Annotated in this window: 58 protein-coding genes and 1 pseudogene (2 of these 59 cut by a window edge); 29 read left to right on the top strand and 30 right to left on the bottom strand. The window is 49.7% G+C overall.

All coding sequences use genetic code 11. From position 1 onward, the window contains the following. On the bottom strand, positions 1–1175 hold the 5' portion of the coding sequence (locus AC534G_RS13675; RefSeq protein WP_110498097.1) for an L-cystine transporter. The gene continues 166 nt to the left of window position 1, outside the view; 1175 of the gene's 1341 nt are visible here — the first part of the coding sequence; its start codon is at positions 1173–1175; its stop codon lies beyond the left edge, outside the window. Positions 1176–1418: 243 nt separating this feature from the next. Continuing rightward, a complete protein-coding gene (gene rstA, locus AC534G_RS13670) occupies positions 1419–2153 on the bottom strand; it encodes a two-component system response regulator RstA (protein ID WP_193157044.1) in 735 nt (244 codons plus the stop codon). A 126-nt stretch (positions 2154–2279) separates the two neighbouring features. Here rstA and AC534G_RS13665 point away from each other — a divergent pair, with 126 nt between their 5' ends. Next, a complete protein-coding gene (locus AC534G_RS13665) occupies positions 2280–2615 on the top strand; it encodes a GlpM family protein (protein ID WP_032939759.1) in 336 nt (111 codons plus the stop codon). Here the strand turns inward: AC534G_RS13665 and folM are convergent. The 3 genes from folM to ydgH all read right to left on the bottom strand — a co-directional run bounded on the left by folM (position 2612) and on the right by ydgH (position 5944). Then, complete coding sequence (folM, locus tag AC534G_RS13660; RefSeq protein ID WP_069324181.1) at positions 2612–3334, bottom strand: dihydromonapterin reductase; 723 nt, start codon at positions 3332–3334, stop codon at positions 2612–2614. The genes AC534G_RS13665 and folM overlap by 4 nt on opposite strands. 36 nt (positions 3335–3370) lie before the next feature. Further along, the gene (locus AC534G_RS13655; RefSeq protein WP_110498095.1) at positions 3371–4753 is read right to left on the bottom strand and encodes an amino acid permease; all 1383 of its coding nucleotides are present in this window, start codon (positions 4751–4753) and stop codon (positions 3371–3373) included. 246 nt (positions 4754–4999) lie between these two features. After that, positions 5000–5944: a DUF1471 family protein YdgH gene (gene ydgH / locus AC534G_RS13650; protein WP_069324179.1), complete on the bottom strand. Its 945-nt coding sequence runs from the start codon at positions 5942–5944 to the stop codon at positions 5000–5002. Between the two features lie 525 nt (positions 5945–6469). Here ydgH and pntA point away from each other — a divergent pair. Both pntA and pntB read left to right on the top strand, forming a co-directional pair. Next, positions 6470–7999 (top strand): Re/Si-specific NAD(P)(+) transhydrogenase subunit alpha, encoded by a 1530-nt coding sequence (pntA, locus tag AC534G_RS13645; RefSeq protein ID WP_110498094.1) that lies wholly within the window; start codon positions 6470–6472, stop codon positions 7997–7999. A gap of 10 nt (positions 8000–8009) precedes the next feature. Further along, the gene (gene pntB, locus AC534G_RS13640; protein WP_038640472.1) at positions 8010–9398 is read left to right on the top strand and encodes a Re/Si-specific NAD(P)(+) transhydrogenase subunit beta; all 1389 of its coding nucleotides are present in this window, start codon (positions 8010–8012) and stop codon (positions 9396–9398) included. A gap of 41 nt (positions 9399–9439) precedes the next feature. Here pntB and AC534G_RS13635 read toward each other — a convergent pair whose 3' ends face one another. Beyond that, complete coding sequence (locus AC534G_RS13635; protein ID WP_110498093.1) at positions 9440–10291, bottom strand: aldo/keto reductase; 852 nt, start codon at positions 10289–10291, stop codon at positions 9440–9442. Between the two features lie 261 nt (positions 10292–10552). On the opposite strand from AC534G_RS13635, the pseudogene AC534G_RS13630 reads away from it, so the two are divergent. Continuing rightward, positions 10553–11748, top strand: a pseudogene (locus AC534G_RS13630) (multidrug effflux MFS transporter). A 30-nt stretch (positions 11749–11778) separates the two neighbouring features. Here the strand turns inward: AC534G_RS13630 and AC534G_RS13625 are convergent. Next, positions 11779–12813, bottom strand: a complete 1035-nt coding sequence (locus AC534G_RS13625) for an AI-2E family transporter (protein ID WP_110498092.1) — start codon at positions 12811–12813, stop codon at positions 11779–11781. 138 nt (positions 12814–12951) lie between these two features. On the opposite strand from AC534G_RS13625, the gene AC534G_RS13620 reads away from it, so the two are divergent. The 3 genes from AC534G_RS13620 to mdtI all read left to right on the top strand — a co-directional run bounded on the left by AC534G_RS13620 (position 12952) and on the right by mdtI (position 13911). Beyond that, positions 12952–13122, top strand: a complete 171-nt coding sequence (locus AC534G_RS13620) for a protein YdgV (RefSeq protein WP_006684635.1) — start codon at positions 12952–12954, stop codon at positions 13120–13122. Positions 13123–13229: 107 nt separating this feature from the next. Next, positions 13230–13595, top strand: a complete 366-nt coding sequence (gene mdtJ / locus AC534G_RS13615; RefSeq protein WP_160956389.1) for a multidrug/spermidine efflux SMR transporter subunit MdtJ — start codon at positions 13230–13232, stop codon at positions 13593–13595. Next, complete coding sequence (gene mdtI, locus AC534G_RS13610; protein ID WP_038640477.1) at positions 13582–13911, top strand: multidrug/spermidine efflux SMR transporter subunit MdtI; 330 nt, start codon at positions 13582–13584, stop codon at positions 13909–13911. The genes mdtJ and mdtI overlap by 14 nt, the downstream gene beginning before the upstream one ends. 34 nt (positions 13912–13945) lie before the next feature. On the opposite strand, the gene AC534G_RS13605 is transcribed toward mdtI, so the two are convergent. The 4 genes from AC534G_RS13605 to AC534G_RS13590 all read right to left on the bottom strand — a co-directional run bounded on the left by AC534G_RS13605 (position 13946) and on the right by AC534G_RS13590 (position 17055). Next, positions 13946–14767: a trypsin-like serine peptidase gene (locus AC534G_RS13605; RefSeq protein WP_038640479.1), complete on the bottom strand. Its 822-nt coding sequence runs from the start codon at positions 14765–14767 to the stop codon at positions 13946–13948. Between the two features lie 100 nt (positions 14768–14867). Continuing rightward, positions 14868–14951 (bottom strand): small membrane protein YdgU, encoded by an 84-nt coding sequence (gene ydgU, locus AC534G_RS13600; RefSeq protein WP_455423394.1) that lies wholly within the window; start codon positions 14949–14951, stop codon positions 14868–14870. An 86-nt stretch (positions 14952–15037) separates the two neighbouring features. Continuing rightward, positions 15038–15430, bottom strand: a complete 393-nt coding sequence (asr, locus tag AC534G_RS13595; protein WP_085049341.1) for an acid resistance repetitive basic protein Asr — start codon at positions 15428–15430, stop codon at positions 15038–15040. A gap of 137 nt (positions 15431–15567) precedes the next feature. After that, the gene (locus AC534G_RS13590) at positions 15568–17055 is read right to left on the bottom strand and encodes a carboxypeptidase M32 (protein ID WP_369458150.1); all 1488 of its coding nucleotides are present in this window, start codon (positions 17053–17055) and stop codon (positions 15568–15570) included. A 43-nt stretch (positions 17056–17098) separates the two neighbouring features. On the opposite strand from AC534G_RS13590, the gene AC534G_RS13585 reads away from it, so the two are divergent. Next, the gene (locus AC534G_RS13585) at positions 17099–18283 is read left to right on the top strand and encodes a site-specific integrase (protein ID WP_496594414.1); all 1185 of its coding nucleotides are present in this window, start codon (positions 17099–17101) and stop codon (positions 18281–18283) included. Between the two features lie 39 nt (positions 18284–18322). On the opposite strand, the gene AC534G_RS13580 is transcribed toward AC534G_RS13585, so the two are convergent. Beyond that, the gene (locus tag AC534G_RS13580; RefSeq protein WP_174770287.1) at positions 18323–19243 is read right to left on the bottom strand and encodes a hypothetical protein; all 921 of its coding nucleotides are present in this window, start codon (positions 19241–19243) and stop codon (positions 18323–18325) included. A gap of 432 nt (positions 19244–19675) precedes the next feature. Between AC534G_RS13580 and AC534G_RS13575 the strand changes: the two genes are divergently transcribed. Further along, on the top strand, positions 19676–20464 hold the full coding sequence (locus AC534G_RS13575; protein WP_071697151.1) for a hypothetical protein: 789 nt from the start codon (positions 19676–19678) through the stop codon (positions 20462–20464). Here AC534G_RS13575 and AC534G_RS13570 read toward each other — a convergent pair. Together AC534G_RS13570 and AC534G_RS13565 are read right to left on the bottom strand one after the other, a co-directional pair. Then, positions 20461–21006, bottom strand: a complete 546-nt coding sequence (locus AC534G_RS13570) for a recombinase family protein (RefSeq protein WP_071697150.1) — start codon at positions 21004–21006, stop codon at positions 20461–20463. The genes AC534G_RS13575 and AC534G_RS13570 overlap by 4 nt on opposite strands. A 326-nt stretch (positions 21007–21332) precedes the next feature. Then, positions 21333–21725: a hypothetical protein gene (locus AC534G_RS13565; protein ID WP_239006964.1), complete on the bottom strand. Its 393-nt coding sequence runs from the start codon at positions 21723–21725 to the stop codon at positions 21333–21335. Positions 21726–22207: 482 nt separating this feature from the next. Here AC534G_RS13565 and AC534G_RS13560 point away from each other — a divergent pair, with 482 nt between their 5' ends. The 3 genes from AC534G_RS13560 (at position 22208) to AC534G_RS13550 (ending at position 23868) form a co-directional block, all read left to right on the top strand. After that, the gene (locus AC534G_RS13560; protein WP_174770286.1) at positions 22208–23158 is read left to right on the top strand and encodes a helix-turn-helix domain-containing protein; all 951 of its coding nucleotides are present in this window, start codon (positions 22208–22210) and stop codon (positions 23156–23158) included. Then, complete coding sequence (locus AC534G_RS13555) at positions 23158–23448, top strand: hypothetical protein (protein ID WP_174770285.1); 291 nt, start codon at positions 23158–23160, stop codon at positions 23446–23448. The genes AC534G_RS13560 and AC534G_RS13555 overlap by 1 nt, the downstream gene beginning before the upstream one ends. Positions 23449–23688: 240 nt before the next feature. Next, a complete protein-coding gene (locus AC534G_RS13550) occupies positions 23689–23868 on the top strand; it encodes a hypothetical protein (protein ID WP_174770176.1) in 180 nt (59 codons plus the stop codon). Positions 23869–24134: 266 nt separating this feature from the next. Here AC534G_RS13550 and msrQ read toward each other — a convergent pair whose 3' ends face one another. Both msrQ and msrP read right to left on the bottom strand, forming a co-directional pair. Then, positions 24135–24761 (bottom strand): protein-methionine-sulfoxide reductase heme-binding subunit MsrQ, encoded by a 627-nt coding sequence (msrQ, locus tag AC534G_RS13545; protein WP_038640482.1) that lies wholly within the window; start codon positions 24759–24761, stop codon positions 24135–24137. Beyond that, positions 24762–25766 (bottom strand): protein-methionine-sulfoxide reductase catalytic subunit MsrP, encoded by a 1005-nt coding sequence (gene msrP, locus AC534G_RS13540; RefSeq protein WP_038640484.1) that lies wholly within the window; start codon positions 25764–25766, stop codon positions 24762–24764. It lies immediately after the preceding gene. Positions 25767–25953: 187 nt separating this feature from the next. Between msrP and AC534G_RS13535 the strand changes: the two genes are divergently transcribed. The 3 genes from AC534G_RS13535 to AC534G_RS13525 all read left to right on the top strand — a co-directional run bounded on the left by AC534G_RS13535 (position 25954) and on the right by AC534G_RS13525 (position 28916). After that, positions 25954–26676, top strand: a complete 723-nt coding sequence (locus AC534G_RS13535) for a winged helix-turn-helix domain-containing protein (RefSeq protein ID WP_038640487.1) — start codon at positions 25954–25956, stop codon at positions 26674–26676. Then, a complete protein-coding gene (locus AC534G_RS13530; protein WP_110498091.1) occupies positions 26673–28154 on the top strand; it encodes a sensor histidine kinase in 1482 nt (493 codons plus the stop codon). Before AC534G_RS13535 ends, AC534G_RS13530 begins: the two co-directional genes overlap by 4 nt. An 87-nt stretch (positions 28155–28241) precedes the next feature. Beyond that, positions 28242–28916, top strand: a complete 675-nt coding sequence (locus AC534G_RS13525; protein ID WP_042308544.1) for a CPBP family intramembrane glutamic endopeptidase — start codon at positions 28242–28244, stop codon at positions 28914–28916. A 30-nt stretch (positions 28917–28946) separates the two neighbouring features. On the opposite strand, the gene ynfM is transcribed toward AC534G_RS13525, so the two are convergent. Next, a complete protein-coding gene (gene ynfM / locus AC534G_RS13520; RefSeq protein WP_038640493.1) occupies positions 28947–30197 on the bottom strand; it encodes a multidrug efflux MFS transporter YnfM/SxtP(Kp) in 1251 nt (416 codons plus the stop codon). A 107-nt stretch (positions 30198–30304) separates the two neighbouring features. On the opposite strand from ynfM, the gene ynfL reads away from it, so the two are divergent. The 3 genes from ynfL (at position 30305) to bioD (ending at position 33373) form a co-directional block, all read left to right on the top strand. Beyond that, positions 30305–31213, top strand: a complete 909-nt coding sequence (gene ynfL / locus AC534G_RS13515) for a multidrug efflux transcriptional activator YnfL/SxtR(Kp) (protein ID WP_069324169.1) — start codon at positions 30305–30307, stop codon at positions 31211–31213. Between the two features lie 118 nt (positions 31214–31331). Then, positions 31332–32552, top strand: coding sequence for a sugar metabolism global transcriptional regulator Mlc (mlc, locus tag AC534G_RS13510; RefSeq protein WP_069324168.1), 1221 nt, complete (start codon positions 31332–31334; stop codon positions 32550–32552). A 125-nt stretch (positions 32553–32677) separates the two neighbouring features. Continuing rightward, positions 32678–33373, top strand: coding sequence for a dethiobiotin synthase (gene bioD / locus AC534G_RS13505; protein ID WP_038640499.1), 696 nt, complete (start codon positions 32678–32680; stop codon positions 33371–33373). Here the strand turns inward: bioD and clcB are convergent. The 6 genes from clcB to AC534G_RS13475 form a co-directional block, all read right to left on the bottom strand. Then, positions 33329–34618, bottom strand: a complete 1290-nt coding sequence (clcB, locus tag AC534G_RS13500; RefSeq protein WP_087856377.1) for a voltage-gated ClC-type chloride channel ClcB — start codon at positions 34616–34618, stop codon at positions 33329–33331. The genes bioD and clcB overlap by 45 nt on opposite strands. Before the next feature lie 117 nt (positions 34619–34735). Beyond that, complete coding sequence (gene dmsD, locus AC534G_RS13495; protein WP_038640503.1) at positions 34736–35350, bottom strand: Tat proofreading chaperone DmsD; 615 nt, start codon at positions 35348–35350, stop codon at positions 34736–34738. A gap of 42 nt (positions 35351–35392) precedes the next feature. Next, positions 35393–36247, bottom strand: a complete 855-nt coding sequence (locus AC534G_RS13490; protein WP_038640505.1) for a dimethyl sulfoxide reductase anchor subunit family protein — start codon at positions 36245–36247, stop codon at positions 35393–35395. Between the two features lies 1 nt (position 36248). Beyond that, a complete protein-coding gene (locus tag AC534G_RS13485; protein WP_069324164.1) occupies positions 36249–36866 on the bottom strand; it encodes a DMSO/selenate family reductase complex B subunit in 618 nt (205 codons plus the stop codon). A gap of 10 nt (positions 36867–36876) precedes the next feature. Continuing rightward, on the bottom strand, positions 36877–39315 hold the full coding sequence (gene ynfE, locus AC534G_RS13480) for a selenate/tellurate reductase subunit YnfE (protein ID WP_110498089.1): 2439 nt from the start codon (positions 39313–39315) through the stop codon (positions 36877–36879). 153 nt (positions 39316–39468) lie between these two features. After that, positions 39469–39777, bottom strand: a complete 309-nt coding sequence (locus tag AC534G_RS13475) for a DUF1161 domain-containing protein (protein ID WP_110498088.1) — start codon at positions 39775–39777, stop codon at positions 39469–39471. Between the two features lie 103 nt (positions 39778–39880). On the opposite strand from AC534G_RS13475, the gene AC534G_RS13470 reads away from it, so the two are divergent. Next, positions 39881–40591 carry a YnfC family lipoprotein gene (locus tag AC534G_RS13470; RefSeq protein ID WP_038643159.1) on the top strand — a complete coding sequence of 237 codons (711 nt, stop codon included), beginning with the start codon at positions 39881–39883 and terminating at the stop codon, positions 40589–40591. Positions 40592–40597: 6 nt separating this feature from the next. Here the strand turns inward: AC534G_RS13470 and speG are convergent, their stop codons facing one another. Beyond that, entirely contained in the window at positions 40598–41158 is a 561-nt protein-coding gene (gene speG, locus AC534G_RS13465; protein WP_038640513.1) for a spermidine N1-acetyltransferase, read from the bottom strand. 37 nt (positions 41159–41195) lie between these two features. Further along, entirely contained in the window at positions 41196–41537 is a 342-nt protein-coding gene (locus AC534G_RS13460; RefSeq protein WP_038640515.1) for a DUF1283 family protein, read from the bottom strand. Positions 41538–41689: 152 nt separating this feature from the next. Here AC534G_RS13460 and AC534G_RS13455 point away from each other — a divergent pair, with 152 nt between their 5' ends. The 5 genes from AC534G_RS13455 (at position 41690) to AC534G_RS13435 (ending at position 47435) form a co-directional block, all read left to right on the top strand. Then, entirely contained in the window at positions 41690–42016 is a 327-nt protein-coding gene (locus AC534G_RS13455; RefSeq protein WP_038640517.1) for a YnfA family protein, read from the top strand. Positions 42017–42123: 107 nt separating this feature from the next. Next, on the top strand, positions 42124–43338 hold the full coding sequence (gene rspA / locus AC534G_RS13450) for a starvation-sensing protein RspA (RefSeq protein WP_003832907.1): 1215 nt from the start codon (positions 42124–42126) through the stop codon (positions 43336–43338). A gap of 13 nt (positions 43339–43351) precedes the next feature. Continuing rightward, positions 43352–44371 carry a Zn-dependent oxidoreductase gene (locus tag AC534G_RS13445; RefSeq protein WP_110498087.1) on the top strand — a complete coding sequence of 340 codons (1020 nt, stop codon included), beginning with the start codon at positions 43352–43354 and terminating at the stop codon, positions 44369–44371. 53 nt (positions 44372–44424) lie between these two features. Next, positions 44425–45804 (top strand): MFS transporter, encoded by a 1380-nt coding sequence (locus tag AC534G_RS13440; RefSeq protein ID WP_110498086.1) that lies wholly within the window; start codon positions 44425–44427, stop codon positions 45802–45804. A gap of 164 nt (positions 45805–45968) precedes the next feature. Beyond that, entirely contained in the window at positions 45969–47435 is a 1467-nt protein-coding gene (locus AC534G_RS13435; RefSeq protein WP_110498085.1) for a mannitol dehydrogenase family protein, read from the top strand. A 75-nt stretch (positions 47436–47510) separates the two neighbouring features. Here the strand turns inward: AC534G_RS13435 and ydfZ are convergent, their stop codons facing one another. The 3 genes from ydfZ to ydfG form a co-directional block, all read right to left on the bottom strand. Next, positions 47511–47714, bottom strand: coding sequence for a putative selenium delivery protein YdfZ (gene ydfZ / locus AC534G_RS13430; protein WP_038640526.1), 204 nt, complete (start codon positions 47712–47714; stop codon positions 47511–47513). Between the two features lie 189 nt (positions 47715–47903). Beyond that, positions 47904–48590 (bottom strand): GntR family transcriptional regulator, encoded by a 687-nt coding sequence (locus AC534G_RS13425; RefSeq protein ID WP_087856383.1) that lies wholly within the window; start codon positions 48588–48590, stop codon positions 47904–47906. 86 nt (positions 48591–48676) lie between these two features. Continuing rightward, the gene (ydfG, locus tag AC534G_RS13420; RefSeq protein ID WP_069325023.1) at positions 48677–49423 is read right to left on the bottom strand and encodes a bifunctional NADP-dependent 3-hydroxy acid dehydrogenase/3-hydroxypropionate dehydrogenase YdfG; all 747 of its coding nucleotides are present in this window, start codon (positions 49421–49423) and stop codon (positions 48677–48679) included. 137 nt (positions 49424–49560) lie between these two features. On the opposite strand from ydfG, the gene dcp reads away from it, so the two are divergent. Both dcp and AC534G_RS13410 read left to right on the top strand, forming a co-directional pair. Next, positions 49561–51606, top strand: a complete 2046-nt coding sequence (gene dcp / locus AC534G_RS13415) for a peptidyl-dipeptidase Dcp (protein WP_069325024.1) — start codon at positions 49561–49563, stop codon at positions 51604–51606. Positions 51607–51770: 164 nt separating this feature from the next. After that, positions 51771–52697, top strand: coding sequence for a diguanylate cyclase (locus AC534G_RS13410; protein WP_038640534.1), 927 nt, complete (start codon positions 51771–51773; stop codon positions 52695–52697). A gap of 146 nt (positions 52698–52843) precedes the next feature. Here AC534G_RS13410 and AC534G_RS13405 read toward each other — a convergent pair whose 3' ends face one another. Both AC534G_RS13405 and mgtS read right to left on the bottom strand, forming a co-directional pair. Further along, complete coding sequence (locus AC534G_RS13405) at positions 52844–52981, bottom strand: hypothetical protein (protein WP_420914967.1); 138 nt, start codon at positions 52979–52981, stop codon at positions 52844–52846. Beyond that, entirely contained in the window at positions 52981–53076 is a 96-nt protein-coding gene (mgtS, locus tag AC534G_RS13400; protein ID WP_003032406.1) for a protein MgtS, read from the bottom strand. Before mgtS ends, AC534G_RS13405 begins: the two co-directional genes overlap by 1 nt. A 485-nt stretch (positions 53077–53561) precedes the next feature. Here mgtS and urtA point away from each other — a divergent pair, with 485 nt between their 5' ends. The 3 genes in view from urtA to urtC are tightly spaced (at most 43 nt apart) and all read left to right on the top strand, a layout consistent with a single transcriptional unit that may run on beyond the window. Further along, positions 53562–54833: an urea ABC transporter substrate-binding protein gene (gene urtA, locus AC534G_RS13395; protein WP_110498084.1), complete on the top strand. Its 1272-nt coding sequence runs from the start codon at positions 53562–53564 to the stop codon at positions 54831–54833. Between the two features lie 43 nt (positions 54834–54876). Further along, complete coding sequence (urtB, locus tag AC534G_RS13390) at positions 54877–56451, top strand: urea ABC transporter permease subunit UrtB (protein ID WP_110498083.1); 1575 nt, start codon at positions 54877–54879, stop codon at positions 56449–56451. Continuing rightward, positions 56451–56905 carry the 5' portion of an urea ABC transporter permease subunit UrtC gene (urtC, locus tag AC534G_RS13385; protein WP_006684597.1) on the top strand. It continues 619 nt past the right edge of the window, so 455 of the gene's 1074 nt are visible here — the first part of the coding sequence; the start codon lies at positions 56451–56453; its stop codon lies off the right edge, out of view. Before urtB ends, urtC begins: the two co-directional genes overlap by 1 nt.

The following is a 56905-nucleotide window of genomic DNA, read 5'->3' as shown; positions in this document are numbered from 1 at the left end:
GTTGAAAGGACGATCAGCGCAGCAAATGTTCCGCCGCCACCAACGCCCGCCACTCCGATGGAACCCAGCGCAATCGCAGGTAGCATGGCGAGCAAAAAATGCACCGATAGCGGATCAATGCCAATAGTTGGCGCAATCATCGCCACCATAATAGCCGGATAGATCCCGGCGCAGCCGTTTTGACCCATGCTGGAGCCGAATGAGGCCGCAATATTGGCAATGGTGTTTTGCACGCCAAACTTTTCCTGCGCGGTAATAGCCAGTGGAATAGATGCCGCACTGCTGCGTGACACAAAGGCAAAGGTTAATACTGGCCAGACGGTTTTAAAATAGTGAACCGGATTATTGCCACTCAGCACCAGTATTAGCGCGTGGACGATAAACATCATCAGAATGGCAAGGTAACAGGCTGCAATAAAGCCTAACAGACTGGCAAATTGTTCAAGTCGATACGCGGAAAATACGCCTGCCATTAATGCCATCACGCCATAAGGGGTGAGGGCAATAACGATACGTACCATCTTCATCACCCAAATCTGGATGGCGTTAATGCCAGCACTTAATTTTTCACCTTCTAGCGGGGCATCTTGTTTGACCTTTAATAATGCCACGCCGGCAAGTAGCGTGAAGATAACAATGCCTATGACGGAAACACTTCTGGCCCCGGTTAGATCGAGGAAAATGTTCGTTGGGATCAGGGAGGTCATCAGTTTTGGTAGTGAAATGGCGACAGTTTTACTCACATCATCCGCCGTCAGCGTGGACTGCATATGAACAAATGCGCTGGCGTCCAGACCTAATACATGCGCAGTCAGTAGCCCAATAAACCCGGCAATCATTACCAGGCAGAGCATGCATCCGACGATGGTTAACGACATTTTCCCAATGCCTGCACTATTTTCGAGCTTATTAATGGCTGAGAGAATAGAGATGAAAATCAGCGGAACCGCAACCAGCTTTAGTAAATTCACATAGCCATTGCCGATAACGTTATACCAACCGATCACTGTTTTACTGTCGTCGGCAGCAATGAGATGCAGGGATAAGCCGATAACGGCACCAAGAAAAATAGCGATGAAGACACTTTTTGAAAGAGAGTGACTTTTTTGGTTGATTCTGAAAATTGCCCATGAACAAACCAAAAAGAACGCGATATACGCGAGCGTAACGAACATATTGTAGCCTCTTGCCTCATTCAGCACCTGAAATGCCGGAAAGAGTTTTGTTATTGCGAAATACACCTGAACCATAAGGTTCAGGGCCGCAACGGATTATAGGGAGGGGGGACGTCAGCAGCCACACAAAAAATGTGGAAACCAGCCGGATGGCGGTTGTATGCCTGTTCTGTAAACAATTTTTCGTGACGGTGTAACGTATTGTGGTAAATTCAGCCGATCTGCGAGACCGGCCTGATGGCATTATTTCTGTGGCTCGTCGTCCCAGGCGTGCGGTGCAAACAGGTAACCTTTGTTGCGTACCGTTTTGATTCGATAGGGCTCAGTGGCATTATCGAGCAGTTTTTTACGTAATCGGGAAATCGCCACATCAACGCTGCGATCCATTCCGTCATAGCTTACACCGCGCAGGTTCTTCAGCAGCGCATCGCGGTCCATAATCTGCCCGGCATGAGTCGCCAGCTCCCACAATAATTCAAAATCGGCGGTGGAAAGAGAGACTTGCTCGCCGCCGAGTAGCACGGAGCGGTTGGTTGGGTCGATAGTGAGTGTACCAAAGCGTAGCGTTGTGTGCGGCGTGATGGTCGCTGCCTGAATACCTTTAGACTGGGCTGAATGTTCGCTCTGACGCAAATGCAGGCGTAGCCGCGCAAGCAGTACGGCCGGAGGGGTTGTTTTAAGGATGTAGTCGCAGGCCCCCATTTCCAGCGCCAGGATATGGTTCATGTCGCTGTCCAGAGAGGTCAGCAGAACAATCGGACCCTGCCAGCGTCCACGTAAATCGCGGCAGATTGTCATCCCGTCTTTGCCCGGCAGCATGATATCTAATAACACCAGATCGGGTTGAACTTGCAGGATTCTCTCCTCGGCCAAATCACCACGAGGTTCAAGAATAACCTCAATGTCATGCCGGGCCAGATAGGCGGCAATCAGCGAGCCAACTTCAGGATCATCTTCAACAAATACAATGGTGTTCATATCATTCATTTTGAATATAAAACGCCAATGTACACCGCCCTCGTTTTTCCTTCCATTAATCTTTTCTAAACAAGATTGCTTCCGTTATGCTAGGGACTGATGTTATTGATGTGTTAAGGCAGGGTAATGGGACTCGTTATCAAAGCGGCGCTGGGTGCGCTGGTGGTGGTGTTGATTGGTTTGCTCGCTAAAACAAAGAATTACTATATTGCTGGATTAATCCCGCTGTTCCCGACATTCGCGTTGATTGCCCATTATATCGTGGCCAGTGAGCGTGGAATCGAGGCGTTGCGTACCACCATTGTATTCAGCATGTGGTCAATTATTCCCTATTTTGTCTACCTCGTTTCGCTGTGGTATTTCACCGGCTTTATGCGCTTACCCGTCGCGCTCGGCGGGTCAGTGGTGTGCTGGAGCCTGAGCGCGTGGTTGCTGATTTTTTGTTGGATTAAGCTGCATTAACGCAGATGACGCCCGCCATCAAGGGCAAAACTACGTCCTGTGACAAAGCAACTGGTCAATAGATAGTCAATTAAATCAATGACTTCTTTTTCACCGGGCGCCGTTTTCATCAGTGATTTATTCAGAGCCTGCTGGCGATATTCAGCATCGTCACTCTCGTTGAACAGGATCAGCGAGGGGGCAATCGCATTCACTTTGACTTCCGGCGCCAGTTTGCGGGCGAACGAGCGAGTCATATTGTCCAGCGCCGCTTTACTGGCAGCATAAGCGATGTGCTTGTCGCTGCCACGCTCCACAACATAATCCGTAAAATGGATAATATCGCTGGCTGCATGTCCATGACCGCGTAACAACTCTTCCAGGGCGTGGTTGAGTAAGTAGGGCGTATTGACATGAATCTGCATCATGGCCGACAGCACTTCGGTTAGCGGCGTGCCCGGCTTTTCTGCAACCCAGGCACTGGCATTATGCACAATGGCGCGCAAACCGGTCGTCTGCCTTTTAACCTCATCGGCAAAGGCTAACACGCCTTTATCGGTAGAAAAGTCAGCCTGGATACACAACGCGCCAGCTTCGCATAAGCCATCAATGGCCGGGTAATGTGTCCGATAGCTGACAATAACTGGCTGTCTTTGATTGAGAAAATGCCATGCGACGGCGAGGCCGATGCGACGACCTCCTCCAGTGATAAGTATCGGCAAAGGGGGCTTTTTACCCATCGTAATCTCCAGGTTTCGCGAACGATGGGGATAGCGTTACCCCACCAACATCCAGGTCGCCGGAACTGCTGCAATAAGCAGCAGGCCGATCAACGCCATCTCCTGACGTTTTAATACATTTTCATGCGCGTGTGTTTTACGGGCATAAAGGAAAACCAGTAGTCCCGGCGCATATAGCACCACAGACAGCAGCAGGTGCATCGGACCTGACGCATACAATAACCATATGCCATAAATGCTCGCACCGACACCGACGGCTTTATGCAACGGACGGGTAGCGATTTTCAGCAAAAATGCGCCGACCAGCAAATAGGGCACCAGAATCATCTCAGAGGCAATAGTCAGTAGCGTATTGTAGTCGGAACCTGTGAGCCAGATCAGCACCAGACAGATTTGGACGCAGATGTTGGTCAGCCACAGCGACGCGGATGGCGCACCCTGGGCATTCTGACGCGCGAAAATCCGTGGAAACGCTTTGTGGGTAGCGGCGAGAAATGGCACTTCCGCCGCCATAATCGTCCAGCTTAAATAGGCACCGCAAACGGAGACAATCAGACCCGCGGCAATAATAATTTCGCCCCATGGTCCCATCATTTTTACCATCAGACCGGCCATTGATGGGTTGCGGATTTCTGCCAGTTCTGGACGCGCGACAACACCCAGCGACAGCAGGGTAACCAACAGATAAACGCCCAGCGCGGCAAGCACCGCCAGCAGCGTGGCGCGTCCGACATCGCGTTTATTTCGTGCGCGGGCGGAAACCACCACTGCGCCTTCCACACCGATGAATACCCAAAGGGTAATGAGCATAGTGTTTTTGACCTGCTCCCAGACGGGGACGCCCAACGCGAGGCCGGTAAAATCCAGACTGAAGGTATCGAGCTTAAACAGCATGAACGCCAACACGATAAACAGGCCAAGCGGCAGCAATTTGGCCAGGGTCGCGACCAGGTTTATGCTGGCTGCGGTTTGCACCCCACGCAGCACCAGAAAGTGGACGATCCACAGCAGCATTGATGCGCCAACGATAGCCTGCCAGGTATTACCATCGCCAAAAAGGCGTAATTCCGGCGTATCGGTAAAGAAGCTGAGCGCAGAGAAGACGATAACCAGATACGAAACGTTAGCGATAACGGCGCATAGCCAGTATCCCCATGCAGAGCAGAAGCCAATCAGTTCCCCGAAACCTTCGCGCGCGTAGGTAAAAATGCCACCGTCCAGTTCAGGTCGGATACGCGTCAGGATCAGCATGGCAAAGGCGAGTAGCAAAATACCCGCACCGGTAATCGCCCAACCAATCAGTAATGCAGCCGGGCTGGCAACCGCCGCCATATTTTGTGGCAGGCTGAAAACACCAGCGCCGAGCATTGAGCTTAGAACCAGCGCGGTCAGTGCGCTCAGACCCAATTTCTTTTCCATTTGTATCCAGTTACTAAAACGAGAGTGAGAGAATAATTATTTTGGCAAACCGCATAAAAATGGTGAAAGCCACTAAGGCGCGGGATTTTACGGAGAGAAGAGAACGCATGCAATGGGGATAGAGAGATTTGTGACTAATAGTGTGAAAAGTTGTCTTAATATTCGTGTTTTTTGTTCGGGCTGAGGGCTTAACAAGGGAAAATTATCAGGCCTACAAGCGCTGCAGACCTGATAAAGCATAGGATATTACTTATACAGATCAGCGCTGATGGTCATGTTGTTACCACGTTCTGACCACTGGCGAGTAATGTGATAATACTTCGCGCCTTTCTTCGCTGCTCGCTTGGCAACCTGATAAGAGACTTCGGTCATATTACCGTAGTTACCGGTGAACTTGATGCTGTCGAACGGAACCATCATGGCAGCAGTCGCTTTGTTCAGCTCTTCAACTTTCGTGCCATCCGGCAGCGTGACGGTGTAACGTCCACCTTTGGTGGATTGCGTTTCGAAGAAGCGGCCAACTTCAGCACTCGGAGATGCGGTAGTCGCAACGCCCGGGATCTCAACTTTCTTCGCGGCTTCACCACCTGCAGCTAATGCGGCGCGACCGGCATCAGAATCAGCCGGGATTGCATCAGGGCTTTGTACTACGCGTTTTTTCGCATCCGCTTTATAGATGAATGCGGTAATACGCTGGTTACCACCCTGGTTGGCATCGACCTGGCGAACGATATAGAAAGAGTAAGCCCCTTTCTCTTTCGCCGCTTTGGTGATGGCATCATTCACTTCAGGCTGGCTGCGGTAGAAGCCCTGTACCGTAACGGTATCGTAAGGTTCTATCAGAACGGCCTGATCTTTAGGTAACTCCATTACACCGTTAATAATACGGTTTTTGGATGCCTCCGCTTTTTCAGCGTCGGCTTTATAGATGTCGGCTACAACGCGCCAGTTACCGCCACTGCCAAAATCTGAGGTATCAACAACATAAAAAGAGGCTGCACCGTCTTTATCTGCACGACGTGATACGGCATCCACCGCGTCACCGATCGCATTAAAACGACCGGTAACCACAATGCGGTCATAGGGTTTCAGGGCAGCAGCTTGCTCCGGCGTCAATTCTGTCGCTGCATTTACAGAAAAAGCAGTCGCAGAAATAAGTGCGGACGCCAGGAGAGTGTTCTTAAGCTTCATAAAAATAATCCTTCGCCTTGCGCAAACCAGGTACTGGTATTGTTATTGACTAGAAACGTCGCTGATTATTGCATTTAAATTGTGTCAGTGTCTGCGTCATTTTTCACTCATCGTGCCACAGGGTGTAACAGTGTCGATAACATTTTGTGATATGTCCAAAAATTCGGCGTTTGGAGGCTAAAACTGATAAAACAGTTGAATTTCATAAGTTAATTTAATGTTAATCAATTGTTCTCGGGTGGCGCTTAATCATGTTTTGCCGCTTCGCTTGAGCGAATTATCAGCCATTGCGGGCTATTTAAAGGGCATTATCCCTGTCTGCGGGCGAATTCATCCCTGTTTTGCGAATTTCATAATAAATACTGTTTTTTGGCGCTAGATCACAGGCTCCATTTTCAGTAGGTTATACAGAGTTTGTTACTGTTTTATTTTATTGAGGTAACACTGACCTCTTTCGAGAGTGCGCGCATGCCTCTTGTAAACATTGATAAACCATCATCAAAAATACAGATGGAAGGGAACATTATGCGAATTGGCATACCAAAAGAACGGTTAACCAATGAAACCCGTGTCGCAGCTACGCCGAAAACGGTTGAGCAGCTGCTAAAGCTGGGTTTTAGCGTCGCGGTTGAAAGCGGCGCAGGTCAACTGGCGAGTTTTGACGATAAGGCGTTTGTGCAGGCAGGCGCAGAAATTGTTGACGGCAATGCTGTCTGGCAGTCAGAGATTATTCTGAAGGTCAATGCACCGGAAGAGGCGGAAATTCCCTTGCTTAATCCGGGCACGACGCTGGTGAGTTTTCTTTGGCCTGCGCAAAACCCGGAGCTGCTGCAAAAGCTTGCAGAGCGCAATGTGACAGTGATGGCAATGGACTCCGTCCCGCGTATTTCGCGTGCGCAGTCGCTTGATGCCTTAAGCTCGATGGCAAATATCGCCGGCTATCGCGCCATTGTTGAAGCCGCCCATGAATTTGGCCGCTTCTTTACCGGACAGATCACCGCCGCGGGTAAGGTTCCGCCTGCTAAGGTCATGGTGATTGGTGCGGGTGTGGCAGGGCTTGCGGCGATCGGGGCGGCAAACAGCCTGGGCGCTATCGTCCGTGCTTTTGACACCCGTCCGGAAGTGAAAGAACAAGTTCAGAGTATGGGCGCTGAATTCCTCGAACTGGACTTTAAAGAAGAGGCGGGCAGCGGCGACGGTTACGCTAAGGTGATGTCCGAAGCCTTCATCAAAGCCGAGATGGCGCTTTTCGCCGCTCAGGCAAAAGATGTCGACATTATCGTTACAACGGCATTGATCCCGGGTAAACCTGCGCCGAAACTGATCACCCGTGAAATGGTTGATTCGATGAAAGCGGGGAGTGTAATTGTCGATCTCGCCGCGCAAAACGGCGGTAACTGTGAATATACCGTGCCTAACCAGGTGACCACCACCGAGAACGGTGTGAAGGTTATCGGTTATACCGATTTGCCTGGTCGTCTGCCGACACAGTCTTCCCAACTGTACGGTACCAACCTCGTCAACCTGCTCAAACTGTTGTGCAAAGAGAAAGACGGCAACATTACCGTTGATTTTGACGACGTGGTGGTGCGTGGCGTGACGGTGGTTCGCGAGGGTGAAATCACCTGGCCTGCGCCGCCGATCCAGGTTTCAGCTCAGCCGCAGGCTGCGCCAAAATCGGCTCCCGCGCCGAAAGAAGAGAAAAAACCGGTTTCACCATGGCGTAAATATGCGCTGATGGCGCTGGTAGTCATTTTGTTTGGCTGGCTTGCCGATGTCGCCCCGAAAGAGTTCCTCGGTCACTTTACGGTGTTCGCGCTTTCCTGCGTGGTGGGTTACTACGTGGTCTGGAATGTGTCGCACGCGTTGCATACTCCGCTGATGTCTGTGACCAACGCCATCTCCGGGATTATCGTTGTCGGCGCGTTGTTACAAATTGGTCAGGGTGGCTGGGTGAGTTTCCTGAGCTTTATCGCGGTGCTTATTGCCAGCATTAATATTTTCGGTGGCTTCACCGTGACTCAGCGCATGCTGAAAATGTTCCGGAAAAACTAAGGGGTAACATATGTCTGGAGGATTAGTTACAGCTGCATACATTGTTGCCGCGATCCTGTTTATTTTCAGCCTGGCGGGACTTTCGAAACATGAAACCTCCCAGCAGGGTAACAACTACGGTATCGCCGGGATGGCGATTGCGCTGATTGCGACGATTTTTGGCCCGGATACCGGCAATGTTGCCTGGATCCTGGTGGCGATGATCATCGGCGGCGCGATTGGTATCCGCCTGGCGAAAAAAGTCGAGATGACCGAGATGCCGGAGCTGGTGGCGATTCTGCACAGCTTCGTTGGTCTGGCGGCGGTACTGGTGGGCTTTAACAGCTACCTGTATCACGACACGGGCCTGGAACCGATTCTGGTGAACATTCACCTGACAGAAGTGTTCCTCGGTATCTTTATCGGTGCGGTGACCTTTACTGGTTCCGTGGTGGCCTTTGGCAAACTGCGCGGCAAGATCTCCTCTAAACCGCTGATGCTGCCAAACCGTCACAAAATGAACCTCGCGGCGCTGGTCGTTTCCTTCCTGCTGTTGGTGGTGTTTGTTCGTACTGAAAGCGTTGGCCTGCAGGTTCTGGCGCTGCTGGTGATGACCATTATTGCGCTGGCTTTTGGCTGGCATCTGGTGGCGTCCATCGGTGGTGCAGACATGCCGGTAGTCGTTTCAATGCTCAACTCCTACTCCGGATGGGCGGCGGCGGCGGCGGGCTTTATGCTGAGCAACGATCTGCTGATCGTTACCGGTGCGCTGGTAGGTTCGAGCGGTGCGATCCTGTCTTACATTATGTGTAAAGCAATGAACCGTTCGTTCATCAGCGTAATTGCGGGCGGCTTCGGTTCTGATGGCTCATCTACGGGTTCTGATGAAGAGGTGGGTGAACACCGGGAGATTAATGCAGAAGACACAGCAGAAATGCTGAAGAACTCGCATTCCGTGATCATCACTCCGGGCTACGGTATGGCTGTGGCTCAGGCGCAATATCCGGTGGCGGAAATCACTGAGAAGTTGCGTGCCCGCGGCATCAAAGTGCGTTTCGGGATCCACCCGGTAGCAGGGCGTTTGCCGGGTCATATGAACGTGCTGCTGGCGGAAGCCAAAGTGCCATATGACATTGTGCTGGAAATGGATGAAATCAATGATGATTTCGCCGACACCGATACCGTACTGGTTATTGGCGCCAACGATACGGTAAACCCGGCGGCGCAGGATGACCCACGCAGCCCGATCGCCGGTATGCCAGTGCTGGAAGTGTGGAAAGCGCAGAACGTTATCGTGTTTAAACGTTCAATGAACACCGGCTATGCTGGCGTACAAAACCCGCTGTTCTTTAAAGAAAACACCCATATGCTGTTTGGCGATGCCAAGGCCAGCGTGGATGCGATTCTGAAAGCGCTGTAATCGTTAGCTAAAAGTAAGACGGCCTCTGCGGAGGCCGTTTTTTAAACGTCCAGCTTCCGCTGGGTGATCCATTCCACTCTAGCCGGATCTCGATGCGAGAAAAACGCGCTGCTTCCGCTATCCATGGCGGCAATTTGCGTCATTTCTTCCGGGGTCAAGCTAAAATCCAACACCTGAATATTTTCGGTCATACGCGTTTTACGCACGGTTTTCGCCAGTGAAATAATTCCGCGCTGATAAATCCAGCGCAGCACGATCTGACCGATGCTTTTGCCATATTTTTCCCCAATAGCCGCTAAAACCGGGTTCTGAAACAGGTCATTACGTCCCTCGGCGAACGGTGCCCAGGCTTGTGGTTGAATTTTTCTGCTCTGCATCCAGGCAACCGCATGTGGCTGTTGATGGAATGGGTTTACCTCAATCTGGTTTACGGCAGGAATCACGCGATTGAAGGCCATTAAATCAGCCAGTCGATCCGGATGAAAATTACTCACGCCAATCGCACGGATTTTTCCTTCCTCATATAACTCCTCCATAGCGCGCCAGGCACCATGTACATCTCTATAGGGCTGATGGATTAAATAAAGATCAATATAATCAAGCTGAAGGCGTTGCAGGGACCGCGTAAATTGAGCCTTTGCGCCGGAATAGCTTGCATCTTGTAACCACAGCTTGGTGGTCACGAAAAGCTCATTACGTGGCACACTGCTTTGCTTGAGTGCGTTCCCTACTTGAGTTTCATTCAGGTATGAGGCAGCGGTATCAATCAGGCGATAACCTGAATCAATGGCATCCCGTACGGCTTGCTCGCATTCGGCGGCATCGGTCATTTGATAAACGCCAAAACCAAGCAGGGGCATCTCAACACCGTTATTGAGTACTTTTGTATTCATGGGATTCTCCTGAACATTCATCTTTGTATTGACCGCAGATTAGCAATTTTCTGTGGGTACTATTAGTCTGTGAATCCCGCATGGACCTATGAGTTAAATTCATTTCTGGATAGCAAATACTGGAGTGGAATCACAGTATCTGCCGCTAACGTTGCCATTATTCATGATTATGATTCATAAACTTATGCCGTTTTTAGTCTCTAATCACCGCAATACGTCGCATATGTACTGCGGTCTGTTTCTTCAACATGACAGAGCGCTATGCGTAAAAATGAACTGGCATCGCCGGTGGCTACAGCAAGCCACACCGGCCTTACTTTTATTCTGATCCTCAGTGGCCTGATGGCCTTTACCTCACTTTCTACCGATATTTATCTTCCGGCAATGCCGACAATGGCCACGGATTTACATGGCAATGTAGAACTTACGATCACCGGATTTTTGGTAGGTTTTACTATCGCACAGCTGATTTGGGGACCGATTAGCGATCATCTGGGCAGGCGTAAACCGCTGTTTATTGGCATGGTGCTTTTATCATCGGGTCTGCAGGATGTGCGATGTCTACAAGCATCACGCAGATTGTTTTCTGGCGGGTATTTCAGGCCCTTGGCGCCTGTACTGGGCCTATGCTGGCCCGGGCAATGATCCGCGATCTCTTTGCGCGTACCCGTGCGGCGCAAATGCTCTCGACGCTGGTGCTGATAATGGCGATTGCGCCGATAGCTGGGCCATTGATTGGCGGGCAAATTATTCGCCTGAGCACCTGGCACGCAGTTTTTTGGCTGCTGGCGCTGATTGGCGCGCTAATGTGTGTCTCTTTATGTTGGCTACCAGAAACACTGCCTGAAGCAAAACGGGTAAAAGCTTCTCTGACGGGCGCATTTCGTAATTACCGTTCCCTGTTATCTAATGGGCGTTTTATGCGCTACACCCTGAGCCTGACGTTTTATTACGTCGGCGCGTATGCGTTTATTACCGGATCGCCATTTGTTTATATTAGCTATTACCATGTTGATCCTCAGCATTATGGCTGGCTGTTTGCGCTAAATATTGTCGGCGTCATGGCGATGAGTGTGGTAAACCGTAGGCTGGTGCAACGGCATCCCCTGGAGCAACTGCTGAAATATGCGACGATGCTGGCGGCGCTGGCTGCGGTTGCGCTTGCCCTGTTGGTTAAGCTGGAGTCCGGGGGAATTGTGGCCATTATCATTACCATATTCCTGTTGTTCTCGATGAACGGCATTATTGCGGCTACCTCAACGGCCGCAGCGCTGGATGCGGTACCGAACATCGCTGGTTCAGCCTCCGCGCTGATTGGCGCATTACAGTACGGTAGCGGGATTATCTCATCATTACTGCTGGCCGCTTTCAGTGACGGCACGCCATGGACCATGGCGTGGATAATTGCGTTATTTACGCTGTTGAGTGCCTCCCTGGCGCTACGAGCTAAACGATAAACGAAAGCCCCGCGCAGGCGGGGCGACAGTTTACGCTTTGTTGAGATCGCTAAGCAGAACAGCAATGCTTTGCCCGCCGTTGGTTTGCTCAAGCGCAATTTTGACGATGATGGTCAGCGGGACAGAAAGCAGCATCCCCACAGGTCCCAGCAACCAGCCCCAGAAGATCAACGACAGAAACACCACCAGCGTGGACAGCCCAAGACCACGTCCCATAATCCGCGGTTCGAGGATATTCCCGAACACCAGGTTAATGACCAGATAACCCGCCAGCACCACCAGGGCGTCGTAAAGACCGCTAAATGCCAGCACCTGAGCAATAGGGGGGATGGCTGCCAGCACGGAACCGATATTAGGAATATAGTTGAGGGCGAAGGCCAGCAATCCCCAGACAAAGGCAAAGCGCACGTCGAGGGCGGCGAGCATGCCCCAGGCGACCAGTCCGGTCACAATGCTGATTGCCGTTTTTAGTACCAGATAGTGCGATACGCTGTCGATGGCGCGTTGAATCGCTGCCATTCCCTCAATAGGCCGGCTCATCATTTGTTTCAGTTTGTTGGGCAGTTGCGGGACTTCCAGCAGCATAAAAACCACCGTCAGCAGCAGCAAAAATATCGATGACATGGCATTAGACAGCTGCGCCAGCAAATTAGTGACCAGCGTCATTGCCGCGTTCGGATCGATGTATTTGACGAGCTCATCCACCGAAACGCCTATCCCTGCGCGCTGTAGCCAAGGCTCGAGATTTTTCAGCGGGATAACCAGTGAAGAACGGTATTGCGGTAGCGTCCGCGCAAGCTCATTTAAGGATGTACCTAAGTAGGCTAATAGCAGCACCATTAGCATTACAATAATTACGATCAGCAATGACACTGCGAATACGCGCGGTATGCGAAGTTTCACCATGCGTTGCACTACAGGGTTCAGCACAACGGCAATAAATAATGCCAGAATAAAGGGCACGATGATATCTGCGGCAAAGCGGATGCCGCTCAGTATGATAACCAGCATGCCCAGCATAATGACTATTTTTAGACCGTTAAGCGTAATGATCGGTTTCGCCATGTGTATTCCTGCGTTTTTACTTTTTGAATCTGAATAATAATGTGATTTGCGTCGAGCCGTTATAACAAAAATCAAACAGGGCTGGTAAAGAAGTGAAAAGGCTTTGAGTTCGTAATGAACCTATGATACAAATCATCTGTGTTTAACTACCGAGGACAATTATCATCCGCGATGATGAGAAGCAACACTGCGGATAATTGTAATATTATGGACAATATGTTCAGGATGTTTTTGCTTTTACCTACACTTCTTCGTACCTCTTCCACTTTCCTGCTTGCGGGTGAGCAACACTGGCGCAACGCGCTTTAGTCCCTTCTTCTGCCTGAGCTGGCGCTGTGCGCTGAGCTAACTGATTTTATTTTTTGGTTTACTGCATGCAGTAGGCCCAAAGGACTATATTCTCAAGCAGGAGAAGCATCATGTTTTACTGGATATTATTAGGTCTGGCCATCGCGGCTGAAATTACCGGTACGCTGTCAATGAAATGGGCGAGCGTGGGCCATGGTAATTCAGGCTTTATTTTAATGCTGGTAATGATCGCCTTATCGTATATTTTTCTCAGTTTTGCCGTTAAAAAAATTGCCCTCGGCGTAGCTTATGCCTTATGGGAAGGTATCGGTATTTTATTTATTACGCTGTTCAGCGTGCTGTTATTTGACGAAACCTTGTCCACGATGAAGGTGGCTGGTCTGGTCTCGCTGGTGGTAGGTATTGTGCTGATTAAATCCGGTACACGAAAGCCTGCCAAAGCGGGCAGAGAGGTGACCCATGCAGCAGTTTGAATGGGTTCATGGCGCCTGGCTTGGCATGGCTATCGTTCTGGAAATCGTGGCTAACGTCTTTTTGAAGTTTTCTGATGGTTTTCGCCGTAAGGCTTATGGCGTGCTGTCGCTGGCTGCAGTTTTAGCGGCTTTTAGTGCGTTGTCGCAGGCGGTAAAAGGTATCGATCTCTCCGTCGCCTATGCCTTATGGGGCGGATTCGGGATTGCCGCGACGTTAGCTGCAGGCTGGGTGCTGTTTGGTCAGCGTCTGAACAATAAAGGCTGGATCGGCGTGGCATTGCTGTTGGCCGGAATGATCATGATAAAACTGGCCTGATAAAAGTGCTGCCCGTTAATACGGGCAGTATGCGTTATCCCTTGGCCAGCGCTTCCAGTTTGTCGCGAAATCCGGTCACGGAAATCGCGCGGTTATCTGCCCGCCAGCGATCTTTCGCCGCCGGAGCGGAGCTTTGTACGCCAATCAATTGCCAGCCGGAATCCGTCTTCAGCATCAATGGCGACCCACTGTCGCCCGGGAGCGTATCGCACTGATGTGACAAAACGGTATTTTGCGCCCAGCCGGTCACCACGCAATCCTGATGCGTGTACAAATCGTCAAGATGATCTTCCGGATAGCCTGACTGCGTGACTTTACGATCCGCGGTTTTCAGCGCCGCGGTTAACGCCGCTTTATCACCTTCAAATAATGGCAGCGGTGTGATACCGGAAGGTGGATAACGCAACACCACCAGACCAAAATCCCATGGGGCGGCGGAGGGGGGCACAATCCAGCCATCACCATCGGCTTTTAAACGTTTGCCGAGCGAAGGATCAACCCGGCCTTCAATTCCGTGGATCTCATAACGCCAGATACCCTTTTTCGACACGAAGCGTAACGCCACGGCTTTATCAGGTTTACCTTTTGGCGGCGTAAGTAAGCAGTGTCCGGCAGTCAGAGCCAGATGGGGTGAAATGAGCGTAGCGGTACACAGATTACCGCTGGCGGTTTCCAGTTGTCCGATAGCGTCCCATGGTGATTGCGTTGGGTCAGTCACCTTAATGCGATCGTCATGTCCAAAAAACAGCGTTTTTATATTTTCTGCTTCAGCGCTGGACGTTGCTGGCTGTTCCGCATGCGCAACGACAGGAGTTAAACAAATTGAACCCAGTAACACAGCAATGGTTTTATGCATATCACACTCTGGTGGGGAATTATGATTTTTAACAGCAAACCCTCAGTTAATACTATAGACGGGACGGCGGGAAAGTGGGAGTAAAATCAGATAACTACACTCAGGAAAGATAAAAATGCATGGCGATGAGGGCACAAATAATCAGGGCCGTAAGAATGAACTCAAAGCGGTAATGTGACACCATTTTACCCTCCGAAAGGCGGCGCCAAATCTGAATGATTTAGCGCCGTATGCTACGGCGTGGGGGACGCCATAGTGACTACAGGTGTGTTATGCGGCTGGCTGAGCAGCTGGTTTAGCGGAGTCGTGTTTCACAGGTTTTTTGGTGTGTTTTTTAGCGGCCTGAGCTTTTTGCTCTGGCGCTTTCTGTTCTGCGGCAGGCTTGGTGGCTGCTTTTTTGGTGTGTTTTTTAGCGGCCTGAGCTTTCTGTTCTGGCGCTTTCTGTTCTACCGCCGGTTTAGTGGTGGTTTTTTTGGCGTGTTTTTTGGCAGCCTGTGCTTTCTGCGGCGCAGCTTTGTGCTGTTTTTTATGATGGGTGGTTTTCGCCGGGGCCGCTTTTGTCGTTGCAGCAGTTGGCGCGGTGGTAGCAGTTGTTTCAGCAGCAAATGCAGCAGAAGACAGACCCATAGCAGCGGCAACAACCAGAGCTAATACTTTTTTCATTCTCATACCCTCGATTTGGTTTTTCATTCAACCCCACTGCGGGGCCGTTGAAATAACTATATCGCTGTAATCACTGGGCTTCCGTGAGTCATTGGTATCGGCGTGTAACGATATGTACAATGACTCACGGCATGAGATTACAAATAACGGGCTTCCAGGTGAGCGCGGAAATAGCGGCTGCTGAGCGGCTCTCCGGTGGCCTGGGTAATGAGTTGTTCAGTGGTAAAACGACTGCCATGCTGCCAGATATTTTGGCGTAGCCAGTCAAAGAGGGCGCTAAACTCTCCCTGCGCAATGGACTGGTTCAGATCGGGCAATGCGCGGTGAGCTGCGCTGAACAATTGCGCCGCATACATAGCGCCTAAAGTGTAAGACGGGAAGTAGCCAAAGCCGCCGTCGGTCCAGTGAATATCCTGCATACAGCCATTACGATAATCCCCCACCGTTGACAGTCCAAGCCAGGCCTGCATCTTCTCATTCCACAAGGCCGGAATGTCATCCACTTCAATGTCACCGTTAATTAACGCTCGCTCGATTTCATAACGCAGGATCACGTGAGCAGGGTAGCTCACCTCGTCGGCGTCAACGCGGATAAAACCGGGTTTTACCTGCTGGTTCCAGGCAATGAAATTGCTCTCTTCAAACGCTGCCTGGTTGCCAAAATGACGCGTCACAGCCGGAATGAGTCGCGTCAGGAATGCTTTGCTGCGTCCCAATTGCATCTCAAAGAACAGACTTTGCGACTCATGAATGGCTGTTGAGCGTGCCAGAGCGATAGGTTGTCCTGACCAGTTGCGCGGCAGATTTTGCTCATAGCGGGCGTGACCCGTTTCATGAATCACGCCAAACAACGCGCTGAGGAGTTCATTTTCGTCATAGCGGGTCGTAATGCGAACATCTTCCGGCACGCCGCCACAGAAGGGATGCGCGCTGATATCCAGTCGTCCAGCGGTAAAGTCGAATCCTAACTGCGCCATCGTTTCCAGACCCAGCTCTCGCTGTACAGCAGTCGGGAAGGGGCCAATTGGGGCGATAAGCGTTTGTTGAGACTGTTTTGCCACCGCCTTGCTAAGGAGATCGGGCAGCCAGCTTTTCACATCTGCAAACAGGACATCCAGTTGGGCGCTGGTCATCTCTGGTTCAAAGATGTCCAGTAGCGCGTCATAAGGTGAGCAACCTTTAGCGTCTGCGCGCAGTCGGGCTTCTTCGCGGCTGTATTTCACGACCTCTTTCAGGTTCTCGGAAAAACCCTCCCAGTCATTCGCGGGTCGCTGGCTGCGCCAGGCATGCTCACAGCGGCTGCCTGCCAGCGACTTTGCTTCTACCAGTGATTCAGGCAGCAGGGATGCCTGGTGATGCAGTCGCGACATTTCGCGCAAATTCGCTTGCTCAACATCGTTAAGGTCTTCCTGTTTTGCGGCGGCGATCCACTTGGCTACTTTCGCGTCGGTTAACAACTGATGCTCAAGTACGCTCAGTTCAGCCAACGCTTCGCCGCGGGCTTTGCTGCCGCCCGGCGGCATCATGGTAAACATGTCCCAACTGGCGATTGCCGAGAGGTGGGAGAAGCGAGAGAGCCGCTGGAACGTGCGGGTGAGTGCCTGATAAGAAAGGTTTTTCTGCATAGTTCTTCTTCTCGTTAGTTGGGTATGTTTCAAGGAGTTTACCGTGATTCATACACGATTCATGCACTTTTCATGCACCCATCTTAGCTACTCTCAGAAAGATGGCTACCTCTGGAGGAAAAAACTTAGCAATCGAACATTGTCGGTAAGTCTTAGGACTCGACTACCAGAGATTGCAAAATTTAGAGCACAAAAGTTGACCATTCAGTATGTAAGATTCAAAGAGCTTTCTCTTCCATTTGAGAGCTTAAGAAACGCCCTTAAGTCATATCGTGACCGTTTGGTTGATGATGCTTTGTTGATGGTCTTGGAAGGTGGTTCAGATATGTCTACGATGCCGTTAACCACCGTATACGAGAAAGCTGTGCATCCTGTCAGTGAGGTTCTGGAAGAATGGTGTGAAGATAATCGTGCTGATTGGAAGTTACGGACAGAGAAGCTAAATCGACGAAGCGTTAACTTATTCATCGAATGGGCTAAAAGACATTCAATAAAAAATGTTGAAGATGTTACTAAGCAGCACATAGCAGACTTTAAGCGATTTCTTGATGAACGCTACCAAGCACCAAGAAGCCGACAGGATGCCCTGATAAAACTACAGGCGTTGTTCAATTTCTGCATAGATAAGAGGGATTACTTAACAGCAAATCCTGTTAAAGGGATGACTTACTCTAAGGTCACAAGCATTAATCATAAGACAGAGATAACTCCTTCAGAATATGAGAAGGTGATGAAGACTGATTATGTGAAGGGTTATGAAGACCTAAAGTGGCTTTTAGCCATACTATGGAATACAGGAATGAGAATAGGGGAGGCAATCCAGTTACGTCCCGAAGATTTCCGTATTGTTGATGGTATTAAGTGTATAAGCATCAACACAGAAGATGGTAAGAAGGTCAAAAATGAAACCTCTATTCGAGACATACCAATAAGTGAAGCACTTCTTCAGATGGGGATATGGGATACCAAACCAAGATTAGGATGGACTAAAAACAATGCAGCAGGAAGTCGTATAGCATTTGCGTTTAAGCAAATTGGTATTGAGCATAGTTCACATGATTTCCGGTATAGCCTGTCAAACAGACTTAGAGACTGTGATGTAGCTGATTCGGTACGATATAGCATTCTTGGGCATGCTCATAAAACGACCTCAGACCGTGTTTACAAGACCAGACAGCCACTAAAACAGATGCTGTTGGCTTTGAACAAGGCCGCTGTAATGAACTAGAACCAGCCAAGGATGAGGGGCTGTTAGCCCCAAATATTGTTAGTAATTATCCCTGACAACTTCATCATATCTTTCAATGAAGGTGAGTTGCTTATTACTACCATTATAACTATCAACCCATTTGTCAACAGCTTCATCGAAAAGGAATAAAAAATCAGTATAATTTATATAAACTATATTATCATAATATTGAGTTGGGTGACCTCTTTTACATACAGCAATGCTAAGACGTCTTTCTTTCCCTTGAGTAACTTTGTGTGAGTTTAGGTTAGTCATGTGAAGCAATGAATTCCTTAATTCATATAATTCATCAGAAGTTACTCCAAGGCTTTGTATATCTGAGTATGTATCAAGCCAATCTTGAAAGACTCTTTTTTTATTTCCAAATTCAATGTAAGCAATGGTATCAATGAAAGACATCAGTAATTTGAAGCTTGATAAGTAATGTTTTTTATTAAACAGGAGTTTTATTGGTTCCATGTGGTCATCATTGAGTAGCTTTTTAATATAAAAACCATCATCTTTCATATAGTTATCAAGGTAGTCAGGTAGGTCTTTTACACCTTCAATGTGATAGTTAGGGGTGTGTCTATTCCTTAACTGCTCTGAAATTGATAGCTGAATATCATATTGTAACTTACCTTTTACAACTTGCGTGACAATAGCTAAAGGGCTAGCTGGTGCATTTAGAGCTTCTAAAGCTAACTCAAAAGGAGCAAAAGAATTACCAAATCGCAAATTCGCATTATATCTTGCAAGTGTCAATTTGTTGTCCTCTAGGACAGATGGATGTATATCATAAAATAAACGACAAGAAGCTAAGTCAATATCTAAGTTTCGTTGTAAAAAATCCAATTTTTGTGCATCACTACCATCATATTCATGGGGCACTATTCCTGCATGTGTGATATGAATCCCATCAGGACAAAAACAAAATATGTTGTAGATAACCTCTTTCATATATCTATTGAACCTCCTGTTGAAACCATGTGCGCATTATCTTAGTAAATTTCATATGTTATATCCAGCAGATAACTGTTATGAATCATTAGGTTATATATAAAAAATCTGGCCTGTAAATAACAGGTATTATCAGGTGAATGAATATTCATTTTAAGGTTGTATTTATAGGTTTTCAGGTGGTTTATTGCGATATCTATGCAGTGTCTTACCAGCCCCTACACAGTCTTTATTCTGTATAACTTATTGAAATATAATGATAATTCGCACGTAATCTGTCAGGTTAAACGGTATCGTGTCAGTCATGCCTCTCTCGCCCCCTAGAAAAGCGCTATATACAGGTCTATATAGCAATTGCTGCCATAAAATTCACTCCCTAAATCATTCAGTTAGTTATAAAATCGGCATACAAAGCTAAAGGGAGATTTTTAAATGAGTGATGAGTCAATCACAGATTCCGTGAAAGATGTTGTTAAAGAGCGTCTGAAAAATCCTTTATGGGGTTACATAGCTCTTTCATGGTGTGGCTTTAACTGGCAAAACTTAGCTATCCTGTTCATGAGTAAGTCATCAGTGACTACCCGCATAGAACAAATCACAAGTGGTGAAGGTCTTGATGGTTGGTCTTTAATGGCACCTGTGTTGGTGGGTGGAATACTTGCTATCATCTCCCCTTATGCCAATTACTGGATTACCAGGACAAAGCGGTGGTTAGAAACAAAGGAGCGTGAAGGAGTTAAGGCATCATTACTGGCTGAATACAGTATGCAGCAAGAAACCGCTGAGAAGAAGGTTGAAGCGTTGAATGCTGAGAAGCTTGCTCAGGCTAAAGCGGATACGGATATTGCTAAAGAAAAAGAGCAGACAGATGCCTTAAAACGTCAGGCTGATGAACTTAGAAGAGAACTTGAAGGCATTAGAAGAGATATTGCTATTAATAATCAAACGATTGAAGGAGCCAGACGGTTAACTGAAGATGTTGTTGAAGAGTACTGGCAATGGGTGGATAAAGCTGCTGAGTTGATTGTAGCTATTGATGGTTTTGTAAGAGTAGATAACAGTACTTCCATTGCAGACTTTAAAAAGAGCATTTCGCATATTGTTGCGAAAGATGCTCTGGCTGCATCTCTAAAGACGGTCAGGGAAAGGCAGAAAGAAAAAGGCTTGAGCGGAAATGGCACGCTCTCAGACTCATTCAGATTGTCAGGTGGTCGTCCTTAATCCTCGGTCTTAATACGCTGCACAGTTGACTTAGCAACGTTGAATTGTGCAGCAACCTTAGCAATTGAGCCACCAGCAGCAAGAGCAGCTTTAATACCTTCTCTGTCAACCGCTTTACCGTTACCCCTTCCAACTACACGACCAGCAGCTTTAGCGGCTTCATAACCTTCTCTTTGACGCTCAAGCATCATTTTACGTTCAGCTTCAGCCACTGCTGAAAAGATTGTGAGAATCATCTTAGACGTGGGGTTATCGTCACCAGTTATCAGACCCTCTTTGTGGAAGTGAACCTTGATACCTTTCTGTGAGAGTTTATCCACCAGCGTTAATACATCCACGGTAGAACGCCCTAAACGTGACAGGTCGTGTACATGGATAACGTCACCTTCACGAACATAGTCGAGCATAGCCTTTAGTTGTGGGCGGTCTGTATTCTTTCCAGATGCCTTGTCAATGAATTCCTTATCCAGTGTGACCCCTTCAAGTTGGCGGTCTGTAATTTGCTGTACTGATGAAACTCGAATATAGCCAATGTTGCCCATGATGCACTCATTTGTCTTACTCATTTGATGGATTGAGTATATCGTACCGATAAAGTGTTTTACAAGGCTAATCGGTATGGTATTTACAGAGGTTTAGATATACCTTTTTAGCATGCTATATCGGTATGCTTAAGAGGTGAGGGGGTCTGTATAGCAGCTCAAAGAGAAAGTCAATGATATTTTAAAATTTTGCAAAGGAGGCTGCTTAGGCGTAGTGACGGGTACTTAGCAGCTATACATCTATGAGGTGGATTCTACCAAATCCACCAGGAGATATTTTTGAAGCTTTCGGTAAGGATGGAGTTAAGAGAGGAGGTATTGTAATTTTATTTTTGACTTAAAGGACTACAATCACCACGTCCACGGTAAAACCCCAAGCCATAGTATAGCCGCTTTATTGCTTTAATTTTTATATCCAGAGAGCCACCCTCTGTAGTTGAAAGAGTCTTGAATCCTTGTTTATCCATTTCATTGGCGACCTTCTCGAAATATTCAGCCTCAACTCTATAAAGCTTATCGGTAACTCTGTCCGTCGCTTTCTGGAATGTATCGGGGGAAATTCTGTAATAGTTTTCGCCCGCTTTTGCTGTTTCCTCGTTCAGGATTAAGCACCCAGCCATATCCAGTCCCTGAAGATTGATGCTGGGTTTAATAAAATCTTTCCCAAAAGAAGGAAGCGCAAAGAGTGTAAAAAAGAGTGAAAGAAATACTTTTCTCATTTTGAATTTGTTCTAAGTATTGACGATGATTCAATAGTATTCGTTTAAAAACTCTTAAAAGGCTTTTAAGAAGAGAGAAGAACCCCAGAAAGATGAGTCTGTTTAACATAGTCTTCTAAGTATCTTTTAAGAGAATAAAGCCTTGTCAAGACCTTTGTCAATACTCTTTAGTTCAGTTGCTTAATTTGCAGGCAAATAGTGGTTGTCCTGTGAAATAATTGTTGCAATTAATAATCACATCCATTATAGTTTCCATGTGAGCTGATAAAAAAGTTCATGTCTTGAAGTGGTAACACTTGGGGGAGTGTCAGATGGTTGACGTCAACAAGACCTCTCATTCAGGGTAATTACCTCAGCGTCATAATCATCGCACTGTTTCAGGCATGGGCTTCTTTATCAGTCCATCAATCCCCCAGATATTTTAATTACATCAGGCTAATCGGTTTTATCCGATTGGCCTTTTCACGTATGAGGTTTTATGAATGAAAAAAGAAACTAATGCTTTTATTATGGTAGATAAACGAGTTGCACAATTCCCTAAAACACTAAAACCAATTGACCGTTTGGTATACTTCATTATGCTTGATGGTGCTGATTATTATGAATCCAAGTTCGGTAGATATGCCCCCAGCATTGACTATCTGATGGTTATGTCTGGCGCTACACGCAATACAGTTATTGATTCTCTGAAAAGACTAGAATCACACAGGCTTATTGAGAAGACCAATATCAAAGGGCAGCAAAGTATTTTTAAAGTATTCACGTTGGATGTGCGTCCAGAAGTCTTATCAGAGCCTACCCTTGATGAGGGTCGTAGAGCTAAATTATCAGGTCAACCAGGAATTGACAGTAACCCAACCAAAAATTGGTTACCTACCCAACCAGAATTTGGTTACCTACCTAACCAGAAATTGGTTACATGTAAGACTAAATATAAAGACAAAAATATAAAGACTAAAGAAGAAAGACTAAAAGAGAGCTTTGAAGAAGAGTCTATTAAGATGGGAGCTTCGCTCTGTGATTCACATGAATGTGATTCTCTTGGTATTGAAGAGGCTATTAAACAATCTGACTTAGATGACCTTGAAGTAAGCCCTGAAGAGACTACTAAGCAAGATAAAGAAAACGATGATGTGAGTGTTATTAGTGACCAGAAAGATACACCTTGCCCCTGCACAGAATCAACTGACGATGAATTACCGGATGTTGACCTTGATGAAGAGAGTCCTGAAGAAGCATTAAGATGTGAACAATATAAAGCGGAGAAGAAAAAGAAATTCGAACTTGCAAAACAAAAGAACAAGATTAATGAACTGGATGATTTTGATGATAGTGACGATGATTTTACTTTTATTCCAAGAAAGAAAGTCCACATCGAACCAAAGAAAAAAATAGTTAAAGCCAGACGCGTTTATGCTGGAGGTATGCACTAATGAAAGAATATCACGGTGAAAAACGATACAAGGATTATCTGCTAAAGCGTTATAGCATTTCTCGTGAAGGTTACTTGATGAAAGATACTCGCGGGGAGGTTTACCAGATTCGACCGAAAAAGAAAGGGAAGGATTATTTCTTTTATGATGGTGTGACAGGTTTGAAGGTTGATGCTTTGAAGTTCGCTGTATTGCATTATTATGATTTGTGGGTTACGAAACAACTTAAACTTAAGAATGGTGACCCCAATAATTTAAAAGCAACCAATGTTATTGAAAAACGCTGGTGACAAACCACCAGCAATTAATCATTTTCCACCATCATCAATCGTAATAGTAATCTCATATTTCAGAAATTTAATACTGAAGCTAAACCTTGTGCTTTTAGCAATAACCATTTTAAGCAAGTTATACCCCAAAAGCACAATCAAGACAGCAAAACCCAGAGATGCTGTAAGTATCCCGTATGAGTACTGGCCTCAAAATGGCTATTTTAAGAGGTCTGAGACCTGTTTTTAGAGGATTTGAAAATGGATTATCTAATGACAGTATTAATTGACCAAGAAACTAGTAACGTTACGGTAAAAGCTGGTGAAAGCACCTTCACAGACTCCGCTAATGCTGGAGCTACAAAGGCACTTGGTAATGCTGGGACAGGTGGTGCTTTGAAGAACTACAGCGTGAACTCCAACAAGGAGGGTACATACTGATTTTCTAGCTGGATTTGATAGTTTTAAAATGTAAAATCATCTAAGTTCTACATACACGATTCATGCACTTTTCATGCGCTAAATTGATTAGCACATTGAAAAGTATAAAGTTTAAATAATGGTAAACATGTCCCAACTGGCGATGGCCGAAAGGTGAGAGAAGCGAGAGAGCCGCTGGAACGTGCGGGTGAGTTGATGGTAATTATCATTGTTACTCATTTTTTGTTCTCGTTCTGTTTAGGTGTGGTTAAGAAGTTTACCGTGAATCATTCACTTTTCATAAACACACCTTTGTATCCGCTTTTGCGTAACCACTTTTTATAGCGAAATACCAGCAGCACAATAAAACAGGAGGCGTAGATAATAGGGGACGGTGACAACACTTTGACCGACCATAGGTAATGAACCGGGAGTAAAATGGCAGTCAGGTAGACGTAGTTGTGCAACGTTTGCCAGCGTTTGCCCATTTTACGCTGTGCGGCCTGCGTGGAGGTCAGCGTCAGCAGGAGTAAGATAACCCAACCCGTCATGCCCAGCGTGAGCCATGGCCGTGAAACCAGCTCTCGCCCCAACAATCCCAAATTTTGTATACCCAGCTCCAATAGCGCATAGCTGGTCAGATGCAGTGTGGCCCAGGCAAAACACCATAATCCTAACAAGCGTCGGGTACGAAACAGCAAAGGCTGCTTTGTATAGCGTGCGAGCGGCGATACCAGCAGGGTGGCAAGCAAGAATTTTAGCGCCGTAATGCCGGTAAAATGCTGAATGTCTTTCCCGGGATCGGCGCCCAGTGCACCCTGTTGCACTGCCCAGAAGAGCCATAGCAGGGGTAAAAAACCGGCGAGATGCAGTAGCACTTTCAGGCCGGTTATCTGCTTTGCCGTTAATCTCACTTAAAAGTTCTCCCGTAGATCCATACCCCGATATAAAGAAGCCACCTCATTGGCGTAACCGTTAAAAAGCAACGTCGGCTGGCGTTGTACATCGAGAATCCCACCGGAACCGATAAAACGTTCCGTCGCCTGAGACCAACGGGGATGATCGACATGTGGATTAACATTGGCATAAAAACCGTATTCGTTTGGCGCTGACATATTCCAGGTCGTCGGCGGGCGCTCACGTGTCAGCTTGATACTGACGATCGATTTAATACCCTTGAAGCCATATTTCCAGGGGACCGTCAGGCGTATCGGCGCCCCGTTTTGCGGCGGCAATGCTTTGCCATACACGCCCACGGTCAGGAGGGTAAGAGGGTGCATGGCCTCATCCAAACGCAAACCTTCAACATAGGGGTATTTCAACCCACCACCAATGAAGCGATCTTTCTGACCGGGCATTTCATCGGGGGCGTAGCGTGTTTCAAAGGCAACGTATTTGGCGTCGCTGGTGGGTTCAACCTGCGCCAATAATTTATGTAAGGGAAAGCCAATCCACGGCACAACCATCGACCACGCTTCAACGCAACGCATCCGGTAAATACGTTCTTCTAACGGAAAACGTGTGGTCAACGCATCATGATCCAACGTTAAGGGTTTGTTCACCTCACCGCTGATGGTTAATGTCCAGGGATCGGTTTTCAGGCTACCGGCATTGGCGGCAGGATCGGCCTTATCCAGACCAAATTCATAGAAATTGTTATAGCCCGTCACCTTGTCTTCCGGCGTCAGGGGTAGTGTGCTTTGCCAGGCATCCGGTTTTATAAACTCGAGCGGTTTCCCCGCCGGTGCAGGCGCGCGATCGTTGCCCTTAAACCAATTCAGTAGATTCGCCTGCGTCGGAGAGGAGAGAGAAGCGGCTGCAGCACCTATCCCAAGCGCTTTGAGGACCTGTCGTCTTTGCATAAAAAAAACTGATTCGGCGGTAACATCAGCTTCCCGAAGTGGATGTTTTTTCTGCATAACTATTCCTTTTTATTTTCATGTTAAGGAAAACAAAGCGACGTTTCCCTGTTGATGCGTGACTTTCTGTAACGACATCCTTGATCCAGGCGTATCCCAGGATCCTCACGAAAAGTTAAAAATTTTGTGATAACTTCCGCCCCTTGCCTGAGGTAAGCTTTCAGTTCAACGAGAGGGGATGACACTGATGGCCGGCGCAAAAAAGATATTTTTGGTGGAAGATGACTGCGATATTGCCTCACTTTTGCAGCTTAGCCTGAAGGATGAGGGATATGAAATTATCCATGAGGCAGATGGAACGCGCGCGCTTGAACAACTGGAAAAACATGTCTGGGATGCGGTTATCCTCGATTTGATGCTGCCGGGTGTCGATGGTCTGGAAATATGTCGTCGCATTCGTCAAATGAGTTTCTATTTACCCGTTATCATTATTAGCGCCCGCACCAGTGAAACTCACCGCGTTCTGGGGCTAGAGATGGGAGCCGATGATTATTTAGCCAAACCTTTCTCCGTACTGGAACTGATGGCCCGCGTGAAGGCGCTGTTTCGCCGTCAGGAGGCGATGAGTCAGAATCTACGTTTGGAGGCGGGGATCATTAGCGTCCATGGCGTGGAGATTGATCCCTTAGCCCGAGAAGTCCGCCAGCATGGCAAATCAATCGATTTGACGCCCCGTGAGTTCGATCTGCTCTATTTCTTCGCTCGTCATCCCGGCGAGGTTTTTTCGCGTCAGGCGCTGTTAGATCATGTGTGGGGCTACCAGCACGAAGGGTATGAGCATACGGTGAACAGTCATATTAATCGTCTGCGGACCAAGATTGAAAAAGATGCTGCTGAGCCGGAAATTATTCTCACCGTTTGGGGACGAGGTTATAAGCTTGCGGCGAATAACGCGGAGCATCAGTCATGATTTATCGACTGTCTTTAAGCCAGCGGCTGACCCTGGTATTTACCGCGATTATGTTGATCTGCGCGGTAGCCGTCAGCGTTGTCCAGCTACGTAATAGTCAAAAATATGGCGATGCCATGGTGCAAAGGCTGTCGCTGGAACTGGCGAGCAAGATTGTCAAAAGTGAGTCACTGATTGATACCCGCGGGCAGATCAATCGACAGACGTTAAAAGGACTGTTTAATCACCTGATGACGCTCAATCCAAGCGTCGAACTGTATCTGGTTTCACCAGCAGGTGACATACTCGCCGATGCCGCACCGCCCGGGCATATTCAGCGCCAGAAAATTACCGTGCAGCCGATTCAGGATTTTCTAAATTCGGATGGTTTGCCAGTGTATGGCGATGATCCGCGCAGCAATCAGCAGAAGGTCTTTAGTGCGGCGCCAGTGATGCTTAACGGCCAACTGCATGGTTATCTGTACATTATTCTCCAGGGCGAAAATCTGCATATGCTGGCAAATACCGCCTGGCAGAAAACGCTCTGGAACACGGTGGCAGGAACGTTAATTCTGGTTTTATTAGCCGGCGGAATTGCGGGCTTGCTGGTGTGGCGATGGGTGACGCATCCGGTAAAAAGGTTGACCGCGCAGGTGGTCAAAATGGAGCAGGACAGTATTAGCGTCATTAAGCAGTTGGCGCAGAAAAAGCCCGATCCGTCACCGGGGAATGAAATTGCGTTGTTGAACAATGCGTTTATAGAGCTGGCACAGCAAATTGCACAGCAGTGGGATTTGTTAGCTGACAGCGATCGCCAGCGCAGAGAGTTTATTGCCAATATATCTCACGATTTACGCACGCCGCTCACCTCGCTGCTGGGCTATCTGGAAATGTTGTCGCTGAAAGCCGACACGATAACGCCAGAGGAAAACAGGCATTATCTTAGTATCGCGTTGCGCCAGGGGCATAAGGTTCGCCATCTGTCACAACAACTGTTTGAGCTGGCGAGGCTGGAGCACGGCGGCATAAAACCTCAGCGCGAACGTTTTGCTATTGGCGAATTGATCCAGGATGTGGCGCAGAAGTTTGATCTCCCTGTTGCCACACGCCATTTACAGTTACACCTTGACGTGATGGGGCCGTTACCGCTGGTAAATGCCGATTTATCGATGATGGAAAGGGTGGTGACGAATTTGCTGGATAATGCTATCCGCCATACACCTGACGGGGGAGATGTATGGCTAAAAATCTGGCGTGATGAAGACCGACTGGTAGCAGAGGTGCAGGACAGCGGCCCAGGCGTGGAAATGGGGGTACGCGAAGTGTTATTTCAGCGCCCAACCGCGTTAACTCCCCGTGAGCAGCGCGGCGGTCTGGGATTGCTGATTGTGCGAAGAATGCTTGAACTGCATGGCGGCGATATCAATCTGGTTAATTCAACGGCAGGCGCGTGCTTCCGCTTTTGGTTGCCGCTGACGGATTCTCCATACATAGGGTAAATGTTGGTAGGTTGTCAGTGATAATGAGAATTTTTATCATATATCGATAATTCATCATCTTATACTCGACAAGTGCAAGGAGATTGTATGTCACAGGATGTCGACAACCAGTATATCGCCCGGACCAAAGCCGTTGCTGGCTGTTTTTCTATGTTTTTGCTGATGTTTGGTCTCACGTTTACCCCGTTGTTTTTTCCCGCAAGCCAGGAGCTGCTCGCCAAAGGATTACTCTTCCCGCTGTTGTTTATGCTGGAATTTATCGTACTGGTTCCGCTGTATTATTTCTTCTTCAGGAAAAGAGAAGGGCTGGGCAAAGGGATCTTCAATGCCCGCTGGTTTGGCATTTTATTTGCGGCCCTGCTTTTTATTCAGCTTATCTTGCCGTGGTTGATAGGTCTCAGACAAACCGAAGCGTGGGTAACCAGCCAGATATCCTTAAACAACTACGCGCTGTGGTTATCCACTTTGACCCTGATATTTTTTGCGCCAGTTTATGAAGAAATTGTTTTCAGGGGCTGTTTATTCAACGCATTCCAGTATTGGTTCAATAATAAAACCTGGCTGTCGTCAGTCGTGGTATCGATCATTTTTGCCGTGATGCATACCCAGTATGTGGATCTGCGCACGCTGCTGATGCTGTTTCTTGTGTCGCAGGTTTTAATCCTTGCCAGACTGAAAAGCAACGGACTGCTGATGCCGATGACGCTGCATATCGTGATGAACGGGACGGTTATTGTCCTGCAAATGGCAGCGTCTTCATAAGTGATGATGCCCGAAGCCGGGCATCCTTGATTAAACGTGCAGACGATGGTGCAAACGCGCACCGACCAGCAACGCCAGCACCAGCATCAGGGCGATAAATCCGCCCACGCCGTTCCAGCCGTAGCTATGCCAGAACACACCGCCCAGCGTACCGGCAATACTGGAGCCCAGGTAATAGCTGAACAGATACAGGGAAGAGGCCTGGCCTTTAGCGCGTTTCGCCCGTGGCCCAATCCAACTGCTTGCCACAGAGTGCGCGGCAAAGAACCCGGCAGAAAAGAGCAGCATCCCGGCGAAGATCAGCCATAGTGAGGTAAACAGGGTCATCAATAGCCCAAAAAGCATCACGCCGGTGGAAACGATCATCACCGGGCCGCGACCATAGCGGGTGGTCATGGAACCTGCTTTCGGCGAACTCCAGGTCCCGGTCAGATATGCCACGGATAACAGGCCGACAACAGCCTGACTGAGTTCCCACGGAGAGAGCATCAGGCGATAGCCGATGTAATTAAACAGTGTGACAAACGACCCCATCAGCAAAAAACCTTCCGCAAACAGTAGCGGTAACCCCCTGTCGCGCCAGTGCAAACGGAAATTGATGAACAATGATTTAGGTCGCAGCGACGTGGGCCTGAAATGACGGGACTCTGGCAAAATTTTCCAGAACATCAGCGCGGAGGCGAGGGCAAAACAGCCGATCGCCGCCAGCGCGATACGCCAGTTGAAAAAGTCGGTGAATACGCCGCTGATCAAGCGACCACTCATACCGCCAATTGAGTTGCCACTGATATACAAACCCATTGAGAAAGCCACGAAGCTGGGATGAATTTCCTCACTCAGATAGGTCATCCCCACCGCCGCCACGCCGCTCAGCGACAGACCGATCAGCGCGCGCATGATTAAAATCCCGTGCCAGCTGGTCATCATTGTTGAAAGCAGCGTACAGCAGGAGGCGAGTAGCAGTGCCGTAACCATTACCGGCTTACGACCTATCGCATCGGAAAGCGGGCCAGTAAACAGTAAACCGATGGCCAGCATTGCCGTAGAGATGGAAAGCGAAATACTGCTGCTGGCAGGGGAAACCCCAAACTCGTGCGAGAGCACCGGCAGTATGGGCTGCACGCAATAGAGCAGGGCAAATGTCGCCAGCCCGGCAGAAAACAGCGCCAGCGTAACGCGCATAAAAGGGGATGTGCCGCGTTTGATAAAACCATCCGGCAGGGTAACGCTCTCGTCAATATCGCTTGCCGGCGCGGTATCGACCGTTGTTGTACGACTCACCTGGAATCCTTGCTTAATATTTTGCTACTACAGGACCAGCCTTAAGAGTATGAAAATCCCAATATTCTGTCTAATATATTAATAATCTCAAATAATATTTTAAAAATATGAATATCGAACTTCGTCATTTACGCTACTTCGTGGCGGTTGCGGAAGAGTTGCATTTTGGCCGGGCGGCAGCGCGGCTGAATATTTCGCAACCACCGTTAAGCCAGCAGATCCAAATCCTGGAACAACAGATTGGCGCCCGGTTATTGGCGCGAACTAACCGTAGCGTGGCCCTCACTGCCGCCGGAAAACAGTTTCTGGCGGACAGCCGACAGATCCTTAGCCTGGTTAATGAAGCCGCCGCCCGGGCAGAGCGTTTGCATCTCGGAGAAGCAGGGGAATTGCGTATCGGCTTTACGTCATCAGCGCCGTTTATCAAAGCGGTGTCAGATACGCTCTCCCTGTTTCGCCAGCGCTATCCGGTGGTGCATATGCAAACCCGCGAAATGAATACGCGCGAGCAAATTGCCCCACTTAACGAAGGTACTCTGGATCTGGGGCTTATGCGCAACACGCAACTCCCGGAAACGCTGGCGCGAGAGGTTATTCTGCATGAACCGCTGATGGCGATGATCCCACGAGCGCATCCGTTGGCGCAAAAGCCCGTAGTGACGCTGGCTGAGCTGGCTAATGAGCCATTTGTCTTTTTTGACCCGCATGTGGGAACGGGGTTGTATGACGACATTCTGGGTCTGATGCGTCGCTATGATCTCAAACCGACGATTACTCAGGAGGTAGGCGAGGCGATGACCATCATTGGGTTAGTGGCCGCGGGGTTGGGCGTTTCGATCCTGCCCGCTTCCTTTAAACGGGTGCAACTGTATGAAATGTGCTGGATCCCGATAGCAGAGGAAGATGCCGTCTCCGAAATGTGGTTAGTCTGGCCTAAGCATCATGAGCAAAGTCATGCCGCGCAACGTTTTCGTGAACAACTGCTGGCGGCGGTCCAGGCAATTAATTTAGTTTAAATATGGGTGAAAATGTGCAGTAAATCACAAGGCTAAGTAAAAAGTTGACGGAAGCCATTGAAGTGCTTCACCATAGCCCGCAGATTATTTCGGAGCGCGAAAATAAAGGGAGTAAGTGGTGGTTGCTGATAGTCAGCCTGGGCATATCGATCAAATTAAGCAGACCAATGCGGGCGCGGTCTATCGCCTGATTGATCAGCTGGGACCGGTATCGCGTATTGATCTCTCTCGCCTGGCACAATTGGCGCCTGCCAGTATTACCAAAATTGTCCGCGAAATGCTTGAAGCCCACCTGGTACAAGAGCTGGAAATCAAAGAAGCAGGGAGTCGTGGGCGTCCGGCCGTGGGGCTGGTTGTCGAAACCGAAGCCTGGCATTATTTATCCATTCGCATCAGTCGCGGCGAGATTTTTCTGGCGCTGCGCGATCTAAGCAGCAAGCTGGTGGTTGAGGATTGCCTGGAAATGGCGCTGGTCAGTGAAACACCTCTGCTGGAGCGTATCATTACCCAGGTCGATCAGTTTTTCATCCGCCACCAGCAAAAGCTGGAACGCTTGACCTCCATCGCCATCACGCTACCTGGCATAATCGATACCGAAAACGGCATCGTACATCGCATGCCGTTTTACGATGATGTCAAAGAGATGCCGTTGGGAGAAGCGCTCGAAAACCATACCGGCGTGCCGGTCTATATTCAGCATGATATCAGCGCCTGGACCATGGCGGAGGCGCTTTTTGGCGCATCACGTGGCGCACGCGATGTCATCCAGGTCGTTATTGACCATAACGTCGGCGCAGGGGTGATAACCGACGGTCATTTACTGCATGCCGGGAGCAGTAGCCTGGTGGAAATTGGTCATACGCAGGTGGATCCTTACGGTAAACGCTGCTATTGCGGTAATCATGGCTGTCTGGAAACCATCGCCAGCGTCGACAGCGTGCTGGAACTGGCGCAGGTGCGGCTGAAGCAGTCAATGAGCTCTTCACTGCATGGACAACCGTTAACGGTAGACGCACTGTGTCTGGCGGCGATGCAGGGTGATTTATTGGCAAAAGATATCATTAGCGGCGTCGGGACCCACGTCGGACGCATCCTTGCCATCATGGTGAATTTGTTCAACCCGCAAAAGATATTGATTGGTTCTCCGCTCAGCAAAGCGGCGGATATACTGTTTCCCACCATTGCTGACAGCATTCGTCAGCAGGCGCTCCCGGCGTATAGTCAGCATATTGTGGTCGAAAGTACGCAGTTTACCAACCAGGGAACCATGGCAGGGGCCGCGCTCGTTAAGGACGCGATGTATAACGGTTCTTTGTTGATACGTCTATTACAGGGTTAACATTTTTTAACTGTTGTACGAAAAATTGCGCTATCTCAAGCTGATTCCGGTCGTCATACCTTAGACTTTCTCCACTGTTTTATTTTCCTGACTTATATTTTCAAAGCATAACGGTGGAGTTAGTGATGCTGAAGCGTTTCTTTATTACAGGTACAGACACTTCTGTTGGGAAGACCGTGGTTTCCCGCGCATTACTACAAGCGTTGGCGTCAGGGGGTAAAAGTGTCGCAGGCTACAAACCGGTAGCCAAAGGAAGTAAGGAGACACCTGAAGGTTTGCGCAACAAAGATGCGCTGGTGTTGCAAAGTGTTTCATCTATCGAACTGCCGTATGAGGCGGTCAACCCGATTGCGCTGAGCGAGGACGAAAGCAGCGTAGCGCATAGTGGTCCGGTCAATTACACCTTGCTTTCCAACGGTCTCGCAAGTCTGAGCGATAAAGTCGATCACGTTGTCGTGGAAGGTACCGGCGGCTGGCGGAGTCTGATGAACGATCTGCGCCCGCTATCTGAATGGGTGGTACAGGAACAAATGCCGGTGCTGATGGTGGTGGGTATCCAGGAAGGTTGTATTAATCATGCCATTCTTACCGCACAGGCGATCGCCAGCGACGGATTGCCGCTGCTTGGCTGGGTCGCAAACCGAATCAACCCAGGGCTGGCGCATTATGCGGAAATCATTGACGTGCTGAGCAAAAAATTACCTGCGCCGCTAATCGGCGAACTGCCGTATCTGCCTCGCGCAGAGCAGCGAGAGCTGTCACAGTATATCCGTCTGTCAATGCTTGGCAGCGTGCTGTCGGTAGATAGAGTCCTGGCGTAACGTTCTCGACAGCACTGACGCCACCACGCAGGCGATCAGTAATCCGGGGAGCAGGCGATACTCCCCGGTCATTTCACAAACCATCAATGTAGACATAATTGGCGCATGCGTGGTTGCTGCCAGTAGCGTGGCCATCCCCGTTAATCCCAGCAGAATGGCAATTTCATCCGGACCCGGAAGCCATAATCCCCACGTTCGTCCCAGCAGCATGCCGACAGACAGACCGACAAACAGCGTTGGCGTAAACACCCCGCCCGGCGCACCGGAGCCACTGCTGGCAAGCACCGCCAGTAATTTGCAGATAAAGATCCCGCTAACCACGGTCAATAGCGGTGGCGAGAGCAGATATGACTGCACCACGCTGTAGCCATTTCCCCAAACGGCAGGAGTGAGCAGCGACAACAGGCCAACGATCAACCCGCCAAGCGCCAGTTGCCACGGTGGCGAGAGTTTTAAGCGCAAAAAACCGTTATGGCTGGCGGTCATCAACCACATAAACAACGGACCGCAGACGCCGGCAACCAGACCTGTGCTGACAATCATGGCGTATTCCAGCACATGCAGTTCCCGTGTGAAGTGCACGGCATAGAGCAACGCATTGCTGTCGCTCAGTACATTGGTGGTCAGCAAGGCGACGACGGCGGATACCACCACCGGTCCCAGCGAGGCGAGGATCATCGTGCCAAACAGGACTTCAGCAATAAATAAACTGCCCGCCAGCGGGGCATGATACGCGCCGGCCATACCTGCAGCCGCTCCACAGGCGATCCATAATTTCCATTCGGCGCGCGGTGTGAAGCGTTGGGCAAAGCTGGACGCGGCCAGCGCCGCCAGCAAAATCATGGCGCCTTCACGCCCGATAGCACTGCCGCTGGCGACAACCAGTAACGATGCCAGTGACTTTACCAGGCTGGCGCTGACGTCGAATTGACCGTCCGTTTGCAGGGCTTCCATGTAATCTGTGGGAGCCTGTGGTCGTAAACGGTTGAATTTTTGCCAACCCCAGAGCAGTAAGCCAGCTGCCAGGCCGCCCAGCGCGGGCGTCAGCATGCGTCTTAACGGAGAAAGATTTGTCGCCGCATTGACCAGACTCCCGGTGTCGTTGCTCAGGAACAACCATTCAAGAAGGAACATGGCATGGCGAAAGCCTGCGACGGCCAACGCGGCAAGGATACCAATCAGCGCGGCGATCAGCAGGCGGCGAAACATAGCGCGCAGGTCAGGATAAGCATGTAAATGGTGCATGAGTGGCCAGACAGGGAAATTCAGAGGCTTTATTTTGCGGCTATTTGGCAACAGAAGCAAAAGCTCAGCGTGCGCAACGGTATTATGCAGGCAGGATACATCCTGCCTGTGGCGACATTAACGAAACAAAGGCTTATCGGCTACTGGAATTAATAATTGCGATCGCCACTTTGCCAGCGTCAGGCGCGCCAGTTCTGCCAGAGCCTGGTAGAACGGGTGGTTCGCATGTTCGATAAACACGTCAAGGAAACGCGTTGACCACGGTAGCAGATGCCAGGCTAACAACTGTTCGCACTCGGTGTGGCGTCCGTTTTCAGCAAGCCAGGCCGTCAGTAACAGCAGCGCGCCAAAGTGATCTTCCGGTTCATTTTGCTGCACGGCAAACTGGATCCCGTTGTCCCGCATCCACTCACGTAATGCCAGCGTGGAATCGCCAAACAAGACATTTTCACGATCCAGCCAGACGGAACCCCAGGGCGGAGAAGGTAGCGCGTAAGGGCCGACAAACAGTCGCTGCCAGGCTTGCGGGAGCGGCTCATCAGCCTCGCTCTGCAGTAGTTCAGCCAGCGCAGAAAGGGCCGTGGGTTCAAGCGGCCACTGCGCCTGCCAGCCATCGGTTTTTAGCGCACTGACCAGCGCAGAAGCTTCTGTACTGTCTGGCGCATAGTAGAACAGCGCACCCAATACGCGCGCCGCGGTAGAGAAGTTGTCACGTTGTGAAAAATGCGTCATGCAAACAATCCTGAAAAGTGCGGGTTGCCCCGCACCCGAGTATTAACCTGCAACAGCCATTCCGACTGTCATATGTAAGCCATAAAACAAACCGCGGCCAATAATTTCACCGGCAAGCACGAAAACTAAACCCAGCGCCAGTCCGCCGACAGCCGGTTCTTTGCGACGAATTAGCGGGCATATCCAGCAACCCAGCCCCGCAGCCAGCATCACGATGCGCCAGACCTGTAAGCTTGCGTAGTCGGGAACCAGAGCGCTGGCGTGTTGTACCGAACTGTGAATTTCGCTGAGCGATACGCCCTGCAAAACGATAACGGCCACACTCACCAGCAGGGCAAGTATGCTGATTCCGGCGAATCTGGCGGCGTTAAACGACACGCTTGCAGCGCGTAGCAGCAGGGCGGCAAACAGCGGGCCACTCAGCAACATCGTCATGAAAAACGCCAGCGTAGTATAGCCATTATACCAGGTCGGAACGGTGTCTATCTGGTAGACGTTAGTCATCGCCAGAACAAAAACCAGACCAAGCAACATGCTGAGCAGCAGCCAGATTTTACCTGACGTCGCCGGCATTTTACCGAGAAACGCCACCAGCCACCACAGGCCACCAACCGCGAAAAACAGCGAACCGCTGGCGATTTCGTTACTGAGCGCCGATGCGCCGATTCTGTTCAGCGAGTTAAACGCGCGTAGCGGTGAACCTAAATGCATTATTGAGGCGAGAAAGGCGATGCCCATTACCAGCCACAGAAAAAACATACTGCGCACGATACGTTGTTTTGCCACATCGTCTTTGGTTGTTAACCAGCCATACCCACTCACGATCAGCGCCCCGGCCACACATTGACCCAGCACCGTAAACAGGACCAGCGGCCATTCATGCCATCCATTTCCCATTTTACACCTCCTTCGGATTAGCCAGAAAACCCGTGGTATCCCCGGTCGGGCGGCTATTGGCATTGGGTTTAATCACAATACTCGGCCTGGTAAAATGCGCGCCCGGTAACGGGGCAACCGCCGCAAGCTCACCATGTTTTTTGCGCAGCTCATCAAGAGGGCCAAAGTCCAGCGCGCGTAGCGGACAGGACTCTACGCAGACAGGCTTTTTGCCGTCGGCGACGCGATCATGACAGCCATCGCACTTGGTCATATGACCTTTAGCTGCATTGTACTGCGGCGCGCCGTATGGGCAGGCCATGTGGCAGTAGCGACAGCCTATGCATACGTCTTCATTCACCACGACAAAACCATCTTCACGTTTATGCATGGCACCACTTGGGCAAACCTTGGTACAGGCTGGATCTTCGCAGTGATTGCAAGAAATGGAGAGGTAATAGGCGAAGACATTCTGATGCCAGACGCCGTTATCCTCCTGCCAGTCACCGCCCGCGTATTCATAAATCCGTCGAAAGCTCACCTCAGGCGTGAGATCTTTGTAGTCTTTGCAGGCCAGTTCGCAGGTTTTGCACCCGGTGCAACGACTGGAATCAATAAAAAATCCATACTGAGTTGTCATGGGCTAGTCCTTAAACCTTCTCGATCTCGACCAGGTTAGTGTGCTGTGGGTTGCCTTTTGCCAGCGGTGAAGGGCGCTGGGTTGTCAGCGTATTGACGCAGGCGCCATGATCAATTTTATCGCCAGCCATATCGGCATCGTGCCATGCGCCCTGACCCATTGCGCTTACGCCGGGCAGGATCCGCGGCGTCACTTTGGCCGGGATACGCACTTCACCACGATCGTTAAAGACCCGCACCATATCGCCGTTTCTGATTCCCCGCTTTTGGGCATCGACGGGGTTGATCCATATTTCCTGGCGACAGGATGCCTGGAGAACATCAATATTCCCGTAGCTGGAGTGGGTGCGGGATTTGTAGTGGAAACCAAACAACTGCAGCGGGAATGAACTGCGTTTTGGATCGTCCCATCCTTCAAACGTTGAGGCGTAAATGGGAAGTGGGCTTATCACCTCATCCTTTTGCAACTCCCAGGAGTTGGCAATTTTCGCCAGTCGGCTGGAGTAGATTTCAATCTTGCCAGAGGGGGTTTTGAGCGGGTTGGCCTGCGGATCGTCGCGGAATTTTTTGTAGGCGACAAAGTGTCCGTTGGGATCTTTGCGTTTATAGATCCCCATTTTCTTCAGCTCGTCATAAGAAGGGAGCGCGGGGTCTTTAGCCAGCATTTTTGCATACAGATACTGGAGCCATTGTTCCTGGGTACGGCCTTCAGTAAAACGTTGGTAGATATCGTCGCCAAGACGTTTCGCTACTTCGCTCATTATCCAGTAGATCGGTTTACGCTCGAACTTAGGCGACGTCGCGGGTTGAATAAAAATGAGGTACCCCATGTTGCCCGCGTAGTCGTTGGGGATAATATCCTCCTGTTCGACGGTCATTAAATCAGGCAGCAGAATATCGGCATATTTGGCCGAAGATGTCATGAAGTTTTCGATGACCACTATCATTTCGCATTTCGTCTCGTCCTGAAGGATCTCATGCGTTTTATTGATATCTGAGTGCTGGTTGGTGATGGTGTTGCCCGCATAGTTCCAGATAAATTTTATCGGCACGTCGAGCTTATCTTTCCCACGAACGCCATCGCGGGTAGCGGTCATTTCCGGGCCCCGGACGATGGCGTCGGTCCAGCTAAAGCAGGATATCTGAGTCTTGATGGGATTTTCAGGCAGTGGCATGCGCTCAATCGTGATGGTGTAGGTTGATTCTCGTGCGCCGCTATTGCCGCCGTTGATGCCGACGTTGCCGGTCAGAATAGGCAACATGGCGATCGCGCGTGAGGTTAGTTCACCGTTAGCCTGACGTTGAGGACCCCAACCCTGGCAAATATAAGCCGGTTTAGTGCTGCCGATTTCCCTTGCCAGTTTGATTATGCGCTCGGCTGGGATCCCGGTGATGTGTGAGGCCCATTGTGGTGTTTTGGCGATACCGTCATCACCGTTGCCAAGAATATAAGCTTTGTAATGCCCGTTAACGGGAGCATCGGCGGGCAGGGTTTTCTCGTCATAACCGACGCAATATTTGTCGAGAAACGCCTGATCGACAAGATCTTCGTTAATCATGACCCAGGCGATTCCCGCTACGAGTGCAGCGTCGGTGCCCGGACGAATAGGGATCCACTCATCCTCTCGACCCGCTGCAGTATCGGTATAGCGGGGGTCAATGACGATCATCCGGGCGTTTGAGCGCTCCCGGGCTTGCTCCAGAAAGTAAGTTATGCCGCCGCCGCTCATGCGCGTTTCGGCAGGGTTATTGCCGAACATCACCACCAGTTTCGTGTTTTCGATGTCTGAGGTACTGTTGCCTTCGTTTGAGCCATAGGTATAAGGCATTGCCGCCGCGATTTGCGCGGTGCTATAGGTACCGTAATGGCTCAGGAATCCGCCATAGCAGTTCATCAGGCGAGCGACCAGTGAGGCATAAGGGGAGGAACGTGTAATGTTGCCGCCGACAATGCCAGAGGTGTAGTTGATATACACGGCTTCATTACCGTATTTCTGTACGGTATTTTTCAAACTGGCGCTGATAGTATCCAGGGCTTCCTGCCAGGTTATGCGCTCAAATTTACCTTCACCGCGCTTACCCACGCGTTTCATTGGATAGTTGAGGCGATCCGGATGATTAATTCGGCGACGGATAGAACGACCACGCAAACAGGCGCGAACCTGGTGCTGACCATAAATATCATCCCCGGTCGTATCGGATTCAACCCATACGACCTCATCATCTTTGACATGAAGTTGCAGGGCGCAACGGCTTCCGCAGTTCACGGAACAAGCCCCCCAAACGACTTTTTCTTCTGCTGGTTGTAACGCTTGTTGTACCGCAGCCGCTGCGGAGCGCATTCCGAAAGGTAATGAGAGTCCGCCTGCGGCAAGCGCCAGCGAACCAATAGCCGAGGATTTCACTAACGTCCTGCGGCTGATGCCTCCATATTGCTCAGTTTCAGACATAACTCCCTCCATTATAGTTATCGCTATATATTAATTTCTATAACGAAATTAATAGCATGCTAATAATGGAGGGAGTTTACCCACTTATAGGCATGTCGCCTTAATGCATATCAAAGGGGAGCGACCCTCCGCGAGCGGAGGGCACTATTTATTTTATTGCGGCTCGGCAGCATGGCCGTCCTGAGTTGGCGTGCTATTGGCGGGGGCGTTGCCACTGTTGGTCCGGGTATAGAGAATCTTATGCGTATCGTTTGCACAATGCCCCACTACCAGTGAATCAGGTTGATCGGCCTGATCGTTGGGGACGATACTCAGCGTAAAGCTGGATTCCGCTACGCCATTATTTATGATGCGCTGTTCAATATCGCTCTTAACGCGTTCGCAGGACGCTGGCGCCGCCAGAACTTGCGGGGAGGCAGCTACCAGTAAGATTGCGGCAATTCCTGTTATGTATTTCATCATCAGCTCCTTTTATGATCGACATGAACTAAGAGTAGCATTTCTGGTGTAAATAACTGTATTTGCTAATATGATTGAGAATTATCTTCTTATCCAGGTGAAAAATGTGAAGAAACAGACCCTGTTAGTTTTCCTGTGCGCCGTACTGGTCGGGTGTGATAACGCCAAAGGGCTGGTTTCTTTTACGCCGGAAATGGCCAGTTTTTCCAATGAATTTGATTTCGATCCGCTGCGTGGACCAGTGAAAGATTTCAGTCAGACGCTTCTAAATGATAAAGGTGAAGTTTCCAAGCGCGTTGTCGGTACGCTCTCGCAGGAAGGGTGTTTCGATACGCTTGAACTGCATGATATCGAAAACAATACCGGCATGGCGCTGGTTCTGGATGCCAACTACTATCGCGATGCCGAAACGCTGGAAAAAAAGATCCGCTTGCAGGGTAAATGCCAGCTAGCGGAACTGCCTGCTGCCGGTGTGGTGTGGGATACCGACGATAACGGCTTTGTCGTTTCCGCCACAGGAAAAGAGATGAAAGTCCAGTACCGCTATGACGCGGAAGGCTACCCGCTGGGTAAAACTACTGTCAGTAAAGACAATACTTTACAGGTTGATGCCAAACCGTCGGTTGATCCGCTGAAGAAGCTGGATTACACGGCGGTGAGTATGCTGAACAATCATCCATTGGGTAATGTCAGGCAAACGTGTAAGTACGATAACTACGCCAACCCGGTCAACTGCCAGCTGGTTATCGTCGACGAAAGCGTGAAGCCAGCAGTTGAACATCATTATTCGATTGAAAACACCATCGATTACTACTAGTCGCCTTTACTGAGCGGTAGGTTGTAGCAGGTTAGGACCTGACGTTTTGTGTTCCGCCAAATACTGCTGCTGGAAAATACACATACGGATGGTGTTGCGGTACTGGCCGTTGATAAAGAATTCATGAATCAGTTCACCTTCCACCATAAAGCCGAGTTTACGGTAGATGTGGATGGCTTTTTCGTTCTCTTTATCGACGATCAGATACAGCTTATATAAGTTGAGGACCGTAAAACCATAATCCATCGCCAGCTTTGCCGCCCGCGAAGCCAGACCTTTACCCTGATATTCAGGCGAAATAATAATCTGGAATTCAGCCCGGCGGTGGACGTGGTTAATCTCTACCAGCTCCACCAGCCCGGCTTTTTCACCTTCGCATTCCACCACGAAGCGACGTTCGCTTTGGTCGTGAATATGCTTGTCGTACAGGTCTGACAGCTCAACAAACGCTTCGTAAGGCTCTTCGAACCAGTAACGCATAACGCTGGCGTTGTTATCAAGCTGGTGGACAAAACGTAAATCTTCACGCTCCAGCGGGCGCAGCTTAACACTGAGGGCGCTAGTCATATTGTATCCTTGCAATATCCTTTAGGGTGCATAGTCATTATGGTGCAACGGTACGGCCAGTACGACGGTCGAGGCAGCGCAGGGTGTTAGGTTCCCAGTAGGCGTTTATATTGGCGCTCTGTTCGCACTTATCACGGCTATCAAAAGCCGCGTCGGCTTTGTCCCACTCTTTCTCAGTACGCTTGTTCACTTTCTGACGTAACTGGCGCGTATCGTTCCATTGTTCCTTTTCCATGGCGGCCTGTTGACGGCTTTGCGCACTGTCCCCGGATTCAATGACCAGTTTACTGGTTTCAGCAAATGCTGAAGAGGTGTACACAGCCGCCGCAAGCGTCAGCATAGCCGTCAGACACAGACGTTTGGTCAGTGTAATATTCATGGCGAATTCCTTTTATGAGAAAGGGAAAAACGATAAAACAGGGTTAAATTCTACACTATTCCTGCTTCAGGGCATACCCACTGAGCGGATATGGATACGTTGGCGATATTCTGTCGTATCATGGTTAAACCGAAGATAACTGAATAACGTCAATGCTGAAGACTACCTTTCTTTTTTTCGTCACTGCTTTATGCGAAATCATCGGCTGTTTTTTACCCTGGCTGTGGCTTAAACGAGGCGCGACGGCGTGGTTGTTGGTACCCGCCGGAGTGTCTCTGGCCTTATTCGTCTGGCTGTTGACGCTGCATCCGGCCGCGAGTGGGCGAGTTTACGCGGCCTATGGCGGCGTTTATGTTGTCACTGCGCTGCTATGGCTGCGCTTTGTCGATGGCGTAAAACTCAGCCTGTATGACTGGTCTGGTGCGCTGGTGGCTTTGTGCGGGATGCTGATTATTGTGGCTGGATGGGGGCGCGCATAGCGCCTTTTTTGTGATCAACGAGGGCTTTTTCGATCTTTATACTTGTATGGTAGTAGCTCAGTTGAGTAAATTTCCTGCATCACAAGAACAGATGTAAGGAATAAAAAATGAAGATTGTCGGGGCTGAAGTTTTTGTCACCTGCCCGGGGCGTAATTTTGTTACGTTAAAAATAACGACAGAAGACGGGATCACCGGGCTGGGAGATGCCACCTTAAATGGCCGCGAGTTATCCGTGGCGTCCTATCTGAAAGATCATGTCTGTCCGCAACTTATCGGACGCGACGCGCATCGAATCGAAGATATCTGGCAGTTTTTCTATAAAGGCGCGTACTGGCGTCGGGGGCCGGTCACCATGTCGGCGATTTCCGCAGTGGATATGGCATTGTGGGATATCAAAGCGAAAGCGGCGAACATGCCGTTGTATCAGTTGCTCGGCGGCGCATCGCGTGAAGGGGTCATGGTTTACTGCCACACCACAGGGCATACCGTAGATGATGTGCTGGAGGATTACGCGCGACATAAAGAGATGGGCTTTAAAGCGATTCGCGTACAGTGCGGCGTACCGGGCATGAAAACCACTTACGGTATGTCTAAAGGCAAAGGTTTGGCCTACGAACCCGCGACCAAAGGGCAGTGGCCGGAAGAGCAACTGTGGTCTACAGAGAAATACCTCGATTTCACGCCGAAACTGTTTGCCGCCGTTCGCGATAAATTTGGTTTTAATGAACATCTGCTACATGACATGCACCATCGCCTGACGCCGATTGAAGCTGCCCGGTTTGGCAAAAGCATTGAACAATATCGTCTGTTCTGGATGGAAGATCCCACACCAGCCGAAAACCAGGAGTGTTTCCGCCTGATCCGCCAGCATACGGTCACGCCGATTGCAGTAGGGGAAGTCTTCAATAGCATCTGGGATTGCAAACAACTGATCGAAGAACAGTTGATCGACTATATCCGCACCACCATTACCCATGCGGGCGGTATTACCGGTATGCGCCGTATTGCCGATTTTGCCTCGTTGTATCAGGTACGCACGGGGTCACATGGACCTTCCGATCTGTCACCCGTATGCATGGCCGCAGCACTGCATTTTGATCTGTGGGTGCCGAACTTCGGCGTTCAGGAATATATGGGGTATTCCGAGCAAATGCTGGAAGTGTTCCCGCATAACTGGACTTTTGATAACGGCTACATGCACCCGGGCGATAAGCCAGGCCTTGGTATCGAGTTTGACGAAAAACTGGCCGCGAAATATCCGTATGACCCGGCATATCTGCCTGTCGCTCGCCTGGAAGATGGTACGTTGTGGAACTGGTAAGGAGTGATTTGCTATGAAAAGTGTTGTGATTGAAAAACCAAATACGCTGGTCATTGCCGAACGGCCCGTTCCAGAGCCAGCAGCGGGAGAGGTCAGGGTGAAGGTAAAACTGGCGGGAATTTGTGGTTCCGATAGCCATATTTACCGCGGGCATAATCCATTTGCGCAATATCCTCGCGTTATCGGCCACGAATTTTTTGGCGTGATCGATACGGTAGGTGAAGGTGTCGATCGTTCGCGAATAGGTGACCGAGTGTCCGTTGATCCCGTTATCAGTTGCGGGCATTGCTATCCCTGTTCGATAGGTAAACCCAACGTTTGCACATCGCTGGTGGTGCTGGGCGTTCATCGCGATGGTGGTTTTAGCGAGTACGCCGTAGTGCCGGCAAAAAATGCCTGGTCGATCCCCGATGCCGTACCAGATGAACATGCCGTCATGGTCGAGCCTTTTACCATCGCCGCGAACGTAACCGGGCAAATTAAACCCACAGAAAATGATATTGCGCTGATTTATGGCGCAGGGCCTATGGGGCTGACCACCGTACAGGCGCTTAAACGTGTCTATAAGGTAAAAACGGTGGTGATTGCCGACAGAATCGAAGAACGCCTGAGTATGGCGAAACGGTGCGGTGCTGACTGGGTAATAAATAACGGTCAGCAATCTTTGCACGATTTCCTGGCGGAAAAAGAGCTTAAGCCGACGATCATCGTAGATGCGGCCTGTCATCCATCCATTTTACAGGAGGCTATTACACTGGCATCGCCAGCCGCGCGAATTGTTCTGATGGGCTTCTCCAGCGAACCTTGTCAGATTGTTCAGCAGGGTATTACCGGGAAAGAACTTTCAATTTATTCCTCAAGATTAAATGCCAATAAATTCCCGGTTGTTATTGATTGGTTGGTTAACGGACTTATTAACCCTAATCAACTTATTACCCATACTTTTGACTATCACCACGTTACAGACGCAATTGAATTGTTTGAGAAAGATCAGCAGCACTGCTGCAAAGTTTTACTCACATTCACTGAATAATATAAATAACTGCGAGTAAGTGGTACGCATCTTACCTCTAAGAGATAGCCAATATGAATCAAGAAAAACACGAAAGATCCACCACAGATCTGGTCAGAGCCGCCGTATCCGGATGGTTAGGTACTGCGCTCGAATTTATGGATTTTCAGTTATATTCTTTGGGTGCCGCACTGGTATTCCATGAGATATTTTTCCCGGAACAATCTGCGGCGATGGCCCTCATTTTAGCGATGGGAACCTACGGCGCAGGATATATTGCTCGTATCGTCGGGGCATTTATATTTGGCAAGATGGGGGACCGCATCGGGCGTAAAAAGGTGTTGTTTATCACGATTACAATGATGGGGATTTGTACAACATTAATCGGCGTGCTGCCAACGTATGCGCAAATTGGTATCTTTGCGCCCATACTGCTGGTGACGCTGCGTATTGTACAAGGACTTGGCGCGGGGGCTGAGATCTCCGGGGCGGGTACTATGCTTGCCGAGTATGCGCCGAAAGGAAAACGTGGGATTATTTCCTCACTTGTCGCCATGGGTACCAACTGTGGGACCCTTAGCGCAACGGCCATCTGGGCGGTGATGTTCTTTGCTCTTGACCGTGAAGAATTACTAGCCTGGGGATGGCGCATTCCGTTCCTGGCCAGTGTTGTGGTGATGATCTTTGCCATCTGGTTACGTATGAATCTCAAAGAAAGTCCGGTATTTGAGAAAGTGAATAATGAGGAAAATGCGCCTGCATTAAACAATTCGTCGGAAAATACGCTGGGCGCGATGTTTACCAGTAAATCCTTCTGGCTGGCCACCGGTTTACGTTTTGGACAGGCGGGTAACTCAGGATTAATCCAGACATTCCTCGCCGGTTATTTAGTTCAGACTTTGTTGTTTGATAAATCAATCCCCACTGATGCATTAATGATTAGCTCGGTACTGGGATTTATTACCATACCGCTGCTCGGTTGGTTGTCTGATAAATTTGGTCGTCGATTGCCATATATTATCCTCAATATCTCAGCCATTATTTTGGCTTACCCGATGTTGTCTATTGTAGTGGATAAAACGTATAGCCCTGGCGTTATCATGTCAGCATTGATTGTTATTCATAACTTTGCTGTGTTGGGATTATTTGCTCTCGAAAATATCACCATGGCTGAAATATTTGGTGCCCGCAATCGGTTTACGCGAATGGCGATTTCAAAAGAGGCGGGCGGATTGGTAGCCGTTGGTTTTGGGCCGGTTCTGGCCGGCATTTTCTGCAACATGACCAATTCCTGGTGGCCAATTCTGGCGATGGTTATTGCCTACTCACTGATCGGTCTGGTGTCCGCGTTGTTGATGCCGGAGGTCAAAGACCGCGACCTGAGCGTGCTTGAGGATGCCGCTGAAGTGAGTCAGACGGATAAAGTTCGTTGCTCAGCGCCCCAGGCAAGCTAAGACCTGGCTGTAGCATGGGCGGGGCGGTCATGCTCCGCTCATGCTATTACACAGCTTTAAATGATGTCATACCAATCATAAAAAGCTTAATGCAAATCAAAACATACAACCCTGCAGGCGTTACTCTGAGACTGTCCTGATTTCATTGATAAGTAGGTCATACCATGCAAAACAAGCTGTTAGCGGCAAAGGCTGCGCTTCCTGACTACGATCGTACTATTCTGATCCCGCGTATTGTTCATCTGGGATTTGGCGCGTTTCATCGCGCACATCAGGGTGTTTATGCTGACATCCTGGCTGCAGAACACGGCAGTGACTGGGGCTATTGCGAAGTGAATCTGATTGGCGGTGAGCAGCAGATTGCCGATCTGAAACAGCAAGATAATTTGTATACCGTTGCGGAGATGTCTGCGGATGCGTGGACTGCCAGAGTCGTTGGTGTGGTGAAAAACGCGCTGCATGCGCAGGTAGATGGTCTGGAAAGCGTACTGGCTGCGATGTGTGAACCGCAGGTGGCGATCGTTTCTCTCACCATCACCGAGAAAGGATATTGCCACTCTCCGGCGACGGGTCAACTGATGTTAGACAACCCCATGATTGCCGCCGATCTGCAAAATCCAAAACAACCAAATACTGCGCCAGGCGTGGTGGTTGAAGCCCTGGCGCGTCGCAAAGCTGCGGGATTAGCCGCATTTACCGTGATGTCCTGCGACAACATGCCTGAAAACGGCCACGTTATGCGCAATGTCGTCACCGCGTATGCCCGGGCGGTAGATGCTGAACTGGCTACGTGGATCGAACAGCATGTGACGTTCCCCTCTACAATGGTTGACCGCATTGTTCCTGCGGTTACTCCGGATACGCTGGACAAAATTGAACACATCACCGGGGTACGCGACCCGGCAGGCGTAGCCTGTGAACCGTTCCGTCAGTGGGTAATTGAAGATAACTTTGTCGCCGGTCGTCCGGCATGGGAAAAGGCCGGGGCGGAGCTGGTATCGGATGTGATTCCGTTTGAAGAGATGAAACTGCGTATGCTCAACGGCAGTCACTCTTTCCTTGCCTATCTTGGTTATCTGGCGGGTTATCAGCATATCAACGACTGCATGGAGGATGAAAATTATCGTCTTGCCGCGCGAGCGTTGATGTTGCAGGAACAGGCACCGACGCTGAAAGTGAAAGGGGTGGATCTGCAACACTATGCCGATCTGCTCATTGAGCGCTACAGCAACCCGGCACTGCGTCACCGTACCTGGCAGATTGCGATGGACGGCAGCCAAAAACTGCCGCAGCGTATGCTCGATTCAATTCGTTGGCACATTGCGCATGGCAGCCATTTTGCGCTGCTGGCACTGGGCGTAGCCGCCTGGATGCGCTATGTCGGCGGTGTGGATGAACACGGTCAGGCGATTGAAATCAGCGATCCGCTGTTGCCAGTGATCCAGACTGCGGTCCGCAGTAGTCATGAGGGGGAAGCGCGCGTTCAGGCGTTACTGGCGATTGATGCCATTTTTGGTCGCGAATTACCGCAGGTAGAACTGTTCAAAAACCAGGTCACAGAAGCCTATCTTGCTTTACTGGTTGAAGGGGCAAAGGCAACGGTTGCGAAGTATGCAGCAAAACTGAAGTAACGAAGGGCATCATTTATGTCGCCATCTGGCTTTAAACGGGCCAGATGGCGCAGTGTTTTCTGGCATTAACACCAATTAGTTCATGCCCAAACGAATCAACTCGAGTGGGGCATATTTGCCTTCACACCCTTCGATTGCCACTGTTTTGCCACGGCGAATTTGCTCAGCGGTCAGGCCATCGGTATCTATCGCTGTAATGCGGCCTGTGAGTCCGGTGTTGCTAATCATGACGCGACTGCCAGTGGTGATTGCGTTACGGTTACGATCGTATGTTTTCATGGTGTTTTCTCCTTTCCAACTCACCGTCAAAGCCCGTGGGCTTTTAGTCCCACGTAACGGGCGCAATATAAATACGCTTCTCGTTAATGATTTTTTTGTTTTCGATCAAAGTCACAGCTTTTTTTAGGCAGATGTGCAGGAAAGGGGAAAACGCAGAACAACTCACCCCGCAGAGAGGTGAGCGTAGTATTAATCTTCGCTGAACCAGTCGCTATTTTCCTGGCGAATAAGCTGAACAGACTCACCGATTTCCTGAAGGTGCAACATCATTGCACGCTCGACGCCGTCACCATCATGTTTTTCAAGTGCGGCAAAGATATCGTGATGCTGGCGCAGCAGCATTTCAGGAGGGGAAATGTGATCCAGGCTCATATAGCGAACGCGGTCAATGGTGGCCTTTATATTCTCGACGGTGTCCCAGGCGAGCTGGCACTCGGCGATTAAAGCCAGTTTCTGATGAAACTCATCGTCAAGCTGGAAGAAATCATTAATTTGTTTTCGGTCAATCGCGATACGCTGCTGATGCAGATTCTGTTCGAGCTGATAGCACTGTTTATCGGTGATCAGGGTGGCGGCGCGGCGGACCACGGCACATTCAATCGCCTGGCGAACAAAACAGCCGTTTTGCACCTGCGACAGCGAAATTTTGTTCACGTAGCTGCCACGCTGCGGACGGATCTGAATCAGACCGTTCTCTGCCAGTTTGATGAATGCCTCTCGTACCGGCTGGCGTGACACATTAAAGCGTACAGAAACTTCTTTCTCCGACAGCGGCGTACCAGGCGCAATCAGACAGTGCACGATATCACGACGAAGAATACGGTAAATCTGCTGATTTACAGGCTGTGTAGGGTTGAGCTGCGTTTCTACGGTCATTCATTCTTACTTTTTAGAGAGTTAACCCAGATATTTTATCACTTATTTCAGGCTATCTATACCCGGCGCAAGGCCGGGCAGAGAAATTAGCTCCGATGGATACTCAGCCCGGCAAAAGACTGTGTGACAGGCATCATTTCAAGGGTGTTAATGTTGACATGAGCGGGTAACGAAGCCACCCACCATACCGCTTCTGTAACATCTTGTGGGGTCAGCGCGGTGGTATTTTCGTAAGTTTTTTCAGCCTTGGCATCATCGCCTTTGAAACGCACGTTAGAGAATTCCGTTCCGCCAACCAGACCCGGCTCAATGTCGGTAACACGAATCGCTGTCCCGTGTAAGTCAGTACGTAAGTTGAGGCTAAACTGACGGACAAACGCTTTGGTCGCGCCATAAACGTTACCGCCGGCGTATGGCCAGCTACCCGCAGTAGAGCCGATATTGATAATATGTCCGCGATTGCGTTCAACCATACCAGGCAGCACGGCACGGGTCATATAAACCAGGCCTTTGTTGTTGGTATCGATCATGTTTTCCCAGTCTTCAATGCTGGCCTTGTGGGCAGGTTCGAGGCCCAGCGCCAGACCTGCGTTGTTGACCAGAACATCAATATCGCGCCATTCAGCAGGTAAGGACGCCAGCATCTCTTCAATCGATGCTCGATTACGTACGTCCAGTTGCGCGGTATAGAGGTGGTCACCCAGTTCATCTTTGAGTTCCTGCAGGCGCTCCTGGCGGCGTCCGGTGGCAATAACTTTATGCCCATTCTCAATAAAACGACGCGTAATGCACTCACCAAAACCTGCGGTTGCTCCGGTTACTAAAACGATCATCTCACTGTTCCTCAACGCTTTTTATGTAGTACTACCATAGCACGTCATTTCCGGTCAGAGCTATTCCTGGTTAACAGGATTGCGGTCGATTCCCGGGAAGTCTACTCTGGTAAACAAATCGTTTTCAGGAGTGAAAGATGTCGTTAACGAATCCTTTTTTACACCACAGTACATTGCCGTATCAGGCACCGAAGTTTGATCAGATTGACGTGCAGCATTATCGTCCGGCGTTTGATGAGGGCGTGCGGCAAAAACGCGAGGAGATCGCGGCAATTGTACAAAACCCACAGGACCCGGATTTTGCTAACACGTTGCTGGCGCTTGAACAAAGCGGCGCGCTGCTCACGCGCGTAACCAGCGTTTTCTTTGCGATGACGGCGGCGCACACTAACGATGAACTACAACGCCTTGACGAAGCGTTCTCAGCAGAGCTGGCGGGACTTGCCAATGATATCTATCTTGATGGCGCGCTTTTCGCCCGCGTCGATGCAGTCTGGCAACGACGTCATACCTTAGGTTTGGATAGCGAATCAGTGCGTCTGGTGGAGGTCGTCCACCAGCGTTTTGTCTTGGCTGGCGCTCGCCTCAATGAGGCCGACAAAGCACGCCTCAAAGCGCTCAACACCGAGTCAGCCACGCTGACCAGTCAGTTTAATCAGCGTCTGCTGGCGGCGAACAAGTCCGGTGCTTTGGTGGTGGATGATGTCCGGCGGCTTGACGGACTTAGCGCCGAAGAAATTGCCGTTGCCGCTGAGGCTGCAAAAGAAAAGGGGCTTGAATCACGTTGGGTTATTCCGTTATTGAATACCACTCAACAACCGGCGCTTGCCGTGTTACGCGATCGCCAAATCCGTGAAGACCTGTTTACCCAGGCGTGGACGCGGGCCGAACACGATGACGATAACGATACCCGGGCTATTATTCAGCGTCTGGTCGACATCCGCATGCAACAGGCAAAATTACTCGGTTTTGCCAATTATGCGGCCTGGAAAATCGCCGACCAGATGGCTAAAACGCCTGAGGCGGCACTTTCGTTTATGCGGGCGATCGTTCCGGCCGCGCGCCAGCGTGCGTTGGATGAACAGGCTGAAATCCAGAAAGTCATCGATCAAGAGCAGGGGCAGTTTAGCGTCAGGGCCTGGGACTGGGCATTTTATGCTGAGCAGGTCCGCCGCGAGAAATATGCCCTTGATGAGTCACAGCTTAAACCTTACTTTGCTCTGGATACGGTGTTGAACGAAGGCGTTTTCTGGACGGCCAATCAGCTCTTTGGTATCAAATTCGTTGAGCGATTCGACATTCCGGTTTATCACCCGGATGTTCGGGTATGGGAAATTTTCGACCATGATGGCGTAGGACTGGCGTTGTTTTATGGTGATTTCTTCGCCCGTGAATCAAAAAGCGGCGGGGCATGGATGGGCAATTTTGTTGAGCAATCGGCGCTTAACGAAACCCGACCCGTTATTTACAATGTCTGTAATTATCAAAAACCCGTAACGGGTAAGCCGGCGTTACTGCTGTGGGATGATGTCATTACGTTATTTCATGAGTTTGGCCACACCTTACACGGTCTGTTTGCCACTCAGCGTTATGCCACGCTTTCAGGCACTAACACTCCGCGTGATTTTGTCGAGTTTCCTTCGCAGATTAACGAACACTGGGCGAGCCATCCGCAGGTTTTTGCCCGATTTGCCCGTCATGTCGAAACCGGGGAGCCAATGCCGCAGGCGTTGCGGGATAAAATGCAGCGGGCCAGCTTGTTTAATAAAGGCTACGATATGACCGAACTGCTCAGTGCCGCATTGTTGGACATGCGTTGGCACAGTCTGGAGACGAAGGCGTCATCTTATTCAGTTGATCAATTCGAGCAGCAGGCGCTGGCGGCAGAAGATCTGGATCTTCAGGCCGTGCCGCCACGTTATCGCAGCAGTTATTTTGCCCATATCTTCGGCGGCGGCTATGCCGCGGGTTATTACGCCTATTTGTGGACGCAAATGCTGGCTGATGACGGCTATCAGTGGTTTGTAGAGCAGGGTGGATTAACCCGCGAAAACGGGCAGAAATTCCGCGAAGCGATTTTGTCCCGCGGGAACAGTACTGATTTAGCTGAACTTTATCGCCAGTGGAGCGGGCGCGATCCCCGTATGGAGCCGATGCTGGAACATCGTGGTTTGAGCGTGTAAGGCACTGTCAGAAAAAAATTGAGCCGGGCGTGATGCCCGGTCTTATCTTACTGTTCATTATTGCACCTGATAAGATTTATTCTCAAATAAAAAATTACATAAATTTTCTTTTTTATCGTTAAGATGATTGCATCAGAAACGTTCGAACAGGGAGGAAGATCGTGATGATGAGAAATACGATGGAAATAGATGCAATTTTGATCGAGTTGAACAAGTCAATTGATGCCCACTATAAATGGCTGGTGAATATGTTCCGGTGCGCAGTATCCTCGAATGCTACGAAACCAGATATCATGGGTGACAACGCGCATTTTGTTTGCCAATTTGGACAGTGGCTTAATAATCAATCGCTGCGCAATGAAGATGATTGTAGCTATGTGAATAAGATAAATACTGTTCATGAAAAAATGCATTTATCAGGCAAGGATTTGCTATCGGCAATACTGGAGGAACGGAGTTATCCATGGCATTTCACCAAATTCGAGGACGCGTTACTGGCATTTACGTCTGCTGTAATGGACTATAAAATATATTTGCTGAGTATCCGGAGCAATATCGACATATTAACAGGCTTACCGGGCAGAAGAATGCTCGATGAGTCTTTTGACCAACAGTTAATCGATGCCGAACCGCTTAACCTTTATATATTGCTGCTGGATATCGACCGTTTTAAACACGTTAATGATACGTATGGTCATCTTGTGGGGGACGTAGTATTACGCGCTCTGGCAGCAAATTTTCTGGCATGGACGCGATATGATGAACAGGCTTACCGCTACGGTGGCGAAGAGTTCATTATCATCATCCGAACGAAAACTGATGAGCAGGCCTGCCAGGCTGGGTTGCGATTGTGTCAGCTTGTTGGCCAGCAAAAAATCCCTTACGCAGATGGAGAGATCGCTATCACCGTAACGGCCGGTATCACCAGAGCTCAGCGGGATGAAAAATTAGATACCGCTCTTGGACGGGCTGACAGAGCGATGTACCAGGGAAAACAGAGCGGCAGAAATCGCTGTATGTTTATGGATGAACGCGAGCAGATCACCCTGGTTAACGCCAGTGATGGGCTTTCGTTCCACCTCAGCGCGTGAGATTCACCTAAGCTGTTTTGCGTTAGTTACGTTTCGTTTAGCTTTCATTGGGGTTGCCGATGATAGGTTAGCCAGATATCCGTTATCTTCGCAGGGAATTGCCAGATAGCGTATAAAGCAAAACACAAATCTATCCATGCAAGCATTTACCGCTGGTTTATCCGGCGGTTTTTTTTATTGATGGCCAGGGAAAAGGTGCAGGAAAGGCGATTCAGGTAAAAAAATGGCCCCTTGTGCAGTGACGCTACAAGGGGCCGGTTCGGTGCAGGACTATCGTCGTTCATCAATCATCCCATCTGTGGCTAAAATACGCGGCCAGAAAACCGGAAAATAAAATAATTCCCAGAACAGCCATAAAAATATTCATATTACCCAGCATAGTAAATGCTCCTTTATCTGTGAGTTTCCTCTCTTACCTTAAGTTCACCTCGCTTATGACTATAGTAGCAATTGCAACTTAAACAAAGGCTGAACTGTATGATTATTTCGTCTGAAATGTAAAAAATTGACGCGATTTTGTCGGGGAAAATAAATAATAGTGACAAGGCGCGCTTATCCTCGGCAAATTAACCACGATTTTATGCTGAGTGCAAAGTCATTGTTATACGACCCCCATGCAAATTGTTGCACGGTTATAATGCAACGCTGTCTCATGGTGGTTCAATTTCCCTGGCGATCCGCCTTACTGGCGAAATATTTTCATCCAGCCACTGAACTGTACTACTCTAATGCTTTGATTTTATATGGTGTTTTAATATCTGGCATCGTTTTTGCCTTATCACTTCTGAATCCCCTTAATTTGCACCGTTTTGTCTGCCCGGCTGCACCGGAGCTTTCAGCGAATCTAATTTCAGGAGTGAAACTATGCAGCGTCGTACAATTTTAAAAGCTTTTGCGTTATCGGCCTCCGTTATGGCAATGGGCATGAGTTTTAGCGTCCAGGCGGCTGACACTATTAAAGTGGGCATCATGCATTCGTTATCCGGAACGATGGCGATTTCTGAAACGCCGTTGAAAGATGTGGCGTTGATGACTATTGACGAAATCAATGCGCAGGGCGGCGTGTTGGGCAAAAAGCTGGAGCCGGTGGTGGTTGATCCAGCCTCGAACTGGCCTTTATTTGCTGAAAAAGCTAGACAGTTGCTGAGTCAGGACAAAGTAGCTGCGGTGTTCGGGTGCTGGACATCGGTTTCGCGTAAATCGGTGTTACCGGTATTCGAGGAGTTAAATGGTTTGCTGTTTTATCCGGTGCAGTATGAAGGCGAGGAAATGTCGCCTAACGTCTTTTATACCGGCGCGGCGCCTAATCAGCAGGCGATCCCGGCTGTTGAGTATCTGATGAGTGAGGACGGCGGCAGTGCGAAACGCTTCTTCCTGCTGGGGACTGATTATGTTTATCCGCGCACGACTAATAAAATTCTCCGTGCCTTTTTGCATTCGAAAGGTGTTGCCGATAAAGACATCGAAGAGGTGTATACCCCGTTTGGACACAGTGATTATCAGACCATTGTCGCCAGCATTAAAAAATTCGCCGCAGGGGGAAAAACGGCGGTGGTCTCAACCATCAACGGTGATTCTAATGTTCCATTCTATAAAGAGTTAGCGAACCAGGGGCTGAAAGCCACCGATGTTCCGGTGGTGGCCTTCTCCGTAGGTGAGGAAGAATTGCGCGGTATTGATACGAAACCGTTGGTAGGTAACCTTGCCGCCTGGAACTACTTTGAGTCTGTGGATAATGCGGCTAACAAGAAGTTTGTCGCGGATTACCGGGCGTATGCCAAAGCGCACAAATTACCGAATGCGGATTCGGTTGTGACAAACGACCCAATGGAAGCCACCTGGGTTGGTCTGCATATGTGGGCACAGGCAGTAGAAAAAGCCGGAACTACCGATGTGGATAAAGTCCGTGCTGCAATGGCAGGGCAATCATTCGCCGCGCCATCTGGCTTTACCCTCACGATGGATGCCACCAACCATCATCTGCACAAACCTGTCATGATTGGCGAGATTGAAAGCAACGGTCAGTTTAACGTGGTGTGGCAAAGCGATGAGCCGGTCCGCGCCCAGCCGTGGAGCCCGTATATCGCCGGCAATGATAAAAAATCTGAACAACCCGTAAAAACTGCCAGCAACTGATCTTATGCCCTCCTGCGGGAGGGCAACGCTTAGGAGAATGCTCATGAAAGTCATGCGCTTTATTCGTGGTGTGATGTTGCTGACGTGGTTTTTGCCGTGGATAGCGCAGGCATCAGATGCCGATACTTTTACCGCTGCCAGCCGGACGCAGCAGACCGCCTTACTTGAACAATGGGCGATGAATCCCGACCTTCAGCGTTTACCCGTGCTTAAGGCGCTGCGAGATGAAAACCTGCTGACCGATAATGCGAAACATGCGTTTGTCATGGATGGTTCGCGAGTACAAGCGCTGGGGACGGCGGCAGCGCCAGACGGCGAGCTAAAAAAAGTCCGTCTGACTAACCGACTGCGCAATCTGGTCGCCGGAACGCTGGCTGCGCATCAACTTTTAAGTGACAGTGTCACAGTTAGGGCTGATGCCGCACGCATATTACAGCGTGAGGCAATGCCTGGCATGCTGCCATTTTTACAGCAACGACTGGCGCAGGAAGCGGATGCTGACGTGAAATCTGCACTGGTTATTGCGCTGGCTAACCTGCAACTGACCAGTGCATCACCAGAGGTCAGGCGGCAGGCAATTGAACTGTTGGGGGCGTCAAACGACCCTGAAACCCAGGCGAAATTACAACCTTTCACCCGTGCAGAGCATGAACCTGATGCCCGCGTTCGCGCTGCCGCCGACGAAAGTCTGAATTCCATCGCACACCGCATGAAGGTTGGCGATCTTCTTGGGCAAGCCTTTATGGGATTGTCTCTGGGCTCGATTTTGCTACTGGCGGCGTTGGGTCTGGCGATTACTTACGGGTTACTCGGCGTCATCAATATGGCGCATGGCGAGATGTTAATGCTCGGCGCTTACTGTACCTGGATGGTGCAACAGCTGATGGGGCAGTTTCTCCCGCAATGGTTAGCCTGGTATCCGGTCATTGCGCTTCCGGTCGCCTTTTTACTTACCGCGGCAGTAGGAATGTTGCTGGAGCGCGGCGTGATCCGCCATTTATATGGCCGTCCGCTTGAAACACTGCTGGCGACATGGGGGATCAGTCTGATGCTGATCCAGTTGGTACGAATGACCTTTGGCGCGCAAAACCTCGAAGTCGCCAATCCGACATGGCTTTCCGGGGGGATTCAGGTCTATGCCAATCTGATTTTGCCGTGGAACCGAATTGTGGTGCTTGGCTTTGCCATGCTGGTGCTGTTCTTCACCTGGCTATTGTTGAATAAAACCCGTCTGGGGCTGCGTGTGCGCGCGGTGACGCAAAACCGCAATATGGCGGCCTGCTGCGGCGTGCCCACCGGGCGAGTCGATATGCTGGCCTTTGGACTGGGTTCAGGGATTGCCGGGCTGGGTGGCGTGGCGCTGTCGCAGTTGGGTAACGTGGGGCCGGAGCTGGGGCAAAGTTACATTATTGATTCGTTTCTGGTGGTGGTGCTTGGCGGCGTTGGACAACTCGCCGGGAGTGTGGCAGCGGCGTTTGGTCTCGGGATCTTCAATAAAATTCTGGAGCCTCAGGTGGGGGCTGTTCTCGGCAAAATTATGATCCTCGTGCTGATCATTCTGTTTATCCAGAAACGACCTCAGGGACTTTTCGCACTGAAAGGGAGGGTTATTGACTAATGACTATGCCAATGACATTAACGCTGGCACGCAAAGCGCCGCGCGTGACGCGCATCCTGGGGCTGTTTTTGCTGCTGGCGCTCATTATTCTGCCATTTCTGGCGCTACTCCCCGCGGATCATCCGCTGGCAATCTCCGTCTGGACGCTGACGCTGGCCGGGAAAATCCTGTGTTATGCCATTGTGGCGGTGGCACTGGATCTGGTGTGGGGCTATGCCGGAATGCTCTCACTGGGCCATGGCATTTTCTTTGCGCTGGGGGGATATGCGATGGGGATGTACCTGATGCGTCAGGCCTCCGGCGAAGGACTACCGGCTTTTATGTCGTTTCTGTCGTGGACCGAACTGCCCTGGTTTTGGTGGGGAACGCAACATTTTATCTGGGCTATGCTGCTGGTTGTGCTGGTGCCCGGCCTGCTGGCGCTGGTGTTTGGCTGGTTTGCCTTTCGCTCAAA

The organism is Citrobacter sp. CRE-46 (assembly GCF_059615875.1).
The sequence above is the reverse complement of the archived record's forward strand: the minus strand, read 5'-3'. Positions and strand labels throughout refer to the sequence as shown.

Excerpts from the sequence above, each read along its gene's own strand:
- rstA (WP_193157044.1), bottom strand. The coding sequence starts at position 2,153 with ATGAACACCATTGTATTTGTTGAAGATGATCCTGAAGTTGGCTCGCTG.
- AC534G_RS13665 (WP_032939759.1), top strand. The coding sequence starts at position 2,280 with ATGGGACTCGTTATCAAAGCGGCGCTGGGTGCGCTGGTGGTGGTGTTG.
- folM (WP_069324181.1), bottom strand. The coding sequence starts at position 3,334 with ATGGGTAAAAAGCCCCCTTTGCCGATACTTATCACTGGAGGAGGTCGT.
- AC534G_RS13655 (WP_110498095.1), bottom strand. The coding sequence starts at position 4,753 with ATGGAAAAGAAATTGGGTCTGAGCGCACTGACCGCGCTGGTTCTAAGC.
- ydgH (WP_069324179.1), bottom strand. The coding sequence starts at position 5,944 with ATGAAGCTTAAGAACACTCTCCTGGCGTCCGCACTTATTTCTGCGACT.
- pntA (WP_110498094.1), top strand. The coding sequence starts at position 6,470 with ATGCGAATTGGCATACCAAAAGAACGGTTAACCAATGAAACCCGTGTC.
- pntB (WP_038640472.1), top strand. The coding sequence starts at position 8,010 with ATGTCTGGAGGATTAGTTACAGCTGCATACATTGTTGCCGCGATCCTG.
- AC534G_RS13635 (WP_110498093.1), bottom strand. The coding sequence starts at position 10,291 with ATGAATACAAAAGTACTCAATAACGGTGTTGAGATGCCCCTGCTTGGT.
- AC534G_RS13625 (WP_110498092.1), bottom strand. The coding sequence starts at position 12,813 with ATGGCGAAACCGATCATTACGCTTAACGGTCTAAAAATAGTCATTATG.
- mdtI (WP_038640477.1), top strand. The coding sequence starts at position 13,582 with ATGCAGCAGTTTGAATGGGTTCATGGCGCCTGGCTTGGCATGGCTATC.
- AC534G_RS13605 (WP_038640479.1), bottom strand. The coding sequence starts at position 14,767 with ATGCATAAAACCATTGCTGTGTTACTGGGTTCAATTTGTTTAACTCCT.
- ydgU (WP_455423394.1), bottom strand. The coding sequence starts at position 14,951 with ATGGTGTCACATTACCGCTTTGAGTTCATTCTTACGGCCCTGATTATT.
- asr (WP_085049341.1), bottom strand. The coding sequence starts at position 15,430 with ATGAAAAAAGTATTAGCTCTGGTTGTTGCCGCTGCTATGGGTCTGTCT.
- AC534G_RS13590 (WP_369458150.1), bottom strand. The coding sequence starts at position 17,055 with ATGCAGAAAAACCTTTCTTATCAGGCACTCACCCGCACGTTCCAGCGG.
- AC534G_RS13580 (WP_174770287.1), bottom strand. The coding sequence starts at position 19,243 with ATGAAAGAGGTTATCTACAACATATTTTGTTTTTGTCCTGATGGGATT.
- AC534G_RS13575 (WP_071697151.1), top strand. The coding sequence starts at position 19,676 with ATGAGTGATGAGTCAATCACAGATTCCGTGAAAGATGTTGTTAAAGAG.
- AC534G_RS13570 (WP_071697150.1), bottom strand. The coding sequence starts at position 21,006 with ATGGGCAACATTGGCTATATTCGAGTTTCATCAGTACAGCAAATTACA.
- AC534G_RS13565 (WP_239006964.1), bottom strand. The coding sequence starts at position 21,725 with ATGAGAAAAGTATTTCTTTCACTCTTTTTTACACTCTTTGCGCTTCCT.
- AC534G_RS13560 (WP_174770286.1), top strand. The coding sequence starts at position 22,208 with ATGAAAAAAGAAACTAATGCTTTTATTATGGTAGATAAACGAGTTGCA.
- AC534G_RS13555 (WP_174770285.1), top strand. The coding sequence starts at position 23,158 with ATGAAAGAATATCACGGTGAAAAACGATACAAGGATTATCTGCTAAAG.
- AC534G_RS13550 (WP_174770176.1), top strand. The coding sequence starts at position 23,689 with ATGGATTATCTAATGACAGTATTAATTGACCAAGAAACTAGTAACGTT.
- msrP (WP_038640484.1), bottom strand. The coding sequence starts at position 25,766 with ATGCAGAAAAAACATCCACTTCGGGAAGCTGATGTTACCGCCGAATCA.
- AC534G_RS13535 (WP_038640487.1), top strand. The coding sequence starts at position 25,954 with ATGGCCGGCGCAAAAAAGATATTTTTGGTGGAAGATGACTGCGATATT.
- AC534G_RS13530 (WP_110498091.1), top strand. The coding sequence starts at position 26,673 with ATGATTTATCGACTGTCTTTAAGCCAGCGGCTGACCCTGGTATTTACC.
- AC534G_RS13525 (WP_042308544.1), top strand. The coding sequence starts at position 28,242 with ATGTCACAGGATGTCGACAACCAGTATATCGCCCGGACCAAAGCCGTT.
- ynfL (WP_069324169.1), top strand. The coding sequence starts at position 30,305 with ATGAATATCGAACTTCGTCATTTACGCTACTTCGTGGCGGTTGCGGAA.
- bioD (WP_038640499.1), top strand. The coding sequence starts at position 32,678 with ATGCTGAAGCGTTTCTTTATTACAGGTACAGACACTTCTGTTGGGAAG.
- clcB (WP_087856377.1), bottom strand. The coding sequence starts at position 34,618 with ATGCACCATTTACATGCTTATCCTGACCTGCGCGCTATGTTTCGCCGC.
- dmsD (WP_038640503.1), bottom strand. The coding sequence starts at position 35,350 with ATGACGCATTTTTCACAACGTGACAACTTCTCTACCGCGGCGCGCGTA.
- AC534G_RS13490 (WP_038640505.1), bottom strand. The coding sequence starts at position 36,247 with ATGGGAAATGGATGGCATGAATGGCCGCTGGTCCTGTTTACGGTGCTG.
- AC534G_RS13485 (WP_069324164.1), bottom strand. The coding sequence starts at position 36,866 with ATGACAACTCAGTATGGATTTTTTATTGATTCCAGTCGTTGCACCGGG.
- ynfE (WP_110498089.1), bottom strand. The coding sequence starts at position 39,315 with ATGTCTGAAACTGAGCAATATGGAGGCATCAGCCGCAGGACGTTAGTG.
- AC534G_RS13475 (WP_110498088.1), bottom strand. The coding sequence starts at position 39,777 with ATGATGAAATACATAACAGGAATTGCCGCAATCTTACTGGTAGCTGCC.
- speG (WP_038640513.1), bottom strand. The coding sequence starts at position 41,158 with ATGACTAGCGCCCTCAGTGTTAAGCTGCGCCCGCTGGAGCGTGAAGAT.
- AC534G_RS13460 (WP_038640515.1), bottom strand. The coding sequence starts at position 41,537 with ATGAATATTACACTGACCAAACGTCTGTGTCTGACGGCTATGCTGACG.
- AC534G_RS13455 (WP_038640517.1), top strand. The coding sequence starts at position 41,690 with ATGCTGAAGACTACCTTTCTTTTTTTCGTCACTGCTTTATGCGAAATC.
- rspA (WP_003832907.1), top strand. The coding sequence starts at position 42,124 with ATGAAGATTGTCGGGGCTGAAGTTTTTGTCACCTGCCCGGGGCGTAAT.
- AC534G_RS13445 (WP_110498087.1), top strand. The coding sequence starts at position 43,352 with ATGAAAAGTGTTGTGATTGAAAAACCAAATACGCTGGTCATTGCCGAA.
- AC534G_RS13440 (WP_110498086.1), top strand. The coding sequence starts at position 44,425 with ATGAATCAAGAAAAACACGAAAGATCCACCACAGATCTGGTCAGAGCC.
- AC534G_RS13435 (WP_110498085.1), top strand. The coding sequence starts at position 45,969 with ATGCAAAACAAGCTGTTAGCGGCAAAGGCTGCGCTTCCTGACTACGAT.
- ydfZ (WP_038640526.1), bottom strand. The coding sequence starts at position 47,714 with ATGAAAACATACGATCGTAACCGTAACGCAATCACCACTGGCAGTCGC.
- AC534G_RS13425 (WP_087856383.1), bottom strand. The coding sequence starts at position 48,590 with ATGACCGTAGAAACGCAGCTCAACCCTACACAGCCTGTAAATCAGCAG.
- ydfG (WP_069325023.1), bottom strand. The coding sequence starts at position 49,423 with ATGATCGTTTTAGTAACCGGAGCAACCGCAGGTTTTGGTGAGTGCATT.
- dcp (WP_069325024.1), top strand. The coding sequence starts at position 49,561 with ATGTCGTTAACGAATCCTTTTTTACACCACAGTACATTGCCGTATCAG.
- AC534G_RS13410 (WP_038640534.1), top strand. The coding sequence starts at position 51,771 with ATGATGAGAAATACGATGGAAATAGATGCAATTTTGATCGAGTTGAAC.
- AC534G_RS13405 (WP_420914967.1), bottom strand. The coding sequence starts at position 52,981 with ATGAACGACGATAGTCCTGCACCGAACCGGCCCCTTGTAGCGTCACTG.
- mgtS (WP_003032406.1), bottom strand. The coding sequence starts at position 53,076 with ATGCTGGGTAATATGAATATTTTTATGGCTGTTCTGGGAATTATTTTA.
- urtA (WP_110498084.1), top strand. The coding sequence starts at position 53,562 with ATGCAGCGTCGTACAATTTTAAAAGCTTTTGCGTTATCGGCCTCCGTT.
- urtB (WP_110498083.1), top strand. The coding sequence starts at position 54,877 with ATGAAAGTCATGCGCTTTATTCGTGGTGTGATGTTGCTGACGTGGTTT.